At 37.9% G+C, this 57,671-nt stretch carries 56 protein-coding genes and 2 pseudogenes (1 of these 58 cut by a window edge); all 58 read left to right on the top strand.

Annotated elements, in window-relative coordinates; genetic code table 11:
* A protein-coding gene (gene hslU / locus AMS59_RS08470; RefSeq protein ID WP_053483306.1) for an ATP-dependent protease ATPase subunit HslU crosses the window boundary here: on the top strand, positions 1–323 show its 3' portion. 1,075 nt of this gene lie to the left of the window's left edge; the window shows 323 of its 1,398 coding nt (coding positions 1,076–1,398); its start codon lies off the left edge, out of view; its stop codon occupies positions 321–323.
* 87 nt (positions 324–410) lie between these two features.
* Positions 411–1,190: a GTP-sensing pleiotropic transcriptional regulator CodY gene (codY, locus tag AMS59_RS08465; RefSeq protein WP_049668434.1), complete on the top strand. Its 780-nt coding sequence runs from the start codon at positions 411–413 to the stop codon at positions 1,188–1,190.
* Positions 1,191–2,198: 1,008 nt separating this feature from the next.
* Positions 2,199–2,591: a flagellar basal body rod protein FlgB gene (flgB, locus tag AMS59_RS08460; protein ID WP_053483305.1), complete on the top strand. Its 393-nt coding sequence runs from the start codon at positions 2,199–2,201 to the stop codon at positions 2,589–2,591.
* Between the two features lie 3 nt (positions 2,592–2,594).
* A complete protein-coding gene (gene flgC, locus AMS59_RS08455) occupies positions 2,595–3,056 on the top strand; it encodes a flagellar basal body rod protein FlgC (RefSeq protein WP_053483304.1) in 462 nt (153 codons plus the stop codon).
* Between the two features lie 23 nt (positions 3,057–3,079).
* A complete protein-coding gene (gene fliE / locus AMS59_RS08450) occupies positions 3,080–3,385 on the top strand; it encodes a flagellar hook-basal body complex protein FliE (protein WP_053483303.1) in 306 nt (101 codons plus the stop codon).
* A gap of 345 nt (positions 3,386–3,730) precedes the next feature.
* Positions 3,731–5,323 carry a flagellar basal-body MS-ring/collar protein FliF gene (fliF, locus tag AMS59_RS08445; RefSeq protein WP_053483302.1) on the top strand — a complete coding sequence of 531 codons (1,593 nt, stop codon included), beginning with the start codon at positions 3,731–3,733 and terminating at the stop codon, positions 5,321–5,323.
* Between the two features lie 15 nt (positions 5,324–5,338).
* Positions 5,339–6,352: a flagellar motor switch protein FliG gene (gene fliG / locus AMS59_RS08440; RefSeq protein ID WP_053483301.1), complete on the top strand. Its 1,014-nt coding sequence runs from the start codon at positions 5,339–5,341 to the stop codon at positions 6,350–6,352.
* A complete protein-coding gene (fliH, locus tag AMS59_RS08435) occupies positions 6,345–7,133 on the top strand; it encodes a flagellar assembly protein FliH (protein WP_053483300.1) in 789 nt (262 codons plus the stop codon). Before fliG ends, fliH begins: the two co-directional genes overlap by 8 nt.
* Before the next feature lie 5 nt (positions 7,134–7,138).
* The gene (gene fliI, locus AMS59_RS08430) at positions 7,139–8,464 is read left to right on the top strand and encodes a flagellar protein export ATPase FliI (RefSeq protein ID WP_053483299.1); all 1,326 of its coding nucleotides are present in this window, start codon (positions 7,139–7,141) and stop codon (positions 8,462–8,464) included.
* 1 nt (position 8,465) lies between these two features.
* On the top strand, positions 8,466–8,915 hold the full coding sequence (gene fliJ / locus AMS59_RS08425) for a flagellar export protein FliJ (protein ID WP_053483298.1): 450 nt from the start codon (positions 8,466–8,468) through the stop codon (positions 8,913–8,915).
* A 4-nt stretch (positions 8,916–8,919) separates the two neighbouring features.
* Complete coding sequence (locus AMS59_RS08420; protein WP_053483297.1) at positions 8,920–9,528, top strand: MotE family protein; 609 nt, start codon at positions 8,920–8,922, stop codon at positions 9,526–9,528.
* A gap of 23 nt (positions 9,529–9,551) precedes the next feature.
* Positions 9,552–10,835 carry a flagellar hook-length control protein FliK gene (locus AMS59_RS08415; protein ID WP_234007714.1) on the top strand — a complete coding sequence of 428 codons (1,284 nt, stop codon included), beginning with the start codon at positions 9,552–9,554 and terminating at the stop codon, positions 10,833–10,835.
* Positions 10,836–10,837: 2 nt separating this feature from the next.
* Positions 10,838–11,518, top strand: coding sequence for a flagellar hook assembly protein FlgD (gene flgD / locus AMS59_RS08410; RefSeq protein WP_053483296.1), 681 nt, complete (start codon positions 10,838–10,840; stop codon positions 11,516–11,518).
* A 15-nt stretch (positions 11,519–11,533) separates the two neighbouring features.
* The gene (locus AMS59_RS08405) at positions 11,534–11,905 is read left to right on the top strand and encodes a TIGR02530 family flagellar biosynthesis protein (RefSeq protein WP_053483632.1); all 372 of its coding nucleotides are present in this window, start codon (positions 11,534–11,536) and stop codon (positions 11,903–11,905) included.
* A 78-nt stretch (positions 11,906–11,983) separates the two neighbouring features.
* A complete protein-coding gene (gene flgG / locus AMS59_RS08400) occupies positions 11,984–12,955 on the top strand; it encodes a flagellar basal body rod protein FlgG (protein ID WP_053483295.1) in 972 nt (323 codons plus the stop codon).
* Positions 12,956–13,106: 151 nt separating this feature from the next.
* Complete coding sequence (locus AMS59_RS08395) at positions 13,107–13,328, top strand: flagellar FlbD family protein (RefSeq protein ID WP_049668748.1); 222 nt, start codon at positions 13,107–13,109, stop codon at positions 13,326–13,328.
* A complete protein-coding gene (gene fliL, locus AMS59_RS08390; RefSeq protein ID WP_053483294.1) occupies positions 13,318–13,746 on the top strand; it encodes a flagellar basal body-associated protein FliL in 429 nt (142 codons plus the stop codon). The genes AMS59_RS08395 and fliL overlap by 11 nt, the downstream gene beginning before the upstream one ends.
* 31 nt (positions 13,747–13,777) lie before the next feature.
* The gene (gene fliM, locus AMS59_RS08385; protein WP_053483293.1) at positions 13,778–14,773 is read left to right on the top strand and encodes a flagellar motor switch protein FliM; all 996 of its coding nucleotides are present in this window, start codon (positions 13,778–13,780) and stop codon (positions 14,771–14,773) included.
* Positions 14,766–15,998 (top strand): flagellar motor switch phosphatase FliY, encoded by a 1,233-nt coding sequence (gene fliY, locus AMS59_RS08380; protein ID WP_053483292.1) that lies wholly within the window; start codon positions 14,766–14,768, stop codon positions 15,996–15,998. The genes fliM and fliY overlap by 8 nt, the downstream gene beginning before the upstream one ends.
* Before the next feature lie 21 nt (positions 15,999–16,019).
* Positions 16,020–16,382 (top strand): response regulator, encoded by a 363-nt coding sequence (locus AMS59_RS08375; RefSeq protein WP_053483291.1) that lies wholly within the window; start codon positions 16,020–16,022, stop codon positions 16,380–16,382.
* A gap of 4 nt (positions 16,383–16,386) precedes the next feature.
* Positions 16,387–17,061, top strand: coding sequence for a flagellar biosynthetic protein FliO (locus tag AMS59_RS08370; protein WP_053483290.1), 675 nt, complete (start codon positions 16,387–16,389; stop codon positions 17,059–17,061).
* Complete coding sequence (gene fliP, locus AMS59_RS08365) at positions 17,058–17,723, top strand: flagellar type III secretion system pore protein FliP (RefSeq protein WP_053483289.1); 666 nt, start codon at positions 17,058–17,060, stop codon at positions 17,721–17,723. Before AMS59_RS08370 ends, fliP begins: the two co-directional genes overlap by 4 nt.
* A gap of 13 nt (positions 17,724–17,736) precedes the next feature.
* Complete coding sequence (gene fliQ / locus AMS59_RS08360; RefSeq protein WP_053483288.1) at positions 17,737–18,006, top strand: flagellar biosynthesis protein FliQ; 270 nt, start codon at positions 17,737–17,739, stop codon at positions 18,004–18,006.
* A 4-nt stretch (positions 18,007–18,010) separates the two neighbouring features.
* A complete protein-coding gene (gene fliR, locus AMS59_RS08355; RefSeq protein WP_053483287.1) occupies positions 18,011–18,787 on the top strand; it encodes a flagellar biosynthetic protein FliR in 777 nt (258 codons plus the stop codon).
* 1 nt (position 18,788) lies between these two features.
* Entirely contained in the window at positions 18,789–19,877 is a 1,089-nt protein-coding gene (flhB, locus tag AMS59_RS08350; RefSeq protein WP_053483286.1) for a flagellar biosynthesis protein FlhB, read from the top strand.
* Positions 19,878–19,900: 23 nt separating this feature from the next.
* Positions 19,901–21,934 (top strand): flagellar biosynthesis protein FlhA, encoded by a 2,034-nt coding sequence (gene flhA / locus AMS59_RS08345; protein WP_053483285.1) that lies wholly within the window; start codon positions 19,901–19,903, stop codon positions 21,932–21,934.
* On the top strand, positions 21,931–23,127 hold the full coding sequence (gene flhF / locus AMS59_RS08340; protein ID WP_053483284.1) for a flagellar biosynthesis protein FlhF: 1,197 nt from the start codon (positions 21,931–21,933) through the stop codon (positions 23,125–23,127). The genes flhA and flhF overlap by 4 nt, the downstream gene beginning before the upstream one ends.
* Positions 23,124–23,999 (top strand): MinD/ParA family protein, encoded by an 876-nt coding sequence (locus AMS59_RS08335; protein WP_053483283.1) that lies wholly within the window; start codon positions 23,124–23,126, stop codon positions 23,997–23,999. Before flhF ends, AMS59_RS08335 begins: the two co-directional genes overlap by 4 nt.
* A complete protein-coding gene (locus AMS59_RS08330) occupies positions 24,000–25,154 on the top strand; it encodes a chemotaxis response regulator protein-glutamate methylesterase (protein WP_082337434.1) in 1,155 nt (384 codons plus the stop codon).
* 14 nt (positions 25,155–25,168) lie between these two features.
* Complete coding sequence (locus AMS59_RS08325) at positions 25,169–27,571, top strand: chemotaxis protein CheW (RefSeq protein WP_234007713.1); 2,403 nt, start codon at positions 25,169–25,171, stop codon at positions 27,569–27,571.
* A 27-nt stretch (positions 27,572–27,598) separates the two neighbouring features.
* Complete coding sequence (locus AMS59_RS08320) at positions 27,599–28,045, top strand: chemotaxis protein CheW (RefSeq protein WP_053483282.1); 447 nt, start codon at positions 27,599–27,601, stop codon at positions 28,043–28,045.
* A 9-nt stretch (positions 28,046–28,054) separates the two neighbouring features.
* Positions 28,055–28,687: a chemotaxis protein CheC gene (locus tag AMS59_RS08315; RefSeq protein WP_053483281.1), complete on the top strand. Its 633-nt coding sequence runs from the start codon at positions 28,055–28,057 to the stop codon at positions 28,685–28,687.
* A complete protein-coding gene (locus AMS59_RS08310) occupies positions 28,688–29,194 on the top strand; it encodes a chemotaxis protein CheD (RefSeq protein ID WP_053483280.1) in 507 nt (168 codons plus the stop codon). It abuts the gene before it with no gap.
* On the top strand, positions 29,194–29,568 hold the full coding sequence (locus tag AMS59_RS08305) for a hypothetical protein (RefSeq protein ID WP_053483279.1): 375 nt from the start codon (positions 29,194–29,196) through the stop codon (positions 29,566–29,568). Before AMS59_RS08310 ends, AMS59_RS08305 begins: the two co-directional genes overlap by 1 nt.
* A 315-nt stretch (positions 29,569–29,883) precedes the next feature.
* The gene (locus tag AMS59_RS08300; protein ID WP_053483278.1) at positions 29,884–30,654 is read left to right on the top strand and encodes a FliA/WhiG family RNA polymerase sigma factor; all 771 of its coding nucleotides are present in this window, start codon (positions 29,884–29,886) and stop codon (positions 30,652–30,654) included.
* A 37-nt stretch (positions 30,655–30,691) separates the two neighbouring features.
* Positions 30,692–31,000, top strand: coding sequence for a hypothetical protein (locus tag AMS59_RS08295; protein WP_053483277.1), 309 nt, complete (start codon positions 30,692–30,694; stop codon positions 30,998–31,000).
* A 9-nt stretch (positions 31,001–31,009) separates the two neighbouring features.
* Complete coding sequence (locus tag AMS59_RS08290; RefSeq protein WP_053483276.1) at positions 31,010–31,606, top strand: hypothetical protein; 597 nt, start codon at positions 31,010–31,012, stop codon at positions 31,604–31,606.
* Between the two features lie 157 nt (positions 31,607–31,763).
* Positions 31,764–32,483, top strand: a complete 720-nt coding sequence (rpsB, locus tag AMS59_RS08285) for a 30S ribosomal protein S2 (protein WP_049668466.1) — start codon at positions 31,764–31,766, stop codon at positions 32,481–32,483.
* Positions 32,484–32,584: 101 nt separating this feature from the next.
* On the top strand, positions 32,585–33,472 hold the full coding sequence (gene tsf / locus AMS59_RS08280; RefSeq protein WP_053483275.1) for a translation elongation factor Ts: 888 nt from the start codon (positions 32,585–32,587) through the stop codon (positions 33,470–33,472).
* 280 nt (positions 33,473–33,752) lie between these two features.
* Positions 33,753–34,478 (top strand): UMP kinase, encoded by a 726-nt coding sequence (pyrH, locus tag AMS59_RS08275; protein WP_053483274.1) that lies wholly within the window; start codon positions 33,753–33,755, stop codon positions 34,476–34,478.
* Complete coding sequence (frr, locus tag AMS59_RS08270; protein WP_053483273.1) at positions 34,478–35,035, top strand: ribosome recycling factor; 558 nt, start codon at positions 34,478–34,480, stop codon at positions 35,033–35,035. Before pyrH ends, frr begins: the two co-directional genes overlap by 1 nt.
* Positions 35,036–35,589: 554 nt before the next feature.
* A complete protein-coding gene (locus tag AMS59_RS08265; RefSeq protein WP_053483272.1) occupies positions 35,590–36,384 on the top strand; it encodes an isoprenyl transferase in 795 nt (264 codons plus the stop codon).
* Positions 36,381–37,181: a phosphatidate cytidylyltransferase gene (locus AMS59_RS08260; protein ID WP_053483271.1), complete on the top strand. Its 801-nt coding sequence runs from the start codon at positions 36,381–36,383 to the stop codon at positions 37,179–37,181. Before AMS59_RS08265 ends, AMS59_RS08260 begins: the two co-directional genes overlap by 4 nt.
* Before the next feature lie 137 nt (positions 37,182–37,318).
* A complete protein-coding gene (dxr, locus tag AMS59_RS08255) occupies positions 37,319–38,464 on the top strand; it encodes a 1-deoxy-D-xylulose-5-phosphate reductoisomerase (protein ID WP_053483270.1) in 1,146 nt (381 codons plus the stop codon).
* Between the two features lie 45 nt (positions 38,465–38,509).
* Complete coding sequence (rseP, locus tag AMS59_RS08250; RefSeq protein ID WP_053483269.1) at positions 38,510–39,775, top strand: RIP metalloprotease RseP; 1,266 nt, start codon at positions 38,510–38,512, stop codon at positions 39,773–39,775.
* Positions 39,776–40,162: 387 nt separating this feature from the next.
* The gene (locus AMS59_RS08245) at positions 40,163–41,869 is read left to right on the top strand and encodes a proline--tRNA ligase (RefSeq protein ID WP_053483268.1); all 1,707 of its coding nucleotides are present in this window, start codon (positions 40,163–40,165) and stop codon (positions 41,867–41,869) included.
* 567 nt (positions 41,870–42,436) lie between these two features.
* Positions 42,437–45,364, top strand: a pseudogene (locus AMS59_RS08240) (PolC-type DNA polymerase III); the annotation flags it as partial.
* Positions 45,365–46,090: 726 nt separating this feature from the next.
* On the top strand, positions 46,091–47,917 hold the full coding sequence (gene ltrA / locus AMS59_RS08235) for a group II intron reverse transcriptase/maturase (protein ID WP_053483267.1): 1,827 nt from the start codon (positions 46,091–46,093) through the stop codon (positions 47,915–47,917).
* A 109-nt stretch (positions 47,918–48,026) separates the two neighbouring features.
* Positions 48,027–49,430, top strand: a pseudogene (locus AMS59_RS08230) (PolC-type DNA polymerase III); the annotation flags it as partial.
* Positions 49,431–50,072: 642 nt separating this feature from the next.
* A complete protein-coding gene (gene rimP, locus AMS59_RS08225; RefSeq protein ID WP_053483266.1) occupies positions 50,073–50,543 on the top strand; it encodes a ribosome maturation factor RimP in 471 nt (156 codons plus the stop codon).
* Between the two features lie 32 nt (positions 50,544–50,575).
* Positions 50,576–51,715 (top strand): transcription termination factor NusA, encoded by a 1,140-nt coding sequence (gene nusA, locus AMS59_RS08220; protein ID WP_053483265.1) that lies wholly within the window; start codon positions 50,576–50,578, stop codon positions 51,713–51,715.
* A gap of 185 nt (positions 51,716–51,900) precedes the next feature.
* Positions 51,901–52,179, top strand: a complete 279-nt coding sequence (gene rnpM / locus AMS59_RS08215) for an RNase P modulator RnpM (protein WP_053483264.1) — start codon at positions 51,901–51,903, stop codon at positions 52,177–52,179.
* Entirely contained in the window at positions 52,176–52,484 is a 309-nt protein-coding gene (locus AMS59_RS08210) for a YlxQ family RNA-binding protein (protein ID WP_053483263.1), read from the top strand. Before rnpM ends, AMS59_RS08210 begins: the two co-directional genes overlap by 4 nt.
* A 14-nt stretch (positions 52,485–52,498) precedes the next feature.
* Complete coding sequence (infB, locus tag AMS59_RS08205) at positions 52,499–54,760, top strand: translation initiation factor IF-2 (RefSeq protein ID WP_053483262.1); 2,262 nt, start codon at positions 52,499–52,501, stop codon at positions 54,758–54,760.
* Positions 54,760–55,038, top strand: coding sequence for a DUF503 domain-containing protein (locus tag AMS59_RS08200; RefSeq protein WP_053483261.1), 279 nt, complete (start codon positions 54,760–54,762; stop codon positions 55,036–55,038). The genes infB and AMS59_RS08200 overlap by 1 nt, the downstream gene beginning before the upstream one ends.
* A 104-nt stretch (positions 55,039–55,142) precedes the next feature.
* Positions 55,143–55,484: a 30S ribosome-binding factor RbfA gene (rbfA, locus tag AMS59_RS08195; protein WP_053483260.1), complete on the top strand. Its 342-nt coding sequence runs from the start codon at positions 55,143–55,145 to the stop codon at positions 55,482–55,484.
* 251 nt (positions 55,485–55,735) lie between these two features.
* Positions 55,736–56,647, top strand: a complete 912-nt coding sequence (gene truB, locus AMS59_RS08190) for a tRNA pseudouridine(55) synthase TruB (protein ID WP_053483259.1) — start codon at positions 55,736–55,738, stop codon at positions 56,645–56,647.
* 13 nt (positions 56,648–56,660) lie between these two features.
* Positions 56,661–57,623 (top strand): riboflavin biosynthesis protein RibF, encoded by a 963-nt coding sequence (gene ribF, locus AMS59_RS08185; protein ID WP_053483258.1) that lies wholly within the window; start codon positions 56,661–56,663, stop codon positions 57,621–57,623.
* Positions 57,624–57,671: the final 48 nt, after the last annotated feature.

Raw genomic sequence — 57,671 nt, 5'->3', positions numbered from 1 at the left:
AACAAGATTTTGTACGTATTTTGAAAGAGCCAGATCAATCACTTATTTTGCAATACAAGGCATTATTAGAAACAGAAGGCGTGGAAATAAACTTTACAGAAGACGCGATTGAGCGAATTGCAGAAATTGCAACCGAGGTTAATCAGGAGACTGATAATATTGGAGCTCGTCGTTTGCACACAATTTTAGAACGTTTATTAGAAGAATTATCGTTTGAAGCTGCAGAAATTGCACCTGCAAATATACCGATCAATGCTTCATATGTAGATAAAAAGCTTGCGGGTATAGTAAAAAACAAAGATTTGTCACAGTTTATATTGTAAGATAAGGCTGAATAGTTTCATTCAGTTATAAAAAACTTTAGAATATTAAGTAAATACTCTTCGGATTATTTATAGGAGGAACATATAATGAATTTATTAGAAAAAACACGTAAAATTAACTCGATGCTTCAAGCATCTGCTGGTAAGCCAGTAAACTTTAAAGAAATGGCAGATACATTAGGAGATATTATAGACAGTAATGTTTATATTGTAAGCCGTAAAGGGAAGCTTTTAGGCATTTCAATTCACCAACAAATTGAAAATGAACGTATGAAAAAGATGTTCGAAGAGCGTCAATTCCCAGAAGAATATACACATAGCTTGTTTACAATTTCTGAAACATCTTCAAACCTAGATATTAATGACGAACATACTGCTTTCCCAGTTGAAAACAAAGAGTTATTCCAAAATGCATTAACAACGATTGTACCGATTGTTGGTGGTGGTGAGCGTCTAGGTACATTAATTCTTGCTCGTTTATCTTCACAATTCGAGGATGATGATTTAATTTTAGCTGAGTATGGTGCAACAGTAGTTGGTATGGAAATTTTACGTGAGAAATCTGAGGAAATTGAAGAGGAAGCTCGTAGCAAAGCTGTTGTACAAATGGCAATTAACTCTCTTTCATACAGTGAGTTAGAGGCTATTGAACATATCTTTGAAGAGCTTGACGGACATGAAGGCTTACTTGTTGCTTCAAAAATTGCAGACCGAGTTGGCATTACACGTTCAGTAATCGTAAACGCATTACGTAAACTAGAATCTGCAGGTGTAATCGAATCTCGCTCTCTAGGTATGAAAGGTACTTACATTAAAGTGCTAAACGATAAATTCTTAAATGCATTAGCTGAAATTAAAATGAAATAATATAAAACGTCCTTTATGGAACGGTGTAAGGCATCTGGAATATTTATTCCAGATGCCTTTTAATTTTTTTTCGGCAAAATGTTTTATGTAACGAAAGTGAAACGGCAGTTAAAAGTGTTTGGTAGAGAAAGCGAAGCGTTAGCTAGAAATGTCTTTTGTTCCTAAAGCATAGAGACAGGTACAGTTGCTCACTTTCCTGTGACGAGAGCCGAGCTGCTTCCTCGAATTTTTGTCGCTACGTTAGCATTGTTCTTTCACACGTAACCCCCCCTAGAAAAGCGCTTTAGTCGGTACGGATATCTCCTCCCTCGTTTGCGCGAAAGGTTTTAATAAGACACCTAAATTTCATAGGTAACATGTAGGCAGCTGGAATATTTGTGTCTCGGCTGCCTTTTTGAACTTTCCATAATTCGATGAAGGTTCGACAAAATTTTCAGCTAATTGACATTGCCTCTAATTATGTCAAACTATGATATAGTACTAAATAGGGGGGGAGAATCCTCTATGTTTTAATCTTTTTCCGCATCTCCTATAGGTAAGATTTCAACCATCATAGATGCTATCATTATTGCTTTTTCCCTAGATTAGATTTTTAGAACAAGTATTACTTATTGCATATACCAAAAAAATGGATACTCCTATTGTTACTTATAAGACAGTCTAGAATCACTATTCAGAATTTTTTGTTATATATTAAACTCAACTATAAGTAGTAAAAAGGAACTCTAACTTAGACACTGTGTCTACTGTTGTTTTGTAAAAAAAAGGAAAAAAACCGATCCCAAAACCGTAAACACTGTCTGAATAGTGTAAAATGACTAGAAGCGAGTTTGGTCGCTCGAAGCCATGCGGCACAAGGGGTGCGGAAGTATTGTCCTGGTTATTTGTGAATAAAAATAGGGCATATATACTAATAAAAAATGACAAAAGACAATAGACACTACGTATCATCTTAATTACAATTGTATTATTGGATAAAATAAGAAATACATAAATGAGGTGAATGTTTTGGATTTGTTTGGAGGAACTATTAGTAGCCTGGAAAACGGACTTTCCTATGCAACTTTGAATCATAAAACAATCGCTAATAACATTGCGAATGTCGATACGCCGAACTATAAGGCGAAAAGTGTAAGTTTTAAAGATATGTTGGCGAAAGAACAACAAATGTCAATTTCAGCATATCGTACTGATAGTAGACATTATGATTTCGAGATTCGACAATCTACGCCTGGTGTGAATAATATCAATGGCTTACGTTATCGAAATAACGGTAATGGCGTGGATATGGATGCTGAACAGGCGAAGCTTGCGAAAAATCAAATTTATTACAGCGCATTAATTGAACGTATGAACAGTAAGTTAAATACATTAAATACTGTTATTAAGGGAGGTAGGTAATAGATGTCTATTTTTCATGGAATGAATACCACTGCCTCAGCTTTAACAGCACAGCGTTTACGAATGGATGTCATTTCTTCAAATATGGCAGGCATGGATGTAACGCGTGCTAAACAAGTAAATGGGAAGTGGGAACCATATCGCCGGAAGACTGTGACATTTACAGCGCAAGAGGGACAGTTTTCAAAGTTCTTTAATGTCGCACTTGGTAAAAACGCAAAAAGTGGCGTTGGCAACGGCGTAAAAGTTACGCAAATAAAAGAAGATAGAGAAACACCTTTCAAACAAGTGTATGATCCAACTCATCCAGATGCAGATGCAAATGGTTATGTAAATATGCCAAATGTAGATCCATTAAAAGAAATGGTAGATTTAATGTCAGCCACTCGTTCCTACGAGGCAAACGTAACTGTATTGAATGCAAATAAATCAATGCTGACAAAGGCATTAGAGCTTGGAAAATAAATAAGTAGAAAGGAAGATACATAATGACAATTTCGTCCGTTTCACAAATGACACCTATGCAGGTTGTAAATGAAACAAAAAAACTTAACACTACACCTTATGAAGCACAACAGAGCTTTGCGAACTCGTTAAAAGAAGCAATATCAAAAGTTAATGATCAACAAATTACTTCTGACAATCTTACTCAAAAGTTAATTAATGGTGGAGATGTAGAATTGCACGACGTGATGATTGCATCACAAAAGGCGGGCATTACATTAAATGCAACAATTGAAGTTCGCAATAAGGTGATTGAAGCTTACCAAGAAATAATGCGAATGAGTGTCTAACTTTATTTGAACTAGTGATACATTCACTATTGCAGTAAAGAATATATCCCATAATTTATATTTTTCAAATGAATGATTGATGTGGAGGATAGACGGCTCCTTAGGGATTACGTTACAGATATTATCCTGGAGCGAAACAGCGGGGAACGAAGGTTAAAAGATCACGTCTTGTGATTAAGCCTTCGTGACCAACATCCTGATGGCACAAGAGGCTCATCGGAAAAAGCCTAGTCGCAACGGAAATCAACCCGTTATGGTAATGATAATGATTGAATGTTATGGGATATCACTGTTTTCGCGAATTATTAGATGGATAGGTTATTCACTATAACCGGAGGATTCATAATGAATGAACGATTGACGAAAATAAAAAACGACACCAGCCAATTTTGGACAAGTCGTAGTAAAAAACAAAAATTTGTAATGCTTGGTTCAGTAGTAGGGATTATAGCACTTGCTACCGCTATTACACTTTTTGCTACAAAAATTACATATGTACCACTTTATAAAGATTTATCGACAAGAGAAATCGGTCAAGTGAAGGAAGCGTTGGATTCCCAAGGTGTAAAATATGAAATTGCACCAGGAGGGACATCGATTTTAGTACCTGAAGATCAAGTAGATTCGTTGTTAGTGCAGTTGGCATCGGAAGGATATCCACAAACAGGATCGATTGATTACTCTTTTGCCAATAGTTCTGGGTTTGGTATGACAGATAATGAGTTTAATTTATTAAAAAAAGCAGCAACTGAAACAGAAATTGCAAAGCTCATTAAAAATCTAGATGGTGTAAAAGATGCAAAGGTAATGATTAATCTTCCAGAAGAGGGCGTTTTCTTAAAGGATGTTAAAGATGAAGCGACAGCATCTATTGTTTTGAATACTGATCCTGGCTATAAATTTACAGAGCAACAAATTGCCACTATGTACAATTTAGTAGCAAAAAGTGTTCCGAATTTAAAGACGGATAACATTGTGATTTCTAACCAATTTTCTGATTACTTTGATCTGCATGCTGCGACTACTGATGGAGCTTCAACAACGACAGCTGAAGGTCAGTTACAAGCGAAGAAATTGATTGAGCGTGACCTACAACGTCAAGTTCAAAATATGCTAGGTACGCTTATGGGACAAGACAAAGTAATAGTTTCTGTGTCAACAGACATTGACTTCAAAAAAGAAAATCGTGAAGAAAAGCTAGTTACACCTGTTGACAAAGAGAACATGGCAGGAATCGCGATTAGTGCACAACATATTACCGAGCAATATACAGGTACAGGAGCCGCAGCCGCTGGTACACCTGAAGCTGAAACGACGACAGATAACTTCACAACATATAACGAAGGTGCAAATGGTAATGGGAATTACGAACGTGCTGAAGACACAGTTAATAATGAAGTAAACCGTATACGCAGAGATATCCAAGAGGCACCATATAAAATTAACGATATGGGGATCCAAGTAATTGTTGAACCACCGACAGGAACAGACGCGGGAACGTTACCAAATGGGGTTCAAGAGGATATCCAGAAAATTTTAAGTACTATTGTTCGTACGACGATTTCTAAAGATGTAACAGCTGAACTTACTCAACAGCAAATCGATGAAAAAGTAGCAGTTTCAGTGCATCCTTTAAATGGTAAAGCAACAGAGGTAGCTAGCGAAAAATCTGTTATTCCATGGTGGGTTTGGGTAGTCGGCGGCATATTACTAGCTGTAATATTATTGCTTGCATTCTTCATTGTCCGTTCACGTAAACGTGCGCAGGAAGAAGAAGAACTTAGTATCCTAGATGAACAAGAAGAACTAATGATTGAAGATATTAATGAAGAAATTGAAACGGAAGCTACAATGCGTCGTAAGCAGCTTGAAAAAATGGCGAAAGATAAGCCAGACGATTTTGCGAAGTTACTGCGTAGTTGGATTGCGGAAGACTAACTAGGAGGTTCGACTGTGTCCAAGAAAGATAAAGAATTAACCGGAAAACAAAAGGCCGCTCTCTTGTTAATTTCATTAGGGCCTGAGGTTTCAGCTTCTGTCTATAAACATTTAACAGAAGAGGAAATTGAACGTTTAACATTAGAAATTTCAAGCGTTAAAAAAGTAGAAGCAAATGTTAAAGAGGAAATTATTGAAGAATTCCACAATATTGCACTTGCGCAAGATTATATTACACAGGGTGGTATTGGTTACGCGAAGACAGTATTGGAGAAAGCACTTGGTGTAGAACAGGCGCAAACAATTATTAATCGACTAACATCTTCTTTACAAGTGCGTCCCTTTGACTTTGCACGTAGAGCTGATCCAGCACAAATTTTTAACTTTATTCAAAATGAACATCCACAAACAATTGCCCTTATTCTATCTTATTTAGAGGCAGGGCAAGCGGGTGTTATTTTATCTTCATTGCCACAGGAAGTACAGGCTGATATTGCTAAACGTATAGCCGTGATGGAATCAACTTCACCAGAAGTTATTAGTGAAATTGAATCTGTTTTAGAGCGTAAATTATCATCAACTGTTACACAGGATTACACGGAAACGGGTGGCGTTGATGCAGTTGTTGAAGTGTTAAATGGTGTAGACCGACAAACGGAAAAAACGATTCTCGATGCACTCGAAATTCAAGATCCAGAGCTTGCAGAAGAAATCAAAAAACGTATGTTTGTATTCGAGGATATTGTTACGCTCGACAACCGCTCAATTCAACGTGTTATTCGTGATTGTGAAAATGAAGACTTACTGCTTTCAATGAAAGTTTCAAGCGAAGAAGTAAAAGATATTATTTTCCGCAATATGTCACAACGTATGGCTGAGACATTTAAGGAAGAAATGGAAATTATGGGACCTGTACGTCTGCGTGATGTAGAGGAAGCACAATCTCGAATTGTTGCAGTTATTCGTCGCTTAGAGGATGCTGGTGAGATTATTATTGCACGTGGTGGAGGAGATGACGTCATTGTCTAGAATCATCCGTTCTGTACATACACAGTCCAATGGCGATCATGTCAAAAAGATTCAAATCCGTGACATGTTTGAGATGCAAGAGCTAGAAAACGGAGAAGTTCCACCTCAAAAACAAATTACTATCGAAGAAGTACTAGAAGAGCGCGAACGTTTACTTACAGAGGCTAGAGCTACTATACAGGCTGAACGTGAGGCTTTTGAACAAGAGAAGAAAATGTTCTTTCAGGAAATTGAACATTTAAAGCAAGGTTGGGAAGAAGAACGACCTAATCGAGTGCAAGAAGCGTATGATGAAGGATTTGGTCAAGGCTATGAGGATGGGACAAACAAAGCGAATGAAGCGATGGCACAATCTCTCCAAACGGCCAATGAAATAATCATTCATGCGAGGGAGAATGCTCGAAAATATATTGAAGATCAGGAATCGATTATTTTAGAGCTAGGCTTAACCGCAGCAGAGCGAATTATTGGTGCATCATTAGAGCGAGACAATGAATTATTTGTTTCAATTGTTCGTAGAGGACTTAAAGAAGCGAGAGAAATGAAAGAAATAAAAATTTACGTTTCTCCTATCTACTATGCACTAATTACTTCCAATCGAGATGAACTAGCTGAAATGTTCCCAACTGACGTACCATTTATGATTTTTGTAAATGAGGATTTAGAAAATGAAACAGATTGCTATATTGAAACAAATCATGGCCGTATTGTTGTAAGTATTGATGAGCAATTAAACGAACTAAGATTGAAACTATATGAAATATTAGAAAGTAAGGAATGATCTAGATGAAAACGGCTCAATTAATCGAACAAATTCCTCAAATACCAACCTTTAAAAAATTTGGTAGAGTAACTAGAGTTGTCGGCTTGATGATTGAGTCGCAAGGTCCAGATAGTTCTATTGGTGACGTTTGTAAAATTCATGTAGAAACTTCCAAAAACGGTCATCAAATCATCTTAGCAGAGGTTGTAGGCTTCAAAGATGAAATTGTTGTCTTAATGCCTTTTACCTCTCTTCGAGAAATATCAATTGGCTGCCTAGTAGAAGGTACAGGGGCACCACTTGAGGTAAAAGTAGGCCCCGAGCTAATCGGTAAAGTACTTGATTCCATGGGAAATCCAATAGATGGAACTGTATTACCGAAAGGATTAATGTCAGTTCCGACAGAGCAGGACCCACCAAATCCGCTAACACGCCCACCTATTAATGAAAGACTTGAAGTAGGTGTTAAAGCAATTGATGGCATGTTAACAGTTGGTAATGGACAACGTGTTGGTATTTTCGCTGGTTCTGGTGTTGGGAAAAGTACATTGCTCGGTATGATTGCGCGAAATACTCAAGCGGATTTAAACGTAATCGCGCTAATTGGAGAGCGTGGTCGTGAGGTTCGTGAATTTATAGAGCGTGATTTAGGACCTGAGGGTTTAAGTCGCTCTATAGTTGTTGCTGCCACTTCTGATCAGCCAGCATTAATGCGAATTAAAGGAGCCTTTACCGCAACAGCAATTGCCGAATATTTTAGAAACCGTGGCTTAAATGTCATGTTGATGATGGACTCTGTGACCCGTGTTGCTATGGCACAGCGTGAAATCGGTCTTGCGACAGGTGAACCACCAGCTCAAAAAGGATACACACCATCCGTATTTGCGATTTTACCTAAACTATTAGAACGCACAGGTACTAATGAGAAAGGCTCTATTACTGCCTTTTATACAGTATTAGTAGATGGTGATGATATGAATGAGCCAATTGCAGATACTGTGCGAGGGATATTAGATGGTCATATAGTCCTTGATCGAAACCTTGCCAATAAAGGTCAATATCCAGCTATTAATGTATTAAAAAGCGTCAGCCGTTTGATGAATCATGTAGCAGAGCCAGAGCACAAAAAGGCTGCAGAACGATTAAGGGAGCTCTATTATACATATGACAAGTCAGAGGATCTAATTAATATCGGTGCCTATAAGAAAGGTACATCAAAAGAAATTGATGAAGCAATTTACTATGAACCTCTCATTACCGCATATTTAAAGCAGGGCTATTTAGATAAAGTGACCCTTGTGGAAAGTATGAATGAGTTAATTTCATTATCGAACGGTGGTGGAAACTAGGATGGTCAGCTATATATATCGTTTTGAAAAAGTGTTAACCATTCGAGAACAAGAAAAAAATGAAACTGAAATTGCCTATAAAGAATCTGTACGTTCTTTTGAAGAAGTAGCAAATAAGCTATATGATTTATTAAAAAAGAAAGAAGATTTATTAGAGTTTCAGCAGGATCGTTTAGCTGTAGGTTCATCAATAGAGGAGGTTCATCACTATGCACGATTTATTGATAGCCTCGAAAAAACAATTGTTGATGTACAGCAGAAAGTTGTTCAAGCTCGTGCAAAAATGAATTGGCACGAAGAAAAATTATTAGAAAAAAACTTGGAAGTACGTAAATTTGAAAAAATGCGAGAAAAAGATTTTAAGGAATTTCAGCAAGAGCAGGATCGTATCGAAGGCATTTTTCTAGATGAGATTTCATCGCTTACGTATAACAAGAGAGAAATCAGGTGATTTCATGGCAAAAAAAGACAATCGACTTAAAACGGAATTAGTAGAACAACCGCCTAAACGTAAATCAGGTGGCATTCGAAAATTTTTTACTTGGTTTGTAATACCTATCATGTTTGTGGCGGCAGTTCTACTTGTTGTTGCAACCCTTATGAATACGAATGTCTTTGATTTAGGGAAAAAGGCAGTTCAAAGCTTACCATTCGTTCCTTCAGAAGAACAACAAGCAAAAGATGCTGTAGTTAATAATGATTCGAAGGTTGTAAATTTACAGGCTGAAGTACAAGAAAAAGATGCAGAAATCGTACAGCTGCAAAAGAAAATGGATACGGCAACAACTGAAAAAGAAAAGTTAAAGACAGAAAATGAACAGCTGAAATTTGAAATTGAAAAATTAAATAGGGAGCAAAGTGACGTAAAGCGTGACTTTACTGATATTTTGAAAACATTTGATAAGATGTCCCCTAAAGCAGCAGCGCCAGTTCTTATTAAAATGAGCGATACTGAAGCACTTCGTGTTTTAACAAACTTAAAACCAGATAAATTAGCAGCGATTCTAGAAAAAATGAATCCACAAGATGCAGCGAAATATACAGAAATGATGGCTAAACAATAAGAAAATCTGAAGGGAGGTGAAACATGATGGATGTAGCAATGATGCAAATGATGTCTAAGGCTATACCAACTAAAACAGCAGCTACAAAACCTACAACATCAGGCGATTCCGATGTTAAAGCAAATGGACCATCGAACAAAGAGAAATTAGCAACGTTTGGGTCTGTTTTTGGACAGGTTATTTCTTCTTCAAATCAAATACAGCAGCCTACACAGTCAACAGATACAAAAGATACCTCTGATGTAGCAGCAGTTTTAAATGCTGAATCTGTAGAAGATGTACTAGACTTACTAGGTATTCCACACGACGATGGCTTGTTAATGCTGCAAATTGGCGACGAAGGCAAAGCTGTTTCTGTAGATGAAATGTTAAATCTTGATAACTTAATGGACGCATTGGGGATTGATACCGAGCAACTTCAAAAGTTAGTACAACAGTTACTAGGAGAAGATAAAGAAGCAAGAGATGTATGGGACCTTTTAGCAATAGTAGACGCGCAGGCACCAATGCTTCAAACACAAGTCGTAGCAGCTTTACAGGGTGAAGGACAAGTGACTCCAAAGGAAGTAGCGCCATTGCTTCAAGTGTTAAAGTTAGCACAATTAGTTGGGCAAAAAACGGACTTAACAACATCACAAGAAAACTTGCTAACTGACATAAAAAGTCTTTTAACAACGATACAAACACAAGTAGAGACGACTCTATCTGAACAGCAAGTAACAACTAAAACAACAGTAACGCTTCCGTTGCAAGGCTTCCAGAAAGTAGTTCAACAAGTTCAGGTGACAAAGCAGACAGACACAAGTCCTAATGAAATGGTGACTTCTAATACAGTCCAAACAAAAGCAGACACGTTCCAAGTGACGCTGCCAGTTGCAAAACCAGCACAGTCTGAAGCATTTTTGAAAGAGATGCAAGCAATCATCAATAGAGCCCAAGTCTCTAATGCACAAGGTATTACACGCTTAACCTTGAAATTGTATCCGGAAAATTTAGGAACAATACGTATTGAGCTTGTACAAAATGATGGTGTCCTCACAGCCCGTCTATTAGCTTCAACAGCTCATGGACGTGAATTACTTGATAGTCAGGCACATCAATTAAAGCAAGCCTTTGTTCAGCAAAATATTCAAGTTGATCGTCTCGATATTGCCCAATCACTGCAAGATACAGATCGCCAACAACGCGACCAAAGCTTCTTCAATAATTTCTTTAAGCAACAACAGGAAGATGAGCAGGAGCAAAAAAGTGACGATGATGAAGAAGGCAAATCATTTAGTGACTATTTAATAAATGAGGAGGTGTAAAGATGGCAGATTCTACGACTAATACAAAACCACTAAATGCAAATGTAACAAATGACTTTTATTTTTCCAACTATAAGAAGCCAACGAAGCAAACGGGTAATAGTGATCTTGGAAAGGATGCTTTCTTAAAATTATTAATTACTCAATTACAACATCAAGATCCGACAAATCCTATGGACGACCGAGAATTCATTTCTCAAATGGCACAATTCTCTTCTTTAGAGCAAATGCAAAATATGACAAAAGCGATGGAATCATTACTTACCTCACAGCAACAGACACAGCTTATGAGTTATACAACATTTGTTGGTAAGGAAGTAAAATGGCATGAGCTAACAGATAAGAAAGATGAAAAAGGCAAACCTGTTATTAATGAAGGAACAGGCACAATTAAATCGGTGAAGTTTGTCGAAGGTAATGCGGTGTTTGTACTAACCGATGGTAAGGAAATAACTCCTGGCAATATTTCAGCTATTTTAGGCAGTTCAAGTGATAAAGGAGTAACAGAATCGCCACTTGTACAAGCAAGCAAACTAATTGGTAAAAATGTTAAGTATAAGGAAGGCGAGCAAGAACTACAAGGACGTATCGTTTCTGTAACAACTAAAGATGGCGTAACTCATTATGTCTTAGACAATGATAAAAAATTAACAGATAAAGATTTTACCGTAATAAGCGAATAAAGGTGGAGAAAAATGATGGATAAGTTTTCAATACAGCGTGTACCATTGCATCCATCTATTCGCCAGACACAACCTACTCCAATAAAGTCACAGCAATCGTTTAAAGCTCATTTACAGGAGGCTACCAATCAACAAGAATTAAAAGTGAGCAAGCACGCGAATGAGCGAATTATCGAGCGTAAGATAGCGATTTCTGAACAAGAATGGCAGGCTGTATCAGACAAGGTATTTGAAGCGCACTCAAAAGGTGTCAAACAGCCATTAGTCTTGATGGATCAAGCAGCTTTAATTGTCAGTGCTAAAAATGCAACTGTCATTACAGCGATGGACCGCACGGAAGCAAAGCAGCAAATATTTACAAATATTGATGGCACAATCGTGCTGTAAGGGCTGGACCTTTGAAAGGAAGCCTATGTGTGCTGATTGATAGATGCACACAATATAAAATGAAGGGAGAACGACATTATGTTACGTTCTATGTATTCAGGTATTTCAGGTCTTAAAAACTTCCAAACAAAACTGGACGTTATTGGTAATAATATTTCTAACGTTAATACAGTTGGTTTTAAAAAAGGGCGTGTTAATTTTAAAGATTTAATGTCTCAAACTCAAGGAAGTGCTTCTGGATCTACTCCAACGCGTGGAGGTGTAAATCCACAACAAATAGGTCTAGGCTCACAATTAGCTACTATTGATACTATTCACGGTGGCGGATCCTTACAGCAAACAGGACGTGGATTAGATTTAGGTATTGAAGGTGAAGGCTTCTTTATGGTTGCCGATGCGAATGGCGCTCCAGACGAAACTAACGGTGGTTTTATTGGTGTTGAAGGTTTCAATAACACGTTATTCACACGTAATGGTATTTTTTACATGGATAACAATGGTTATTTAGTAAATGGTGATGGGAAATATTTAGTTGGTATAACTGCTGGCAAAGATATTGTTATCGAGAAGGATGATACAGGTATCTTAGCAGCAGATGGAAAAAAAGCTTCTGGTGATAAAGGTGCCAACTTATTTGATGCTGATGGGAAATTAACACCTGCTGAGGGTGATGTAGGACCAATTCGTATCCCGTCAACAGGTAAAGAAGTAAACATTGCAGCTGATGGTACGATTACTTATCAAGATTTAAATGGTAATCTACAGTGGGCTGGGCAATTGATAATGGCTAAATTCCCGAATGCTGGTGGTCTTGCTAAAGTAGGGGGCAATTACTATCAACAAACAACTAACTCAGGCGTAGCGTATGCACAAGTAGGTACTGTAGCAGGTATGGGTACTGTTGCTGCTGGGAAGGTAGAAATGTCTAACGTAGACCTATCTGAAGAATTTACTGAAATGATTGTTGCACAACGTGGTTTCCAAGCAAATACACGTATTATCACAACTTCTGATGAAATTCTTCAAGAGCTTGTGAATTTAAAACGATAGATTTTAATTAGTAGATTTTAGTGTGAGATATAAACTTAATATGTAGGTAAAGAAAATACCGGTTAAGATTAAAAAGTGCTCAAAACTAAAAACATAATTTCATATGAGGGAGGGTCGGGCCGGCTCTCGTGCTAGACCCGGCCCTATTTCAATGATTGAACTAACACGTTTAAATGGCAAAGCATTTACATTGAATGCTTTATACATAGAAACGGTCGAATCTTTTCCAGATACGACCATTACATTAACGACTGGAACCAAAATCATTGTTTTACAAAGTGAAGATGAGGTGCGACAAAAGGTAACAGCCTTTTATAAAAATATACAAATACTATCAAACCCGCATCTACGAGGTGAAGAAGATGAAGAATAACAAAATGTTAACGATGATTATCATCGTACTAGTAGCAATCATACTTATCGGGGGTATTTGCTTTGTATTATTTACCCAATTTAATAAGTCGGCAAAGTCTCTTGAACCAACCATTGATGAAATCGTTCAAGCTTCTGTTGAAATTCCAGAAATTACAACAAATTTAGCTGATAACAAAATTGTACGCTTTTCGTTGAAAATTCAAACATCAAGTAAAGATGCTGCTGCTGAATTAACGAAGCGTGATTTCCAAGTGAAAAATATTGTTATTCAAGAGCTTTCCGAAATGCAACAAAAAGATTTAGAAGGTAAGCAAGGTAAACAAGTTTTCCAAAAATCATTAAAAACAAAAATTAATGAATTGATGCAAGAGGGAGAAGTTCAGGAAGTTTATTTTACCTCCTTCATCACCCAATAAAACAGAAACTGCTTGAAATGGAGGTGGGCAAATGGCAGGAGATGTGTTATCTCAATCCGAGATAGATGCGCTGCTTTCCGCAATATCAACTGGGGAAATGTCAGCGGACGACATAAAAAAAGAGGACGAGGGGCGTAAGGTTAAAGTGTATGACTTTAAACGAGCACTACGTTTCTCAAAAGATCAAATCCGAAGTTTGACCCGAATACATGAAAATTTTGCACGATTACTGACAACCTTCTTTTCTGCACAGCTGAGAAGCTATGTGCAGATTACGGTTGCATCGGTGGACCAAATACCATTTGAAGAGTTTGTACGTTCGATTCCGAATATGACACTCATTAATGTGTTTGAAGTGCCGCCATTAGATGGTAATATATTGATGGAAATAAACCCGAACATTGCCTACTCGATGTTAGATCGTTTAATGGGCGGTAGTGGGGCGAGTCATAGTAATGTGGATAACTTAACAGAAATTGAAACTAAAATTATGACAAACCTTTTTGAACGTTCATTCGACAATTTACGCGAGGCGTGGGAAAATGTTGCGGAAATTGATCCGATTTTAGTAGAGCTTGAGGTCAACCCTCAATTTTTACAAATGATTTCACCAAATGAAACGGTTGTCGTTATTTCCTTAAACACGATCATCGGTGAGACAAGCGGTATGATTAATATTTGTATTCCGCATGTTGTATTGGAGCCAATCGTTCCAAATCTTTCTGTTCGCTACTGGATGCAGACAAATACAAAAGAGATGTCTCCAGAGCAAACGAAAATGCTTGAAACACGTGTGAAACAAGCAAAACTACCTGTTTCTGTTGAACTAGGTATTACAGACATTACCATTGAGGATTTCCTCACAATGCAAATTGGGGATGTCATTCAATTAGAACAAAAAATTGAGGATCCACTACTATTAAAAGTTGGAACATTACCGAAATTTACAGTTCAACCAGGAAAGCAAGGCAAAAAATTAGCAATCCAGATTATCGACCCTTTGAAAGGAGGAGACGAAGATGAGTGATGAAATGCTCTCCCAAGAAGAAATTGAAGCGTTATTAAGGGGCGAGACGTTGGAAGATAAAAACAGCGACACTGAAGCTTCAACAAATGAGGATATTAATGATTTAAAGGTAGAGGATTACCTCGATTCGTTTGCCCAAGATGCGTTAGGTGAAGTAGGAAATATATCTTTTGGTAGCTCTGCCACAGCCCTTTCAGCGTTATTAGGCCAAAAAGTAGATATTACTACTCCAAGTATTTCAATGATTAACCGTAATAAATTAGAAGAGGAATTTCCTCATCCTTATGTAGCCGTACAGGTTGAATATACAATCGGGTTAACAGGTATGAATTTACTTGTTATTAAGCAATCCGATGCAGCGATTATTGCTGATTTAATGTTAGGTGGAGATGGCTTAAATCCGAAACCAGACTTAGGTGAAATTCAGCTAAGTGCCGTTCAAGAAGCTATGAATCAGATGATGGGTTCTGCAGCCACTTCAATGTCAACAGTATTTAATAAAAAAGTGGATATTTCTCCACCTACTATTGATTTAATGAATATTTCTAAAAATGAAGGACGAGAAAATATTCCTGAAGATGATTTACTCGTAAAAGTATCCTTCAGATTGAGAATTGGTAATTTAATTGATTCGAATCTAATGCAATTATTACCGCTGAAATTTAGCCAAAACATTGTAAAATCTCTATTAGGAGAAACGGAATCAATCGAGGAACCTGTGGCTGCAACAATAGCACCTGAAGCGCCAGTAGCACAGATGCCTGTACAACCACAAGCGTCTATGCAAGCACCTGTAACACCACCGCCTGCGCAGCCAGTATATCAACAGCAGGCAGCGCCTGTGCAGCAACCAATGTATCAAGAGCAACAACAGATTCCACAAGCAACAAGACCTATTCAATCGGTCAATGTTCAACAAGCGCAGTTTGCTAGTTTTGATCCAAATGTTATCTCGCAATCTGAAGCTAGAAATTTAAATATGCTACTTGATATTCCATTGCAAGTTACTGTAGAGTTAGGACGTACAAAGCGTTCTGTAAAAGAGATATTAGAACTATCTAGTGGTTCGATTATTGAATTAGATAAATTAGCTGGTGAACCAGTTGATATTTTAGTTAATAGTCGTTTAATCGCTAAAGGTGAAGTCGTTGTTATTGATGAAAACTTCGGTGTCCGTATTACAGATGTTTTAAGTCAAGCAGAGCGTTTAAATAATTTAAGATAGTTTCAATTGGAGGAGTTAACCATGTCTAAAAGAATTTTGATTGTAGACGATGCTGCATTTATGCGCATGATGATCAAGGATATTTTATCGAAAAATGGATTTGAAGTTGTTGGAGAGGCAGCTGATGGTGTACAAGCTGTTGAAAAGTACAACGAATTAAAGCCAGATTTAGTAACAATGGATATTACGATGCCAGAAATGGACGGTATTGCTGCTCTTAAAGCAATCAAGGGTTCACATCCAAATGCAACTGTTATTATGTGTTCAGCAATGGGACAACAAGCAATGGTAATCGATGCAATTCAAGCTGGTGCGAAAGACTTTATTGTTAAACCTTTCCAAGCTGATCGTGTAATTGAAGCGATTCAAAAAGCTCTAGGATGATCGAATGAAAATGTTAAAATCATTTCGTCAAACGATGATTTTCGCATTTCTTGTATCCTTCCTGTTTTTGTACCCTACAACTACTACTGTGTATGCAGACTCTAACGCGAATAGCGTAAACGACTGCATCACTAAAGGAGATTGTAAAGAAGATAATACTCCAGCTGCTAAGCAAGCTTCAGATGTACAAGCAGCTGGAGACATATCTGCATGGGAATACATAAAAATGGTTTTGGCGCTTATTTTTGTTGTAGCTTTATTTTATGGGTTAATGAAGTTTTTAAATAAAAGAAATTTAAACTTTCAACGTAATCAATTAGTACAAAATTTAGGCGGTTTATCGTTAGGTGCTCAAAAGTCAGTACAACTATTACAAGTAGGTAAAACACTCTATTTAGTGGGGGTCGGTGAGGATGTCCAACTATTACGTGAAATTACTGATCCTGATGAAGTTGCAGCACTTTTAGCACTTTATAATGAACGACAAGAACTTGCAACAACATCACCGTATATTGCAGAAGTATTTTCTAAGTTTAAGAGAAAAAATAATGAGAGTTCACCAGCGCAGAAAAAACAAGGCTCTTTTGGTGATCTATTTGAAAAAAAGATTTCCGAAATTAAACAGGAGCGCAGTGAAGAACTGGAGAAATGGAAGCAAAAGGAGAATGATGATAAATGAATGATGTAATCAATGTTTTTTCCAACAGCGATCCGACGAATGTCTCTAGCGCTGTGAAGCTTCTCTTGTTGTTAACAGTTCTATCACTGGCACCGAGTATTTTAATTTTGATGACATCGTTTACACGCATTGTTATAGTGCTTTCGTTTGTTCGTACTGCGTTGGCGACACAGCAAATGCCACCAAACCAGGTCATTGTAGGTCTTGCCTTATTTTTAACTTTCTTTATCATGGCCCCGACATTTCAAGAGGTCAATAAAGAGGCATTGCAACCATTATTTTCTGAGAAAATCGGAATTGAAGAAGCGTACGATCGTGCTAGTGTGCCGTTTAAAGAGTTTATGAGTAAGCATACAAGGCAAAAAGATCTTGATTTATTTTTAAAGTATAATAAGGCAGAAAAGCCAGCATCTGTAGAAGCAATTCCACTGACAATGCTAGTACCTGCTTTCGCATTGAGTGAGCTTAAAACAGCGTTTCAAATTGGCTTTATGATTTTTATTCCATTCCTAGTAATCGACATGATTGTCGCCAGTACGCTAATGTCGATGGGGATGATGATGTTACCACCGGTTATGATTTCATTGCCGTTTAAGATTTTATTATTTGTACTCGTTGATGGTTGGTATCTAGTGATGAAATCATTACTACAAAGTTTTTAGGGGATGATACAGTATGACAAGTGAATTGGTTATTTCAATTGCAGAGCGTGCCATTATGATTATCCTTCTAACAAGCGGTCCGCTATTATTGGTTGCTTTAATCACTGGTTTAGCGGTAAGTATTTTTCAGGCAACAACATCGATTCAAGAGCAAACATTAGCATTCGTTCCAAAAATCATCGCTGTATTAGCTGCTATCGTATTTTTCGGTCCTTGGATGTTATCACAAGTGACTAGCTATGCGAGAGACATTTTTGAGAATTTAACGCGTTATATAGGGTGAGTAGATGAATGAATTAATCCCGCATTTTACGGTTTTCTTATTAGTACTTGTGCGCGTATCGGCATTTTTTGTCACTGTGCCTTTTTTCTCGTACAGAACGATTCCGCCACAAGTTAAAATAACTCTCGCATTAGTTTTAGCTTGGATGATGTATTATACAATTGACGTTGAACCATTTGTATTTAATGGTGAGTACATACTTTTAGTGATGAAAGAAGCGCTCATTGGACTGTTACTCGGTCTAGTAGGCTATATCATCATGTCGGCAATTCAAATTGCCGGAAGCTTTATTGATTTTCAAATGGGTTTTGCCATTGCCAATATTATTGACCCGCAAACAGGTGCACAAAGTCCATTGATAGGGCAATTTTTTAATACGCTAGCAATACTCTTTCTACTAGCTATAAATGGACATCACATGATTCTCGATGGAATTTATTATAGTTATCAATTCTTACCGATGAATCAAGGTTTTCCTAATTTCGCAAATAACAATTATATAGAGTTTATCATCACAACATTTACGGCTGTTTTTGCGATTGCTTTTCAAATGGCTGCTCCTGTTGTAGCATCTTTATTTTTAGTCGATTTGGCGCTAGGAATCACAGCGAAAACTGTACCACAATTAAATATTTTTGTAGTTGGTTTTCCTATTAAAATTGGCGTTAGTTTTCTAGTATTATTCACAATGATGGCTGTAATGGTTCAAGTTATACAAAAGCTAATTACAATTATGATTTATGCTATGCGTGACTTAATGGCTATTTTAGGTGGTGGATAAAATGTTGCTACTGCTGGATTTAGATTTACAGTATTTTGCGGGAGAAAAAACGGAAAAGGCGACGCCCAAAAAACGACAAGATGCTCGAAAAAAAGGTCAGGTTGTCAAAAGTCAGGATATTTCCAGTGCGATTGTCATGCTCATGGTATTTATCTTTTTATACTTCTTTGCAGGTTCAATGCGAGACGATCTTTTAGCTTTTTTTAGGCAAACTTTTATTCATAACATACGCGTAGAATCACTAACAATTGATAGTGTGATGCGGCTATTTACAGAAACATTAGCGCAAATGGCTTTTATTATTGTTCCAATTATGGGAATTGCATTTGTCGGAGCATTAGTAGGTAACTTTCTACAGTTCGGCTTTCTATTTACATTAGAGCCGATGAAATTTGATTTAAAAAAAATGGACCCGATCAAAGGGTTGAAAAAAATATTTTCTGTTAAAGCCATTATAGAGCTGCTAAAGTCAGTATTAAAGATTGGCTTCATCGGTGGCGTTACGACAATTATAGTTTGGACAAATTTACCGGAAGTTTTGGCGTTATCCTTTAAAAGCCCATGGATAACTCTTATTACAGTGGGTAAGCTTGTTGGTATCATGGGGATTGCTGCTTCGCTCGTCTTACTTTGTGTATCCCTTTTAGACTGGATGTATCAAAAACACGATTACGAAAAAAATCTTAAAATGTCTAAGCAAGATATTAAAGATGAATATAAAAATAGTGAGGGCGATCCGCTGATAAAATCGAAAATTAAGCAACGCCAACGCGAAATGGCGATGCGTCGAATGATGTCAGAGATTCCAAACGCCGATGTTGTCATAACAAACCCAACTCACTATGCGATTGCCCTCAAATATGATGAGGAAAGTATGGATGCCCCACGCATCGTTGCCAAGGGTACAGACTTTATCGCTCAAAAAATTAAACTGATTGCGAAAGAACATGACGTCATTATGGTTGAAAATAGACCATTAGCACGAGCAATGTACGATCAAGTAGAAATCGGTGATCAAGTACCAGAAGAGTTTTTCAAAGCAATAGCAGAAGTGCTTGCTTATGTTTATCGAATTAAGCGGAAAATTTAAAGCTTTTTGTAGGAGGGACACAAATGAAAGTTCGCGATATAGGGGTTTTAGGTGCGGTTATTTTAATCGTTGCGATGCTCATCATTCCTCTTCCTCCGTGGATGTTAAGTTTCTTAATCGTCATTAATATTACATTAGGATTAATAGTACTGTTAACAGCAATGAGTATGAAGGAAGCGTTAGACTTTTCTATTTTCCCATCAGTTATTTTATTGTTAACTTTGTTCCGACTCGGACTGAGCGTTTCTACAACACGTGCCATTTTAGCAAAAGGTGATGCTGGTGCTGTTGTTGAAACGTTTGGTGATTTTGTAGTCGGCGGGAATGTACTAGTTGGTTTAGTTGTATTCTTAATTCTTGTGTTAATTCAGTTTATCGTTATTACAAAAGGAGCGGAGCGTGTAGCTGAAGTAGCAGCACGTTTCACACTGGATGCGATGCCGGGTAAACAAATGAGTATTGATGCTGATTTAAATGCAGGAATTATTTCTGAACGGGAAGCACGTGAACGACGCGAAAAAGTATCGGGTGAAGCGGACTTCTACGGAGCGATGGATGGTGCCACAAAGTTCGTAAAAGGGGATGCCATTGCCTCAATGGTCATGGTTATTATCAACTTATTATTTGGTATCATCATCGGTGTTGCGCAGATGGGTCTTTCATTTGCAGATGCAGCAAATCATTTTTCTAAGTTAACGGTTGGAGATGGTATTGTCTCACAAATTCCTGCGCTACTTATCTCTACAGCGACAGGGATTGTCGTAACACGTGCATCTTCTAAAGGTAGTCTTGGTGAAGATATTACAGGACAGTTATTTGCTCAAGCAAAACTGCTTTATGTAGCAGGTGGAACAATACTTTTACTTGGATTTTTCACACCTATACCTCTCTGGATAACACTTCCTATTGGTATTTCACTAATTGTTAGTGCTTATATGATGGATCATAAGAAACCAGAGGATGCAGAAGAATTACTTGAAATTGAGGAAGAAGTGGCAACAGACGGCATGAAGAGCCCTGAAAACGTTGTGAATTTATTAAATGTGGACCCAATCGAGTTTGAATTTGGCTATGGTTTAATACCGTTAGTAGATGCTGCTCAAGGCGGCGATTTATTAGATCGAGTCATTATGATACGTCGACAGTTAGCATTAGAATTAGGGATTGTCATTCCGGTTGTCCGTATTCGCGATAATATTCAATTACAACCAAATGAATACCGAATTAAAATAAAGGGTAACGAAATGGCGCGTGGTGAACTTCTGCTTGATCATTATTTAGCAATGAGTCCAGGAGATGATGATTCCATCGAAGGAATTGACACAGTTGAACCATCATTTGGCCTACCTGCAAAATGGATTACTGAGCAAGTGAAAGAGGATGCCGAAATGTTCGGCTACACAGTTGTTGACCCACCAAGCGTTGTGTCGACTCACTTAACGGAAATGATTCGTGCAAATGCTTATGAATTACTCGGTCGTCAAGAGACGAAGCAGCTAATTGATCATTTACGTGAAACGCATCCAATTTTAGTCGAAGAGTTGACGCCTACACCTTTATCGACTGGGGAAATTCAAAAAGTACTGGGTAAACTTCTACGAGAAAATGTTTCAGTCCGAAACTTACCAATTATTTTCGAGACACTAGCAGACTATGCAAAGTTAACGAGCGATACCGATATATTAACTGAGTATGTACGTCAATCATTGGCACGTCAGATTACTTCTCAATACGTAGGGGACAGCACATCATTAAAGGTCATAACAGTTTCGGGTAGAGTAGAGAAAATGATTGCTGATAGTATTCAACAAACTGATCACGGAAACTACTTAGCGATGGATCCACAAGATTCTCAAACTGTCTTGGAGACTATTGCTGCAGAAGTAGAACGTGTTTCCTTTATGGAGCAATCTGCTATTATCTTATGCTCTCCAGCAGTTCGTATGTATTTACGCCAACTAACGGAGCGTTATTTCCCGCAAATTCCAGTTCTGTCATACAATGAACTTGACGCTACAGTTGAAATTCAAAGTGTTGGGGTGGTGAATGTTGAATGAAAATGAAAAAATATTATGCATCCTCCATTCCAGAAGCGATGAAGCTTGTGCGTGCTGAATTAGGTGAGGACGCTGTCATTTTGAATTCAAAAGTAGTCATTACAAAAAAATTTTTTGGAATCATTAAAAAGAAAAGTTTTGAGGTTGTTGCAGGGATTGATTCAATGGAGCCAAGTAATGTGGCTCCAGCACCTGCAGTTTACCCTTTAACAACACCTAAAAAAGAAAATGTAAGGTTACAAGAGATTACGAATGCTGTGCAAGCTAAAGTACATCCAGTACAGCCACAGAATGATGCGCCCTTACATGAGGAAACGAGCATTTCTGAAGATTTGAGGAAGGAAATTGCAGATTTAAAATCTTTAATGCATTCCATGCATAAGAAGACTATCCAAGATCAATATCCCGATGAACTCTTACCCTTCATTGAATACTTAAGACAGCAGGAGCTAAGTGAGGAGCTCATCACAACGATTGGTGATGAGCTTTTTACGCATTTCAAAGAAGCGTCGGAAATCAATTTTTCTCAATGTAAGATGATTACGAAAAATTTATTGCGCAAAGAGCTAGAGGAACTTCCACTCGGGGGCCTATCCTATGAAAAAAAATATATAAATGTTTTAGGTCCAACAGGTGTCGGAAAGACTACGACCATTGCTAAAATGGCAGCTAGAGCAGTTTTAGAAAAAAAGAAAAAAATAGGATTTATTACGACAGATACTTACCGTATTGCCGCAATTGAGCAATTAAAAACGTATGCTGGATTGTTGCAGGCTCCTGTCGAAATTGCCTATAATGCAACAGATTTTGAACAAGCACTCCACCGATTGGCCCATTTAGATTTAGTGTTTATAGATACAGCAGGCCGCAATTATAAAGAGGTAAAGTATGTAGACGATTTACAACGTCTCATAAAATTTGATGATCAAGCGGAGTCCTTTTTAGTACTTGCTATGACAACGAAAGAAAAGGACATGGCAAACATATTAGAGCAATTTAAGCAATTACCAGTTGAAAAATTCATTTTTACAAAGATTGATGAAACAAATTCTATTGGCACAATGATTAATTTAATGATTAAATATAATAAAGGACTTGCTTACTACACGAACGGTCAAGAAGTACCAGAAGATATTGAAGAAGCTGATCTAGAAGCAGTACTAAATTTATTTTTCCAAGGTGAAGAAAAATGAGAGACCAAGCTGAAACATTACGCTTGAAAATGTTGGGACAGCAGGGCGGATTAGGTAGGGCAATTGCGGTTGTAAGCGGCAAAGGTGGGGTTGGTAAAAGTAACTTCACGATGAATTTTGCAACTACATTGGCCAATAAAGGGAAAAAAGTTGTCATCGTTGATATGGATATTGGTATGGGCAATATCAATATTTTAATTGGAAAAAATGTTTCTTATAGTTTAAAAGATTACTTGGAAGGAAATAAGTTACTAGATGAGGTAATATATGAAGGTCCTTACGATTTAAAGTATATTTCAGGTGGGTCTGGTATGTCGGGCGTCTTAGAATGGTCAGAGGAACTGTTTGAACGACTTATTCATGCATTTGAGCAGCTTCAAAAAAACTTTGATTACATCTTATTTGATATGGGAGCAGGGGCTACTAGCTGGTCATTAGATTTACTAGTCTCAATAGATGAAATTATTGTTTTATCAACGGCAGAGCCAACTTCTATAACAGATGCATATTCAATGATGAAATATATTCATATGCGAGATCCGGACAAGCAGTTTTATGTACTCTGTAACCGTGCTTTTAGTAAAGAAGAAGGACTGGAAACCAATGAACGCCTAAAGCGTACGATGAAACGTTTTTTGGACAAAGAGGTTACGATATTAGGCTCATTACCTGAAGATTCTGTTGTGCGTAAGGCTGTGCGTGAGCAAGTACCTTTTTCACTTGCTTATCCAGACGCACTTATTACAAAGACACTTCAACTTATAGTGGCGCGTTTTATGGAACACCGTGCGGAGGAAGTTCATGCACATGATCAGTCAGCGGGTAAATTCTTAACTAAATTAAGAAGTATTTTTTCGAAAGGACGTGATTAATTGGACTTTTTACATAAAAGCAAGCTATTAGTTGTTGATGATTCTGCTTTTATGAGAAAGCTAATTAGTGACTTTTTTGTTGGCAACTCGAAGGTTGAAGTAGTTGGAACAGCACGAAATGGGAAAGATGCGATAAAAAAGATTCAATCATTGCAGCCAACAGTTGTGACAATGGATATTGAGATGCCTGAAATGAATGGGCTTGAAGCTTTAAAAGAAATTATGGCTATATGTCCAGTACCTGTTGTTATGCTCTCTAGTACTACTCAACGAGGAGCAGAAAATGCCTTATCAGCAATTGAATTTGGTGCAGTAGATTTTGTCGCGAAGCCGAGCGGAACAATTTCTCTTGATTTACATAAAATCCAAACCGAACTTGTCCACAAGGTTGAACAAGCAGCATTGGTACCTATTTCAAAATTAAAGAAACCTTCTGGTAGTAAAAGACCACAAGAACAGGCATTAAATGCGAGTACCATTAGAAGAGAACCACGTAGTGAAAGCAGGGTGACTCCTGCTGTCAATGTTTCTCCGTCAAAGGTAGAAATAGCGAAGCCACACATTGAATGGAGTAAAGTAGGTAGGAAAATTGTGCTAATCGGAACATCCACTGGCGGACCTAGAGCATTACAAGAAGTAATTACAAAAATCCCGAAATCAATTCAAGCACCAATTTTAATTGTTCAGCATATGCCAGCAGGATTTACAAAATCTCTTGCTACTCGTCTGGATCAATTGAGTGAGATTACGGTAAAGGAAGCTGAGCAAGGAGATATTCTCCAAAACGGATTGGCCTATATTGCACCAGGTGGGTATCATTTAAAACTTAGAAAAGTAGGTACCTCCTTTGGCATAGTCCTTGATAATAATGAACCACCTAGATCTGGACATCGCCCTTCTGTAGATGTGATGTTTGAAGATGTGAGCCAATTTACAGATTTTGATAAAGTGGCAGTTATTATGACAGGTATGGGCCATGACGGCTCTAACGGACTAAAAGCACTAAAAAGTACTGGAAATGTGATTGCAATCGCAGAGTCAGCTGAAACTTGCATAGTGTATGGTATGCCGAAAGCAGCAGTGGAAACGCAACTTGTCGATGAAGTAGCAGATGTAGACGATATTGCACAAACAATAATGAAATATTTGCCTTAAAGGGGTGTCCTCTTATGGAAGTCAATCAATATTTAGAGATGTTTATTGAAGAAAGTAAAGACCATTTACAAGCGTGTAGTGAACATTTATTAGAACTAGAAAAAAATCCAGATGATTTAGCGATCGTTGGAGAAATTTTCCGCTCTGCGCATACATTAAAAGGAATGTCTGCGACAATGGGCTTTGAAGATTTAGCGGACTTAACTCATAAAATGGAAAATGTGTTGGATGCGATCCGAAACGAGAAAATCCATGTGTCTCCTGAAATTTTAGATGTTGTTTTTGAGTCTGTAGACCATCTAGAAGAAATGGTGATGGACATTGCGAATGGCGGAGATGGAAAGCGTGATGTATCCTCAACTGTAGCGCAGTTAAAGCGTATTGAATTAGGTGAGTACGCGATTCCTGAAGTAGTAGCAACTACTGAGACACCAGTTACTACTGTAGCAAGTGTTTTAGAGTATGACAGCTTTGAACAAACAGTTATTACACAATCTACTGAACAAGGTTTCAATGCATTTGAAATTTCAGTGAAATTACGTGAGGACTGTCTGTTAAAAGCAGCACGTGTATTCATGGTGTTTGAGATTTTAGAAAAAGATGGGGATGTTATTAAATCAAGTCCATCTGTAGAAAAGCTTGAAGACGAGCAGTTCGATCAACAATTTTCCGTAGCTTTCGTGACAAAAGAATCTGCTGAAAATATGCAGAAAAAGATTATGAAAGTTTCAGAAGTTGAAGAAGTGATTGTCGCAACTATTGAGACATCAGTTACTGCTGTAGCAAGTGTTTTAGAGTATGACGGCTTTGAACAAACAGTTATTGCACAATCTGCTGAGCAAGGTTTCAATGCATTTGAAATTTCAGTGAAATTACGTGAGGACTGTCTGTTAAAAGCAGCACGAGTATTTATGGTATTTGAGATTTTAGAAAAAGATGGGGATGTTATTAAATCAAGTCCATCTGTAGATAAGCTTGAAGATGAGCAGTTCGATCAACAATTTTACGTAGCTTTCGTGACAAAAGAATCTGCCGAAGATATGCAGAAAAAGATTATGAAAGTTTCAGAAGTCGAAGAAGTGATTGTCGCAACTATCGAACAAAAGCAATATGGTGAAAAAGAACAAGCAATTCAAGAAGTAGCAGCAACAGCAACAGTAGAAGCGGAGGCTAAACCTGCTACTGCACCTGAAAAAAATAGTGCAGCACCTGCACCTGAAAAAGCAGCAGTTCCTGCTAAGGCTGATAAAAGCCATGCGCCTGTTGGTAATAAAACAATTCGTGTTAATATCGAGCGACTTGATATATTAATGAACTTATTTGAAGAGCTTGTTATAGATCGAGGACGACTACAGTCTATTGCAACTGAGGTTAACCATGGAGAGTTAAATGAAACAGTAGAACGCATGAGCCGCGTCATGGGTGACTTACAAACTATTATTTTAACGATGCGTATGGTTCCGGTTGAAACAGTATTCAATCGCTTCCCAAAAATGATTCGTCAGTTATCTCGTGATCTAAACAAGAAAATTAACCTCGAAATTATTGGTGCTGAAACAGAACTAGATCGTACAGTAATCGATGAAATCGGGGATCCTCTTGTTCATTTAATTCGTAATTCTGTTGACCACGGTATTGAAAATCCTACAGCTCGTCTTGCAAAAGGTAAACCGGAAGAAGGAACAGTTGTCCTGCGTGCTTATCATAGTGGTAACTATGTCTTCATTGAAATTGAAGATGATGGAGCAGGTATTAACCGTGAAAAAGTACTTGCGAAAGCTATTTCTAAAGGAATTGTTACACAAGAACAATCATATGCAATGTCAGATAAGCAAATCAATGAGCTTATTTTGGCTTCTGGTTTCTCAACGGCAGATGTTATTTCTGACGTATCAGGCCGAGGCGTTGGATTAGACGTTGTTAAAACAACAATAGAATCATTGGGTGGAAATATTTCAATTGAATCTACACAAGATGTAGGCTCAGTATTCTCGATTCAATTACCACTGACACTATCGATTATTTCTGTCATGCTAGTAGAAATCGAAAAAGAAATTTATGCAATTCCACTTTCATCAATTATTGAAACTTCAATTATCCGTTCATCAGAAATTATGAATGCGCATAATCAAAAAGTAATCGACTTCCGTGGCAAAGTAGTACCACTAGTATTTTTAGAAGAAATCTTTGAGGTACCTCGCAAAGAACTACAGGAAGACGAATTCCATTCAGTGGTCATCGTTCGAAAAGGTGAAAAGCTTGCTGGTTTAGTTGTGGATTCATTCATTGGCCAACAAGAAATTGTTCTGAAATCATTAGGAAATTACTTAACGAATATCTTTGCAATTTCAGGTGCAACAATTTTAGGTAACGGGAAAGTAGCCTTAATTGTAGATTGTAACGCACTTATTAAATAAGGTGAATGAATAAGAGAGGTGTAAACAATGACAAACGCAGTGGAACAACAAAGTATTAAAGTAATTGTTTTTCAATTAGCAGATAAAGAATATGCGATTCCAGTGTCACATGTACAAGGGATTGAAAAACTAATGCATATTACACGTGTACCGAAAACGGAAAAATATGTAAAAGGTGTTATTAACCTACGCGGTGTCGTAACGCCAATTGTGGATTTACGTGAACGATTTGAATTACCTGTCTCTGAGCATGAAGAAACAACACGTATTATCATTATTTCATTAGAAGATATGGAAGTAGGTTTCGTCGTAGACTCTGCAAATGATGTGTTAGACATTCCAGCTGGCTCAATTGAACCACAGCCCGAAGTGGTAGGTTCACTGGAAGAAGAGTTTATTTCAGGAGTGGCTAAAATAGATAAACGATTATTAATTTTATTACATTTAGAGAAAGTACTAAATCCACTAAAGTAGGGATCGATAATGACATATAATCAAAAGATTACATCACTACATTTAGATGTATTAAAGGAAATTGGTAATATAGGTGCTGCGCATGCTGCGACAGCACTTTCCAATTTACTTGGTAAAAAAATTGATATGAAAGTACCAAAGGTTGAAATGGTGTCATTTAATGACATGATGGAGCTTGCTGGAGGATCTGAAAATGTCGTAGTTGGAATCTATCTACGCATTGAAGGTGATGCTGAAGGTAGTATGTTCTTTATCCTGCCGATTGAACAAGCAAATCGATTTATTCGTCGTCTCATATTTGATGAATCATTCGACTTTAAAAAACGACCTGTTTCAGAGTTAGGTTTATCGGCTATGCAGGAAATGGGTAATATTTTATCCGGTTCTTATTTATCGGCGTTATCTGACTTTACAAATTTAAAAATTTATCCTACTGTACCAGGACTAAGTGTTGACATGTTTGGTGCTATTATTAGTATTGGCTTGATTGAATTATCACACGTTAGCGATAATGTTATCGTCATAAACACATCCATTTTTGAAGACGGTGTAGAGGATCAGGAAACAGTAAGAGGGCATTTCTTCTTATTACCAGATCCAGACTCATTTGATGCTATTTTTAAAGCATTAGGAGTTTCGTAGATGATACTAAACAGTAGTAATGGGCAAGTTATCAAAGTTGGAATTGCACAAATGGATGTAGTAAAGTTACCAAATACGATAAGAACATCAGGTCTTGGATCTTGTGTAGGTGTTATTTTATATGATGAATCAAAAAAAATTGCTGGTTTAATACATGTGATGTTGCCGGATTCGAGTTTAGGTAGACAAGAGTCAATAAATGTGGCTAAATTTGCTGACACAGGCATTGCGGGAATGATTGACTTATTAAAGTTAGAAGGCGTTCAAAAGTTCAAGCTAAAGGCAAAAATTGCGGGTGGTGCGCAGATGTTTCAATTCACTTCAGATAAAGACTCCATGCGCATAGGCCCACGTAATGTAGAAGCTGTAAAGCAAGAGCTAAAGCGTCATGGAATTCGTTTAGTTGCTGAAGACACAGGTGGTAATAGCGGTAGAACAATTGAATTTAATCCTGCGACGTCGACATTACATATTCGAACGGTTAACCAAGGAGTGAGCGAAATATAATGTTTGGTTCTATTTTTTATAACCTATGGGGAGCGTTAATTGGCTTTTCTCTATATTTTTTTATTACATTTCTAAAACCCTATACACCACTACGTATTATCATAGGATCATTTGTGGCGGGAATATTTGTGTTTTTCGTCATGTATATTGTAAGATTTTTAATTGCTTACGTTTTATTCACACCAGAGGGCGATGAAGAAGTCGTTGAAGGTGGGCATGAAGAAAACGAATCAGACAATCACGAGGAAGAAAATCAAGAAACACCGACGGCCAACTCTGCCGTTGAGTTTCAAGATGAAAGCTCAGAAGAAATTGCTCAGGTTGTACGAACGATGATGAATCGTGAGGATGATCCGCAAGTAAATAATGCTTAAAAATGGGAGTCGCGAGTAGCGGCTCTTTTTTATAGTTATCTTAATTCTTTTGTATTAGTAAGATCTGACTGTATTTAAACTAAAAAATGAACGACACACAAATGTAAAGAATCTGTGATAGAGTACGAGAAACAAATGAAATTATAGTCGATTCTTGTTATAATATAGGAAAGAATTACATTTGTTTATGTTAGAGGCACATAGCTAGTAAAGCTTTGTTGCCCTCGACGAATGTACTATTTAAAAAACATCAAAGTAATATAAGACAGTGGCAAACAGACGCGTAAATGCGTTTTTCTTAGAGAGGTGGATTACATGACACAACCAATTCTGAACGATGAACAAAAGCTGTGGAACCGCTGGATAAATGAACGTGATCCAGATGCTGGTGATTTACTTATAAAAAAATATATTTCTCTAGTATCTTATCATGTACAACGCATTGGAGCGAGCTTACCAAAGAATGTATCACGAGACGATTTGACGAGCTTAGGTATGGTAGGTCTTTTTGACGCGTTGAATAAATTTGATATTAATAGAGACTTGAAATTTGATACATATGCTTCTTTTAGAGTAAGAGGAGCAATTATTGATGGTTTACGTAAGGAAGATTGGTTGCCACGCTCCGCGCGTGAGAAGGCGAAAAAGTTAGATGCACAGATTGAACAGTTAGAACAAAAATATATGCGTCATGTAACTCCTGAGGAACTTGCGGAACATATGGCTTTACCTGTTGAGGACGTTTACCAAACTGTACAAGAGCATTTCTTTTCAAATGTGCTTTCCATTAATGAGCAGCAAGATCAAGATGAGACTGAAGGAAAGTCATTTGTTATTCGTGATGATACGACTAAAACACCTGAGCAAGCTGTCGTCAAGTCAGAATTGCTTGGGGATTTAGCGGAAAATATCCAAAAGCTCAATGATAAGGAGCAGCTGGTGCTTAGTTTATTTTATTCTGAGGAATTAACATTAACAGAAATTGGAGAAATGCTTGAATTATCAACATCACGCATTTCACAAATCCACTCTAAGGCTTTATTAAAGCTACGGAAATTATTATCCAATGAAATGATTAATGCATAATAATCCTTATATACATATCATTGAAGGAGGGAGTCACATGAGTTTAAAGGGTGTCGAACTACAAATAGCTATTCCAAAAACGTTTGAAGCAGGAAAAATGGCTGATCAGGCACAACAACAAACTTTGGCTCAGCAAGTACATGCAAATGAAGCGTTAAAAAAAGAAATAGAACGCAAGCAAAAAGTTGTGAATACTTCAGAGGGTATGGATGGGATTAGTGAAGATGAAGAAGCAGGTGGCGAGTATATAAAAGGTACTCGGAAAAAGAAAAATAAGGATGATGAGAAGCGAGAAAAGCAGGCGCAGCATCCGTTTAAAGGAAATTTCGTGGATTTTAGTGGATAGGAGTTTACTATGACAATCATACTAATTGTGGTTCTATTTATTTTACAGCTAATTTCATTTTATTTCCTTATCATATTAAATACGAAGCTAGCAAAATTTAAGGACTTAGAAAAGAAGCAGGAGCGCTTAATGCGTGAAATGGATGATACCATCAGCGTCTATTTAGCTGATATGAAAGATGAAAATGATCGCCTAATTCAAGAGCTGCAAAGAGTTTCTAAGTCTGAAACTCAAACGAATGCTGTGAAACAGGAAGAACAGATTGTGAGACAAAAGGAGCAGGAGCAACCACCTTCTCTGACAAAGGAAGAAAGCACAGTAGACGGTTCTATTAGTCTAGATAATGAACAGCGTATTTATGTGCCCAAAAATATCGTAGCCAATGCTTATTCACGTCAGCAGCAAACTGGGGCTAAAACTGAAGCGAAGGTGGTACATTCGGACCATCAAGCAACTGATGCAACCAAAAAGCAAGAAGCTAAGCCATTAACAGTGGAACAACAAGCTGTTGAATTAGCGAAACAAGGTAAAACACCTGAAGAAATTGCAAAGCAGCTTCAAAAAGGGAAAACAGAAATCGAGCTTTTATTGAAATTTCATCAATAAAACAGTTGCGAATGGGATAAAGCTATGGTATAGTTGCAAATGGTGTTATTAATACACACGCGTTTTGATGTAGTAAGTGGTGCTCTAAGCTTAGGGTAGCTTGTTGCAAGTGATAAATGCGGAGGATAAAAACCAAACATACTAGGAGGAAATTCACATGTCAGTAATTTCTATGAAACAATTACTTGAAGCTGGTGTACATTTCGGTCACCAAACTCGTCGTTGGAACCCAAAAATGAAGAAATATATCTTCGTTGAGCGTAACGGGATCTACATCATCGATTTACAAAAAACTGTTAAAAAATTAGAGGAAGCTTATGACTTCATGCGTCAAGTTGGTCAAGACGGTGGTAAAGTTCTTTTCGTTGGTACGAAAAAACAAGCACAAGAAGCGATCAAAGATGAAGCTGAACGTTCAGGCAACTACTACATCAACCAACGTTGGTTAGGTGGTACTCTTACAAACTTCGGTACTATTCAAAAACGTGTTGCACGTATGAAAGCAATCGAAAAAATGGAAGAAGATGGAACTTTTGAAGTTCTACCTAAAAAAGAAGTAATCCAACTTAAAAAAGAACACGAACGTCTAATCAAATTCTTAGGCGGTATCCGTGATATGCACGCTCTTCCAGACGTAATGTTCGTGGTTGACCCACGTAAAGAACGCATTGCTGTTGCAGAAGCTATTAAATTAAACATCCCTCTAGTAGGTATTGTTGATACAAACTGTGATCCAGATGAAATCGACTACGTAATTCCTGCTAATGACGATGCTATTCGCGCTGTTAAACTTTTAACTGCTAAAATGGCTGACGCTTTAATCGAGTCAAAACAAGGTGAAGAGGAAGCTCCAGCTGTAGAAGCTGCTGCTGAGTAATTCACGTTTACAAAAAGGTGATAAGTGGCTCAGGACCCTTATCACCTTTTTTAGAACCTATCACTAAAATTTGTACAACCAATTTGAGGAGGAAACACTAAATGGCAAACATTACTGCACAATTAGTAAAAGAATTACGTGAAAAAACTGGCGCTGGAATGATGGATTGTAAAAAAGCGTTAGTACAAACTGATGGCGATATAGATGCTGCAATCGATTTCCTACGTGAAAAAGGTCTTTCTTCAGCTGCTAAAAAAGCTGACCGTATCGCTGCAGAAGGTACAACTTACATTTTAGAAAATGGAAACGATGCAATCATCCTAGAAGTAAATGCTGAAACTGACTTCGTATCTAAAAACGATAAATTCCAAGTATTAGTTGCTTCATTAGCTGAACAATTACTTGCTGCTAAACCTGCAACAGTTGAAGCTGCATTAGAGATTGCAAATGCTGAAGGTGTAAAAGTTGTTGACCAAATTTCAACAGCAATTGCAACAATCGGTGAAAAAATTACTCTTCGTCGTTTCGAAGTGAAAACAAAAACTGATGCAGATGCATTCGGTTCTTACTTACACATGGGCGGCCGCATCGGTGTATTAGTTACTTTAGAAGGTTCTACAGATGCTTCTGCTGCAAAAGATGTTGCTATGCATATCGCAGCTATTAACCCTACTTATGTTTCTCGCGATGAAGTTTCTGCTGAAGAAGTTGAACGTGAGCGTAAAGTATTAACTGAACAAGCTCTTAACGAAGGTAAACCAGAAAACATCGTAGCAAAAATGGTTGAAGGTCGTCTTGGTAAATACTTCGAAGATGTTTGCTTACTTGACCAAACATTCGTTAAAAACTCAGATCAAAAAGTACGTGACTTCGTTGCTTCAACTGGCGGTTCAGTAAACGGCTTCGTACGTTACGCTGTAGGTGAAGGTATCGAAAAACGTGAAGATAACTTTGCTGAAGAAGTAATGAGCCAAGTTAAAGGTAACTAATTTAGCCTGCGTTTGATCCTAACCAAATAATATCTAGATTTTCTAGACAAAAAATGGGGAACACAACATAACGTGTTCCCTATTTTTCCGAAATGAGCGAAAAAAGATATAATTGGTTCATCACCTAAAGTTGCGGATAACATTTGATAAACCACACGTTATGGTGATGTGCCACATAATTTTCTATTTTGCCTTATTCACAACTAGCAATTATTGTTATTTATACTATAATGGAAAAGGGAATAAGGATGTTTTAAATAAAGTCTGACGGAGGTTTACAATGAGTGTGCCACAATATAAACGAGTAGTTATAAAATTAAGTGGTGAAGCGTTAGCTGGAGAAGCGGGCTTCGGTTTATCACCAAAAATAATCAAGGCTGTTGCAGAAGAAGTAAAAGAAGTAGTAGATCTTGATGTAGAAGTTGCTGTTGTTGTAGGTGGCGGTAATATATGGCGTGGAAAAATCGGTAGCGAAATGGGGATGGATCGTGCAGCAGCCGACTATATGGGTATGCTAGCAACGGTTATGAACTCATTAGCGTTACAAGATGCACTGGAGAAATTAGGGATTGAAACACGTGTGCAATCTTCTATTGTAATGACACAAGTAGCAGAGCCATATATTCGCCGTAAAGCAGTTCGTCATCTAGAGAAAAAACGCGTAGTAATTTTTGCTGCAGGTACGGGTAACCCATTCTTCTCTACTGATACTACAGCTGCGTTACGAGCAGCTGAAATCGACGCAGATGCGATTTTAATGGCAAAAAATAATGTAGATGGTGTTTATTCTGCAGATCCGAAAATAGATGCAACTGCCATTAAATATGATACACTCACATACTTAGACGTTATTCAACAGGGCTTACAAGTAATGGATTCAACAGCTTCTACTTTATGTATGGATAACGATATTCCGTTAATTGTCTTCTCAATTACGGAACCAGGTAATATTAAACGTGCCGTACAAGGCGAGAAAATTGGAACAGTTGTTAGGAGGAATGCATAATGACTAAACAAGTTTTAGAACAAGCTAAAGATAAAATGAACAAAACAATTGCCGCTTTTTCACGTGAACTATCTTCAATCCGTGCAGGTCGTGCAAATGCTGCTCTATTAGATCGCATTACGGTTGATTATTATGGTGCACCAACACCGATTAATCAGCTTGGTGGTGTTTCGGTACCAGAAGCACGTCTATTAGTAATTACACCTTACGATAAAACAATTTTAGGTGAAATCGAAAAAGCGATTATGAAATCAGATATTGGTATTACACCAACAAATGATGGATCTGTTATTCGTTTAATGATTCCTGCTTTAACAGAAGAGCGTCGTAAAGATCTTGTGAAGCAAGTGAAAAAAGAAGCAGAGGATGCGAAAATCGCTGTACGTAATGTTCGTCGCGATGCTAATGATGATCTAAAAAAACTTGAAAAAGCTGGCGAAATCACAGAAGATGATCTACGTGGCTACGGTGAAGATATTCAAAAATTAACGGATGAATTCATCGTTAAAGTAGACCAAGTAACGAAAGATAAAGAAAAAGAAATTCTAGAAGTGTAAGCAACTATTCGCTTTGCATATCTATGATGGAACTTTTTGATGAGATGAAGGCGTCCTATAAATATCAGGACGTCTTTTCTCTTTACTGTTAAAAGATCTAGTGAAGTTTTATACATTAAACTTTAATGGTTTTAGGGAAATACCTTTCATCTATTTTTTCTTTCTTTTAAGATTAAGGGGAACTGTACTTTTCGTGAAGAGAAATACATTATTGAGGATTGAACGAAATAAGGGAAACAATACCCCTTTTTAACCTTAAGTTGAGCGAGCGTGATAAAAGCCTTAAAAGCCCTTCTTTATAAAGAGTTCTTCGCCAAAAGCTGGAATGACATTTTAGTGAAGACGTATGTCGAGTTAAGTTGATTTTCGTTTCGACTGTGCTCAGTAGTAACGAAAATGAACTCAACGTTATGGTGATAATTTTAAAATGTGTGTAGTTCTAAAATAAGATAGTTCATACATAGTCAATTTAGAGGGAAAAAAAAGACAAAAAGCGCTTTTGTTTGTTATGATAGGTTAGTATACGTCCGATTAGTTGTTGTGGGGGAGTTAGCATGTTTAAAAAGCTATTAGGTAAACAAATAAATATAGATTCACTATCATTGGAGGAACGTGTTGCCCTTGCTAAAAACGAGCCGATTCCTGCCCATGTAGCGATTATTATGGACGGAAATGGACGTTGGGCAAAGAAACGTGCCATGCCACGTGTTGCTGGGCACCATGAAGGTATGAAGACAGTACGAAAGGTAACTAGATTTGCGTCAGATCTAGGTATTAAAGTTTTAACGGTGTACGCGTTCTCTACAGAAAATTGGAAGCGACCAAAACCAGAGGTCGATTTCCTAATGCGTTTACCTGTAGAATTTTTAGGTTCCTTTTTACCTGAAATGATGGAACGCAATGTACGAGTTGAAATGATAGGCGACCCATCTTTGTTACCTGCACATACGCAAAAAGCGTTGTTTGAGGCGATGGAGGAGACGAAGCATAATACAGGATTAATACTAAATTTTGCTCTGAATTATGGAAGTCGTTCGGAAATGGTTAATGCCATGAAAACAATGCTTCAGAAGGTGCAGGACGGTCAATTAACGATGCAAGACATAACAGAAGAATGCATGACATCTCATTTAATGACGGCTCATCTGCCAGAGCCAGATTTATTAATTCGTACAAGCGGTGAAGTGCGATTAAGCAACTTTATGTTATGGCAGCTCGCCTATACAGAATTTTGGTTTACAGATACATTGTGGCCAGATTTTAGTGCGGAAAACTTACTGGAAGCGGTGGAAAACTACCAGAAACGTAATCGCCGTTACGGTGGGTTGAAGGGAGAAGAAACAACTTGAAACAACGAATTATCACGGCAATAATTGCAGCAGCACTATTTATTCCATTTGTTATCTATGGAAAAGTGCCATTTACAATACTTGTGCTTGCAATGGCTGTTGTTGGCTTTTATGAAATACTAAAAATGAAAGGTATTTCACTTTTTTCGGTACCTGGTTTTTTAGGGTTACTAACATTAATACTACTTGTAATACCAACGAACTGGTCAAATAAGGTAGTAGATGCAATTGGCTATTCCTCCAATTTAATGGTTGTGTATGGTCTAATGATGCTATTGCTCATATACGTAGTCCTTGTGAAAAATAAAATTACATTCGATGAAGTTGCATTTATTTTATTAGGTGCATTTTATGTCGGGTTAGGCTTCCATTATTTAATTGAAACTCGAAGCTATGGTCTAGAGTTTGTCGTATATTGTTTACTTGTAGTTTGGACAACTGACTCAGGTGCATATTTTGTTGGAAGAAAACTAGGCAAAAATAAGCTATGGCCTGAAATTTCACCGAAGAAAACCGTGGAAGGTTTTGTAGGGGGAATTGTCATTGCAGTAATCTTTGCTGTTGGGATGCAGGCAATTTATCCATTTGCGAATGGTTATGTCTCACTTATTTTCATCACAATCTTTGCGTCAATTATTGGTCAAATGGGCGATTTAGTGGAATCGGCTATCAAGCGTCATTTTGACGTAAAGGATTCAGGAAAAATTTTACCAGGGCATGGCGGTATTTTAGATCGCTTTGATAGTCTATTATTCGTCGTACCTTTACTACATTTTTTACATCTTTTTGGTAACTAGGAACAATAGCGTTCAGTCGGAACCGAAATCAACTCTACGTTATGGTGATGCGCCATAACAATAGCATTTTCCTCTAAACAGAGTGATAATAATCGTGCTATATCATTTGCTGAGATAGAAAAAGGGGACAATTTGTCGTGAAAAAAATTAGTTTACTTGGTGCAACTGGTTCAATCGGTTGGCAAACCTATGATATTTTAAAAGAACAACGTGATGCCTTTCATTTAGTGGCATTTTCTTCAGGAAAAAATATCGAAAAAACTCGTGAAATGATTGAAACTTTAAAGCCAGAGCTTGTATCTGTTCAATTAGAAGAAGATGCAATTATGCTTGCTAAAGAATATCCACAAGTACACTTTACGTTTGGTGCAAAAGGACTTGTAGAGGTCGCTACACATCCTGATTCGACCGTGCTTGTAAACGCGGTTCTGGGAAGTGTTGGACTAGAATCGACATTAGCTGCAATTCGCATGGGCAAAACAATTGCCATTGCTAATAAAGAAACACTTGTAACCGCTGGACATTTAGTGATGGCAGAGGCCAAGAAATACAATGCAGCAATTTTGCCGGTTGATAGTGAGCATTCGGCGATTTTCCAATCGATGAATGGCGAGAATCCGAAAAATATTGAACGTTTAATTATTACAGCTTCTGGTGGTAGCTTCCGTGACAAAACACGCGAGGAATTGAAGCATGTAACGGTTGCAGATGCACTAAATCACCCGAACTGGTCAATGGGTGCGAAAATTACGATAGATTCAGCTACAATGATGAATAAAGGACTGGAAGTCATTGAAGCACATGTCTTATTTGATATGCCTTATGATAAAATTGATGTACTTTTGCATAGAGAAAGTATTATTCACTCCCTAGTTGAGTATCATGATACTAGTGTTATTGCACAGCTAGGTACGCCGGACATGCGTGTACCTATCCAATATGCATTAAGCTACCCAGATCGTATGCCGCTGCATAACGGACAACGACTTAATTTAGCACAAATTGGTCAGCTACATTTTAAAGAAATGGATTTTGAACGTTATCCAGCATTGCGACTAGCATATGAGGCTGGGCGCACAGGCGGTACAATTTTAACAGCGATGAATGCAGCGAATGAAGCGGCAGTTGCGGCATTTTTACAAGGGACAATAACATTCCTTGAAATTGACGAAACGATTGAGCGTGTAATGCAAGCACATAACAACATTTTAGTGCCAGATTTGCAAACAATTTTGCATGTAGACAGTGAAACAAGAAAAACAGTGTTAGACATGGTAAAATAAAGAGAGAAGATATCGTTAACTATTCGCTTTTAAAGGTGGGGTATTATGCAAACAGCTATTGCTTTTATTTTAATATTTGGCCTACTTGTATTCTTCCACGAATTTGGTCACTTCTTGTTCGCGAAACGGGCAGGAATTATGGTTCGAGAATTTGCAATTGGTATGGGACCAAAAATCTATGGGAAAACACATGGTGAAACAATCTATACGATACGTTTATTGCCGATTGGTGGTTACGTACGTATGGCTGGTGAGGACATGGATGGCGCCGAATTACAGCCAGGCTATCGAGTAGGGCTTATTGTAGATGAAGATAATGTGGTAAAGAAAATTATCTTTAATCAAAATAATAAGCAATTACCAGATCTGTTATTTTTAGAAGTTGAGCGTGCCGATTTAGAAAAGGATTTGTTTGTAGAAGGCTATGATGAAGAAGAAAATTTAGTTCGTTATAATGTTGCAAGAGATTGTATTCTCGTAGAAAACGGTAAAGAAACGTTAATTGCACCATATGATCGTCAATTTAACGCTAAAACAGTCGGTCAACGAGCAATGACAATCTTTGCAGGTCCGTTATTTAACTTTATATTAGCTTTTATTATTTATATGCTGATTGGATTAATTCATGGTGTGCCTACGTATGAACCAATCATCACAGAAGTAGTAGAAAATGATCCAGCCGCACAAGCAGGAATGCTTGCAGGCGATAGAGTAACTGCCATCGATGGACAAGTAGTTAATAAATGGCAAGATTTAGCTGCTTTTATACAAGATCATCCAAGTGAAAATATTACTGTAACAGTTGATCGAAATGGTCAAAAAGTTAACCTAAATATGAAGGTAAAAGAAAAAATAGAACAAAATGGCAAAAAATATGGTCAAATAGGGGTTAAGTATGAAAGCCCGCGTGAATTTAATCCATTAAAGGCTGTTGTTTATGGCGCTCAAGAAACTTATAATATGACTGCTCGAATATTTGAATTGCTTGGTATGTTAATTACCGGTAAATTCACGATAGATGCTCTATCAGGTCCAGTAGGAATTTATAAAGCGACAGAGCAAGTAGCTCAATATGGATTCATCAATTTAATGAATTGGGCTGCGATGTTAAGTATTAACCTTGGTATTATGAACTTACTACCGCTTCCAGCTCTTGACGGTGGTCGTCTATTATTCTTTGGCTTCGAAGCTGTAAGAGGTAAACCAATCGATCGTCAAAAAGAGGGTCTTGTGCATTTTGTCGGTATCGTACTATTGATGATCTTAATGGTCGTAGTTACTTGGAACGATATACAAAGATTTTTCTTTTAACTTATTTCAGCAGATGCCAAACATCCGCTGAAATAAGTTAATGCCTCCGGCGGATGCCACGGAATCGGAAAGGAGTTCTTAAAGGATGTTAGCCTAAAATCATCGCATCCATGCGATAACGGCTAACTGACCTGCATCACGCAGGCCTAAGCACAAAGCCGATTCCGGACGCAATTATGCCGAGGCATAATTGATCTAAATAAATGAAGTTAAGTTTTTCAAGTGAAACATTATTTAGAGGAAGCCCTGGCAATTACGCCAAGGTGAAAATTGATTGGAAAAACATAGCTTTGAGCGCAATTTTTTTGAAACATTGCGTTCAAAGCTAAATTTGTTTATGCTAATTAGAGTATAAAAACTTATTTATTAAAAAAGGTGGAACACTGAATGAAGCAAAGTAAAACATTTATCCCAACGCTACGTGAAGTACCTGCTGATGCAGAGGTAAAATCACATAAGCAATTACTACGTGCAGGGTTTATTCGTCAAAATACAAGTGGGGTATACTCGTATTTACCGCTTGCAAAACGTGTGTTAACAAAAATAGAAAACATTATTCGTGAAGAAATGGAAGCAATCAATTCAATTGAGCTTTTAATGCCTTCATTACAATCTGCGGAACTTTGGCAGGAATCAGGCCGCTGGGAAAAATACGGTCCAGAATTAATGCGTTTAAAGGACCGTCATGATCGTGATTTCGCATTAGGGCCAACACATGAAGAAGTGGTTACAACTTTAGTACGCGATGAAATTAAATCATATAAAAAATTACCGCTAACACTTTATCAAATTCAAACTAAATTCCGTGATGAAAAGCGTCCTCGCTTTGGTTTACTACGAGGCAGAGAGTTTATTATGAAAGATGCATACTCTTTCCATGCATCACGTGAAAGTTTAGATGAAACATATGATGATATGTATCGTGCCTATTCAAATATTTTCTCTCGTCTTGGTTTAAACTATCGTGCAGTTATTGCAGATGCAGGCTCAATTGGTGGGAAAGGTACACATGAATTTATGGTACTTTCTGAAATTGGGGAAGATACAATTGCATACTCTGACACATCTGATTATGCGGCGAACATTGAAATGGCAGAAGTTCTTGTAGACTATCAACCATCAGATGAAGCATTAAAAGATGTTGAAAAAGTGGCAACACCAGATCAAAAAACAATCGAAGAAGTATCAGCTTTCTTAAATATTGAGCCTTCAAATGTTATTAAATCATTAGTGTTTGATGTTGACGGTGAATTAGTGGTTGTACTTGCTCGTGGAGATCACGAAATTAATGATATTAAACTAAAAAATGCGCTTGATGCTGGTTCTGTTGAACTTGCTAGTGAAGCGGCAATCCGTGAATCATTAGGCTGTGGAATTGGTTCAATCGGTCCTGTTAAATTACCAGTAGACATAAAAGTAGTAGCTGACAATGCTATTAAATCGATTCGTAACGGTGTTGCTGGTGCGAATGCGGATGGATTCCACTTAGTAAACGTTAACCCTGAGCGTGATTTTGCAGTGAATGAATACGTAGATATTCGTTTTATTCAAGAGGGTGATCCATCTCCAGATGGACAAGGTACTATCAAATTTGCAGAAGGTATCGAGGTTGGTCATATTTTCAAATTAGGAACAACGTACTCTGCAAAAATGAATGGTACATTCTTAGACGAACAAGGTAAATCACAGCCATTTATTATGGGATGCTATGGTATTGGTGTATCACGTATTTTAGCTGCTGTTGCAGAGAATTTCCAAGATGAAAATGGTTTTGTTTGGCCAACACAATTAGCACCGTATGATATCCATGTTGTACCTGTTAATACAAAGGATGAAACACAGGTTGCCTTAGCTGATGAGCTTTATGGTTTATTGAAATCATACCGTTATGATGTGCTATTAGATGATCGTGCTGAGCGCGCTGGGGTTAAATTTGCAGATGCTGATTTAATTGGCTTACCTGTCCGTGTAACAGTAGGTAAAAAAGCAACTGAAGGTGTAGTTGAAGTGAAATTCCGTCAAACAGGTGAAACGTTCGAATGGAAAAAAGAAGAGGTCATTGATCGCTTAAATGAATTTTTCCGCAAAAATTAACTCCTTTCAGCGGAGTTCTCCCACCTCTATGGTGGTGAGATGAATGCGGGTTTTAAGTTGCTTTTCAGTGGGTGTCCAAACACCCGCTGAAATAGAGGAACTCAGTCTAAGAACACCACGTCCTGTGGCAACGACTGAGTGACCAACATCGTGTTGGCCTAAAGCCTCCGGACGCAATTATGCCGAGGCATAATTGATTTTCCTTTAAAACGGCTTGTCCCAAAAAGGATGTAAATGGCATTAAATAGATAAAAGATTCGCGCCACTTCTCGGGGACAGCGAGCCAAGCATGAATTCATAGATGTTTAGGATTTGTGAGGCTTGACGGTCGCCCGTGGAAAGGGAGCGAATTTTTTTCCGTCTAGGCTAAAGCGCTACATCCTCGAGGTCGCTTCGATCCCTCGGGCAAAAGTAGGTAGATCGCTTACTTTTGCTTCGGGCTCTCCAGCGCTTGTCGGATGTAAACGAACGCTTTAGCGCATTTGTTCCTTCAAATTGTAAATATTGGTGAGGAAATAAAACAGGGGGCTTTAAGACTGCCTCTTTCTGAAAGTAGGTGTCAATAGATTGGAACAGCAACAAGAAGCAAGAACGAAGTTTCAAATGCTCTTGCAACAACTAGAGTTAACAGATGATGTGTATATGTCCTTTTTTGAGGAAGGTGAATTATCTCGACTAACTGTACACAAAAAGAACAGGCTGTGGAATTTTACCATTAAATTACGAGATGTACTTCCTTTTCCACTATACCAACTATTTCGTACTCGGTTGACTGAAAAATTTTCAGCTATCGCTCAAATCCACACAACTTTTGATACGGTAGAGCAAAATGTTACGGAAGAACTTGTCCAACAATATTGGTTAACAGTAGTAGAACAAATAGATGAGATGGCGCCACCTTTAAAACATTGTCTAGCATCGCAAATACCTACGTGGAATGGGCAAAAAATCACTTTATCCTGCATGCAAGAAATGGAATTTATGATGCTGAAAACAAAGTATGCAGAAAAGCTTTCCGAAAGCTATAGTCAACTTGGCTTTCCACACATTGTGATAGATTTTGTGCTTCAAGATCAAACGGAAGAAATGATTGCGGCACAGGAAGCTTTCATGGAACAGAGACGTTTAGAGGAAGCAGCTTTAGCTCAGCAAGCGATACAAGATTACCAAAAACGTGAGCAGGAGAAGAAAGAAAATCCAGCTCTTGCCAATCTTGGTGATCGACCATTCCAGCTTGGTATGTTAATTAAAGATGATGAAACAATGGAAATTAAACGCATTGTTGAAGAAGAACGTCGTGTGATTATTGAAGGCTTTGTATTTGATGCAGAAGTTAAAGAGCTGAAAAGCGGTCGTTCTTTATTGCAAATTAAAATTACCGACTATACAGATTCCATCGTTGTAAAAATGTTCTCACGTGATAATGATGATGCAGAACTTATGCAACATTTGAAAAAGGGTATGTGGGTAAAAGTACGAGGCTCCGTACAAACTGACACATTCATTCGTGATTTAATCGTTATGGCAAACGATATCAATGAAATCAAAAAAGAAACACGACAGGATAAGGCGCCAGAGGGAGAAAAACGGGCTGAATTGCATTTGCATACACCTATGAGCACAATGGACGCTGTGACACCAGTTGGTAGACTTGTTGAGCAAGCTGCGAAGTGGGGTCATCCAGCAGTGGCTATTACTGACCATGCTGTTGTGCAATCCTTCCCAGAGGCCTATGCAGCAGGGAAAAAGCATGGCATAAAAGTTATTTATGGCTTGGAGGCTAATTTAGTAGATGATGGTGTACCGATTGCTTATGCAGCTGAGCACCGCTTATTAGCTGACACTACCTATGTCGTGTTTGACGTAGAGACGACAGGACTATCAACTGCTTACGATACTATAATTGAGCTTGCTGCGGTGAAAATTAAAGATGGCAATGTGATAGACAAATACGAAAGCTTTGCCAATCCACATCACCCGCTTTCAGCAACAACCATTGAACTGACCGGCATTACAGATGATATGGTACGAAACGCGCCAGAAGTGGAGCAAGTCATTAAGGAGTTCCATGCATTTATCGGAGATGGCATAGTAGTAGCCCATAATGCTTCGTTTGATATGGGCTTTTTATACACAGGCTATAAAAAATTCGGGCTAGAGGGAACGATTCATCCAGTTATTGATACGTTGGAGCTTGCGAGAATGCTTTATCCAACGATGAAAAACCATCGTTTAAATACACTTTGTAAAAAATTCAATATTGATTTAACGCAGCATCACCGAGCTATTTATGATACAGAAGCAACCGGCTTCTTACTTTTACAACTGTTAAAAGATGCAGATGAATTAGGTATTAAATATCACGACGACTTTAATAAGCATGTTGGTGGCGGGGATGCCTATAAAAAGGGACGACCAATGCACTGTACGATATTAGCTGTAGATAATGCTGGATTAAAAAATTTATTTAAATTAGTTACCCACTCGCATACAAAAACGTTTTATCGTGTACCTCGTGTCACACGAGCGGTCCTAGAGCAATATAGAGAAGGGTTATTAATCGGATCAGGTTGTAATAATGGTGAATTATTTGAGACGATGATGAATAAATCCCCAGAGGAAGCAGAGCAAGTTGCGAAATTTTATGATTATATTGAAGTTCAACCAAAGGCCGTGTATGCACCTTTAATTGAGCGCAATGTCGTACGTGATGAATGGACGCTTGAAGATATTATTCGCAAGTTAGTAAAGCTAGGGAAGAAAATCGATAAACCAGTTGTTGCTACCGGTAATGTCCATTACTTAGATCCGACAGATGGGATGTTCAGACAAATACTAATTGGCTCTCAAGGTGGTGCCAACATCTTAAATAGATCAAAGCTACCTGAAGTTCATTTTAGAACGACGAATGAAATGCTTGAAGAATTTGATTTTTTAGGACCGGATCTTGCGAAGGAAGTAGTGGTCACCAACTCTCAAAAAGTTGCAAATATGATTGGTGATGTAAAGCCGATTAAAGATGATTTATATACACCGAAAATTGAAGGCTCAGATGATGAGGTTACAAATTTGACTTATGAAATGGCTCATCTTATATACGGAGAAGAGCTACCAGAAATCGTAAAGGCCCGAATCGAAAAGGAATTAAAGTCAATTTTAGGCCATGGTTTCGGCGTAATTTATTTAATTTCTGCGAAGCTTGTGAAAAAATCATTAGCTGATGGCTATTTAGTAGGTTCCCGTGGATCTGTTGGATCTTCATTAGTAGCGACCTTTATGGAGATTACTGAAGTAAATCCACTTCCACCTCATTATGTCTGTCCAAGTTGTAAGCATTCCGAGTTTTTTAATGATGGTTCAGTAAGCTCAGGCTTTGACTTACCAAATAAAGATTGTACGGAATGCGGAACGCCGTATAAAAAGGATGGACAGGATATCCCATTCGAAACGTTCCTTGGCTTTAAAGGAGATAAGGTACCTGATATTGATTTGAGTGCGACACGTTGTTAACTGAAAAGGTTAACCACCTTAGTTGGTAGAATTGCTATTTCGAAGTGTGGAATGACAGAGTAACGCCTTGAAACACACTCGCTGAAGCTACGACAAGCGTGAACGGTATTGCAAACACCAAAAACGTTTGAAGCTCGTTAAAGTGGGCTGAAGTTCACCCAAACAGTTCGGCTGTGGAAAGAGAGATAGAAATCTCTTGTGAATGATAGGTCTGGCGTCTATAAAATTCCTATGGTTAGAAGCGGTAGAATAATCGAGACGAACCCTCGACTGACTTTTCGTGAATGTCACGTAGTAGAAATACTGCGGGGTCCAGTTAGGACTTCTAGGTGTGGATGAGTAAGTGTTAGGTTATGAAAATCCATATTGTGTTACAGGCACAATCCAGCCTAGCGGAATTTAGAGGGAACCTAAGGGAATTATGTACAGATAGAAATAGTGGAACGTGTGAAGCTCCTAACGTAAGAGAAGATTGCACTTCAATGACGACGGTGTATGGAAAGGCAAAATGGCTATAACATACTTTAAAGGAGTGGCAGTAGTGCCGTAGTACTGACGAAGAAATGCTGTTGATGACTGAATAACCAATAAGTCGGAGGAAAAAACATTTCAGAGGGAAGGGCACAAGTCGTTAACGTTGAAACAAAACCTACAAAAGTCAGATTCGTGTATGACTAAAGAGAACGAAAACTTCGTAAAGGAAGTGATTAGTTGGCTGACTTAATGATTCAAAAGTTAAGAAATAACGAATACTTTGGTTTACAAGAGACATTTGATAACCTTTTTATAGAAAGCGAAAAGGGTCGTTACTTTACAGATATTTATGAGCTGATTATTTCTGAAGAAAATATTTTACTCGCTTTTCGTAACCTAAAAAGTAATACAGGTAGTAAAACTAAAGGTACAAACGGACACACAATTAAACATTTAAACAAAATGAATGCCGACAAGCTAATAATGATAATAAGAAAAAGACTTGAAAACTACACACCGCATTCGGTCAGAAGGTTGTTTATTCCGAAGCCAAACGGAAAAATGAGACCACTTGGAATTCCTACAATTGAAGATAGATTGATTCAGCAAATGTTCCTACAAGTGCTGGAGCCGATTGTAGAAGCAAGGTTTCATCCTCAAAGCTACGGATTTAGACCGAAAAGAAGCACACATGATGCATTAGCAAGATGTTACCATTTGGTTAATCATAGTCATCAACACTTTGTGGTCGATATAGATATAAAAGGATTTTTCGATAACGTTAATCATAAAAAGCTTTTGAGGCAATTATGGACAATTGGTATAAGGGACCAAAAAGTTTTAACAATTATTAAAAAGATGCTAAAAGCCGAAATTACAGGTGAAGGTATTCCGATAAAGGGAACTCCACAAGGCGGTATCTTATCCCCGCTTCTTGCTAATATAGTGTTGAACGAATTAGATTGGTGGGTATCGAACCAGTGGGAAACAAAGCCGACGAAAGTACCTTATAAACTGAAACGAAATAAAACGGATGCTCTAAAGAAAACAAGGCTAAAGCCTATGTACCTTGTCAGATATGCAGATGATTTTAAAATCTTTACAAACTCTTTTGAAAACGCTCGAAAGATTAAAATAGCTGTTGAAAAATGGCTAAAAGAGCGGCTAAGGCTTGAGGTAAGTAAAGAAAAGAGTAAAATCACAAATCTGCGTAAAAATGGTACAGATTTTTTAGGGATACGATTTAGGGCTGTTCAAAAAGGCAACGCTAAAACAGGGTATATCGTAAATTCTAAAATGGATCCTAAAGCAAAAGAAAAAGTGCAAGGGGTTATAAGGTATCAGTTAGTTAAACTTAGAAAAAGTCCTACTCCAGAAAAAGTGATGAACTTTAATGCAAATATTCTTGGACTGCATAACTATTACAAAATTGCGACCAGGATATCACAAGATTTCAATGAAATAAGACATAAAGTGCATCCGAATATCAAATCATTGTTGTTTAGAAACATATTCGTGAAAACGAAGGAAACAAACAATGTCATTGATAAATTTTATGGGGATTACAATTATCAAAGATTTAAAAGTAATGGATTGCTGGTATATCCTATTGAAGCAATTCGACATGATATACGAGGACAGAGAAAGCCTGAATTTACGATTTATAATGAGAAAGACAGGTCCTTAATTCATAAAGATTTAAAACATGTGTCTGTTCGTGAAATTGAGATGTTTCGTAAAGGTATATATAAAGCTAAAAGTGTTTTGTATGAAAATAATCGCCTGAGTAAGTATGTGGCTCAAAAAGGGAGTTGCGGTATAACAGGAGAAAGACTTACTCCCCATCAAGCCGTTTGTCATCATATTAAGCCGACAGCTCACGGTGGAACAGACGACTATGATAACCTGATTATTATCAACAGGAGTTATCACATGTTTGTTCATACAAAAGACCCGCTCGCTAATAAAGATTATGTAAAGATGTTAGCTCGATTCGAAAAGAAAGCAATAAACAAAATAAACGAACTAAGAACGGAAGTAGGAAATCCAAAGCTTAGTTTATAAATTTCAACAAAGTTAACGATGGAACGCCGTATGACGCCGAAAGGGTCACGTACGGTGTGGGACGGGGGAAAAGCTGGAGATAATATCAAATGCTTACCTATCGTCATACTTTTCCGGAGAATATCAACCACAAGCTCATAACTATACAAAGGTATTATTCGGTGAAGATTATGTATATCGAGCTGGAACAATCGGTACTGTCGCAGAGAAAACAGCGTATGGCTACGTAAAGGGCTATGCAAATGATAACAATCTACATTTCCGCGGTGCCGAGGTAGATCGATTAGTGCAGGGCTGCACGGGCGTAAAACGTACAACAGGGCAGCACCCTGGGGGGATTATCGTAGTACCGGATTATATGGATATTTATGACTTCTCACCAGTGCAATTCCCTGCGGATGCACAGGATGCAGAATGGCGGACAACGCACTTTGACTTCCATTCCATTCACGATAATATTTTAAAGCTTGATATTCTTGGACACGATGATCCGACTGTGATTCGGATGTTGCAGGATTTATCAGGGATAGATCCAAAAACCATTCCAACAGATGATCCAGTCGTTATGAAAATCTTTAGTTCTCCAGAAACTTTAGGTGTAACAGAAAAACAAATTGGCTGTAAGACAGGAACACTCGGTATTCCTGAGTTCGGTACCCGTTTTGTACGCCAGATGCTGGAAGATACAAAGCCATCAACATTCTCAGAGCTTGTGCAAATTTCAGGACTTTCACACGGAACAGACGTATGGCTTGGTAACGCGCAAGAGTTAATTCAAAACGGTACATGTGTACTGAAAGAAGTAATTGGCTGTCGTGACGATATTATGGTGTATTTAATTTATCAAGGTCTAGAACCGTCACTGGCGTTTAAAATTATGGAGTCCGTGCGTAAGGGGAAAGGTTTATCTGAAGAGTTTGAAGCAGAGATGCTAGCGAATAAAGTACCAGGCTGGTATATCGAATCATGTAAAAAGATAAAATATATGTTCCCGAAAGCCCACGCTGCTGCTTATGTGTTAATGGCAGTTCGTATCGCTTGGTTTAAGGTGCATTTCCCGATTCTTTATTATGCAGCGTATTTCACAGTACGTGCAGATGATTTTGATTTAATTGCGATGGTACAGGGCTCGCAAATGATTCGTGCAAAAATTGATGAAATCAATATAAAGGGCCTAGATGCTTCAACAAAAGAAAAAAACCTATTAACGGTCATGGAACTAGCACTTGAAATGTGTGAGCGCGGTATGAGTTTCCAAAAGGTGGATTTATATCGTTCGCAAGCTAGTGAATTTATAATTGATGGGAACTCTTTAATTCCACCATTTGATGCGATTCCTGGCCTTGGTACGAACGTTGCCAAACAAATTGTGGCAGCACGTGAGGACGGAGAATTTTTATCGAAGGAAGATTTACAGCAACGAGGTCGAGTATCCAAGACATTAATAGAATACATGGATCAATTGGGTTGTTTAGAAGGAATGCCTGATGCTAATCAGTTATCACTTTTCTAAAATAAGAAGGTTAGTCTGAAGATATCTTCAGCAATAACGAATAACTTATTTGCCTTGTGCTCAATTTAAGTCTTATAAAGTTGCGGGTTTACATTTTATTAAAATGATACAAATTATGTAAGTTGATTGGAGTGGAGACTGGGCGACTCCTTGGGGATCAGCAATAGAGGAACGAAGGCTAAAACCATCACGTCCTGTGATAACGCCTTCGTGACCAACATCCTGTTGGCCCAAGCGGCTCATCGGACGCCCCCAGGAAGCTTTGCTCTGTGCGAAAGCGTAGTGCTAACGTAGCGGCAGCAACAAAGCGCCCAGTCGGAACGGAAATCACCTCCACGTTATGGTGATGAGCTTTAATTAAGTATAAATTTCAATTTCCAGACACAATTATGCCGAGGCATAATTGATTAGATGTCTGGAAAAAGGAAATTTGCATTGTGCTGTAAACTATGCTATTCTTATGGTAATAATTTGTTGATATTTTTCCAGCAAAAGAGTGGGGCCTTCCCGCTCTTTTCTGTTGTTATACCGTAGCAAAACAAATTTTTGACTAACAGCAGGTAAGACCGTTAAATTTCACCAAAGCTACTGGTGGAATTTCTGTTTTATTACGCCAGATTTTGATAGATACAGGAGGAAACAATGAGCAAAGTACCATCTTTAATTGAAGAGCTCGCCAAACCGATTGTTGAAGAGTTGAATCTTGAGCTTGTGGATGTCGAGTTCGTAAAAGAAGGACGTAACTGGTTTTTACGTGTTTATGTGGATACACCTGAGGGTGGAATTGACATTGAACAATGTGCTCAAGTTAGTGAACGACTAAGTTTGCTGTTGGATGAAAATGATCCAATTACACAAAACTATTATTTAGAAGTTTCTTCACCTGGAGCAGAACGTCCATTAAAAAAAGATACTGATTTTGAACAAGCGGTTGGTAAATTTATTTTTGTTAAAACCTATGAGCCCATCAAGGACATGAAGGAATTCCAAGGCTACTTAACGTCATACGATGAACATACATTAGTGATGGAAGTACGCATTAAAACGCGTAAAATTACAGTAACAATTGAACAAGAAAAAATCGCATTGGCACGACTTGCCATCGATTTCTAAGCATAATGCATATTTAGGAGTGAAAATAAAAAATGAGTAGTGATTTGTTAGATGCGCTAAATGCGCTAGAAGAACAAAAAGGAATTTCAAGAGATGTGTTAATTGAGGCAATAGAAGCGGCATTAGTTACAGCTTACAAACGCAACTTCAATCAAGCACAAAATGTTCGTGTAGACTTAAATTTAGATAAGGGCTCAATTCGTGTCTTTTCACGCAAAGATGTTGTTGAAGAAGTAGAGGATGACCGTTTACAAATCTCTGAAGAAGATGCCAAGGCGATCAACCCTGCATACCAATTAGAAGATATCGTGGAGCAAGAAGTGACACCTCGAAACTTTGGTCGTATTGCTGCACAGACAGCGAAACAAGTTGTTACACAACGTGTACGTGAGGCAGAACGCGGCCTAATTTACGAGCAATACGTGGACCGTGAAGATGATATCGTGACGGGTGTAGTTGAGCGTCTAGATGCTCGTAATATTTACGTAGGTCTTGGAAAAGTAGAGGCTGCATTACCACAAAACGAACAAATTCAAGGTGAAACATATCATCCACATGATCGCATCAAGGTTTATATTACAAAGGTTGAACGTACAACACGCGGACCACAAGTTATTGTTTCACGCACACATCCTGGTTTATTACGCCGCTTATTTGAAATGGAAGTACCTGAAATCTATGAAGGTATCGTAGAAATTAAATCAATAGCTCGTGAAGCAGGGGATCGTTCTAAAATCTCTGTTTATGCACATAACGAAGAGGTAGATCCAGTAGGTTCATGTGTAGGAGCAAAAGGCGCTCGTGTGCAAACAATTGTCAATGAATTACACGGCGAAAAAATCGATATCGTTGAATGGTCAGAAGATCCAGTTGTATTTGTAGCAAATGCTCTTAGCCCATCTAAAGTTTTAGATGTTCAAGTCAATGAAGAAGAAAAATCTACTACTGTTGTTGTTCCGGACTATCAATTATCACTAGCAATTGGTAAACGTGGTCAAAATGCTCGTTTAGCTGCTAAGTTAACTGGCTGGAAAATTGATATTAAGAGTGAAACAGATGCTCGTGAGTTAGGTATTTATCCATCTGCTACAAGCACTTTCATACCTGCTGAGGATGAAGAAAGTAATTTTGATGATGTGGCAGTTGACTTATATCAAGACGACGAAGAATAAGTAAGAAAGCCCGTGTAACTAGTTGACTGCCATTGTTCAGTCGGCGTAGTCCAACGCTCACTGAATAATGGCAGAGCCTACAGCGGAAAATATTATGGTGTTGAATTCAATCCAAGTTGATAACCAATGTAGGGCATGGCTAGTCCACCTCTTACGACAAGCTTCAGAGAGGAAAGGTGATTCTTATGGCTATTAATAAAAAAGTACCTCTTCGAAAATGTGTAGCTACTGGAGAAATGCTACCAAAGAAAGAAATGATTCGTGTCGTTCGTTCGAAAGAGGGCGAGGTAAGTGTTGATATTTCCGGAAAAAAACCCGGACGTGGTGCCTATGTCTCTAAAACGGAGAAGGCGATTGAAATCGCCCGTAAGAAAAATGTTTTAGGGCACCAACTTGATGTAAAAATCCCTGAAGAAATATACGATGAACTTATTTTGTTGATTCGTAGGGAGTCTATTATATGATCAATCAAGCAGTGCATAATTTGCTTGGAATAGCAGCAAGAGCCCGTAAAGTGATTTCAGGAGAAGAGCTAGTAGTAAAGGAAGTCCGCAATGGTAATGCTAAGCTAGTATTGCTGGCAAACGATGCTTCTAAAAACTCTAGCAAAAAAATTCAAGATAAATGCACGTACTACAACGTTGAGTATCATGTAATTGGTGATCGTTATGATCTAGGACATGCTACAGGTAAGGAGGCCCGCGTGGCTTTAGCTATTACCGATAAAGGTTTTGCAAGCAAATTGTCTAGTCTACTCAACGAAAAATAATCGGGGGTGAGCAGATGACCAAAATCAGAGTTCATGAATATGCGAAACAAATGAATAAATCGAGTAAAGAGGTTATTGAAGCACTAAATAAATTGAATGTTAGCGTAACAAACCATATGTCAATGTTAGAAAAAGATATAGTGGCAAAGTTAAACCAAACATTTAAAAGTATAAAAGAAGTGAAGCAACCTACTCAAAACGTATCGCAAAAATCACAGCAATCGGTGAAACAGCAAGAAGGGCAAAAGAAACAATCTGCTACTTCTAAGCCTAAAACAAATAATCAGCAACAAACGCATCAAAACTCAAATTCGTCTAACGAAAAATCTAAGAATACAAAAGGTAGTCAAAATCGAAATATGACAAATAATAATAATAATAATAATAATAATAATAATAATAATCGTAGAGGTGGCGGAGGTTACAACCAACGTCCAAAACCAGGAATTCATGGCGGAAAACGTCGCCATCCAAAAACACATCAACCAAGTCTACCAGTGAAACAAAAGGAATTACCAGAAAAAATTACTTTTGTTGAATCACTTTCAGTAGCGGAACTAGCTAAAAAATTACACCGTGAGCCATCAGAAATTATTAAAAAATTATTTATGCTTGGTGTAATGGCGACAATTAACCAAGAATTAGATAAGGATGCAATTGAATTAATTTGCGCAGACTATGGTGTAGAAGTTGAAGAAGAAATTCGTGTAGATATTACGGATTTAGAAACACACTTCGAACAAACAGAAGAAGTTAACGAGGCAGACTTATCAGAACGTCCTCCGGTAGTAACAATTATGGGTCACGTTGACCATGGTAAAACTACATTGTTAGACTCTATTCGCAATACTAAAGTTACAGCTGGAGAAGCTGGTGGTATTACTCAGCATATCGGTGCTTATCAAGTAACTGAAGGCGACAAAAAAATTACGTTCCTAGATACACCAGGACACGCTGCATTTACAACTATGCGTGCACGTGGTGCGAAAGTAACGGATTTAACGATTTTAGTAGTAGCTGCGGATGATGGTGTTATGCCACAAACAGTAGAAGCGATTAACCACGCAAAAGCAGCAGAAGTACCAATTATCGTTGCAGTCAATAAAATGGATAAACCTTCAGCTAATCCAGACCGTGTGATGCAAGAGTTAACAGAGCATGGCTTAGTTCCTGAAGCTTGGGGCGGCGAAACTATTTTCGTACCAATCTCTGCATTAAAAGGTGAAGGTATTGACACATTACTTGAAATGATTTTACTTATTGCTGAAGTTGGAGAATTAACAGCGAACTCTGATCGCTTAGCACTTGGTACAGTAATTGAAGCACAGCTAGACAAAGGTCGAGGCTCTGTTGCAACACTTTTAGTACAAGATGGAACATTAAAAGTTGGAGACCCAATTGTGGTCGGCCATACTTATGGGCGAGTACGTGCTATGGTGAATGATAAAGGCCGTCGTGTGAAAGAAGCTGGACCATCAACGCCAGTAGAAATCACAGGCTTAAATGATGTACCACAAGCTGGTGACCGTTTCGTTGTCTTTGAAGACGAAAAAACAGCACGCCAAGTTGGAGAAACTCGTGCAATGTCAGCAATTCAAGCACAACGCTCAGAAAAACAACGCGTAACGCTTGATAACTTATTCGAACAAATGAGTCAAGGCGAAATGAAAGAGCTAAACTTAATTGTTAAAGCTGACGTTCAAGGTACTGTAGAAGCTATGGCTGCATCATTAATGAAAATTGATGTTGAAGGCGTAAACGTGAAAATTATTCACACTGGTGCTGGTGCGATTACAGAATCAGATATTTCTCTTGCTGCGGCTTCAAATGCAATTGTTATTGGCTTCAACGTTCGTCCGGATGTCAATGCAAAACGTGCAGCAGAAGAAGAGGGCGTAGATATTCGTCTACACCGTATTATCTATAAAGTAATTGAGGAAATTGAACAAGCAATGAAAGGTATGCTTGATCCAGAATTCGTAGAAAAAATTATTGGTCAAGCAGAAGTTCGACAAACAATTAAAGTATCAAAAGTTGGTACAATTGCTGGTTCATACGTAACAGAAGGTAAAGTAACTCGTGATTCTGGCGTACGTGTAATCCGCGACAATGTAGTAATTTTTGAAGGTGAATTAGATACACTTAAACGTTTCAAAGATGAAGTTAAAGAAGTTGCAAGAGGTTACGAATGTGGTATTACAATTACAAACTTCAACGATATTAAAGAAGGCGACATTATCGAAGCCTATATTATGGAAGAAGTTAAACGTGCTTAATGATTGTTTATGCAGAGGTTGAATTCATGATTCAAACTGCCCATTCGTTGAAGGAAAAACGTGCTGTCTTACAGCGTATGCTTACCCGCACTAAGCAAAAATTTAATGTATCCATTGCGGAAATTGACCATCAAAATGTATGGCAACGCACGAAATTAGCGCTTGTTGCTGTTTCTTCTTCAAAAGAAGCAGCCGAGCGTGAAATTAATCACGCGCTTCACTACTTACAGTCAAATCCGGCTTGGGAACAGTTAAATGTGTGGCGAGACTATTTATAAGTAACATTAGAAGTTGTGTTGTATGATATAGCCATACCTTGCATGTAAATATATGTGCAAGTGAGGACATAACTTTCTGTACATCGAAATTGAGGTGACAAACTATGTCTCTACGCTCAAACCGTGTCGCTGAGCAAATGAAAAAAGAGCTCGGTGATATTATTGGACGTAAAATAAAAGATCCGCGTGTTGGTTTCGTTACTGTTACTGGTGTTGAGGTGACAGGTGATTTACAACAAGCGACAATTTATATTACAACTCTTGGCAATGAACGTGAAAAAGAGGAAACACTAAAAGCTTTATTAAAGGCTTCTGGTTTCATTCGCTCAGAAATCGGTTCACGAATCCGTTTACGTCGTACACCAGAACTAATCTTTGAATTCGATTCATCGATTGAATATGGGAACCGTATTGATTCATTGCTACGTGGTTTACACAAAGAATAAGCTTAACTAAAAAAGTCTGCCATATGCATGTTCATGCAGGCAGACTTTTTACATTCATCGGAAATGCAATAGAACATATTGGGGTCCCTTGACTGACAAGGCAACTCGTTTTTTGACACAAAAACTGCGAGGACTAAGCTAGCCAGTTTTTCTGGGAGTAGTGTTGGACACTTATCTCAATCTTAAAAGTGATAAAACTGTAGCGGAAAATTAAAATATGCTAAAAATGAATTGATTGTAGGAGGAAATTTATGAACGGTATTTTACCGCTTTGGAAGGAACGTGGCATGACAAGTCATGATTGCGTCTTTAAATTACGAAAAATTTTACGTACTAAAAAAGTTGGTCATACAGGCACACTTGATCCAGGTGTTGAGGGAGTTCTTCCTATTTGTATTGGTCAGGCAACACGTATCGCAGAATACTTAACGGATGCAGGAAAAACCTATGAAGCCGTTATTTCCATTGGCCGTACAACGACAACTGAGGATGCAGAAGGAGAAACGGTTGAGCAAGATAGTACGACTAAAAAGTTCACACGTACTCAATTGCAAGAGGTTTTAGCATCGCTAACAGGTGTTATTCAACAAACACCACCGATGTTTTCAGCAGTCAAAGTAAATGGTAAACGTCTCTATGAATATGCTCGAAAAGGTGAAATTGTTGAAAGACCTACACGTCAAGTTACTATTTATGCATTAGAGCTACTAGATGACGTAGAACTATATGAAGGACAAGAAATTACATTCCCTGTACGTATAGCGTGCAGTAAAGGGACGTATATTCGAACACTAGCTGTGCAAATCGGAGCGGCACTTGGCTATCCAGCACATATGAAAGAGCTCGTACGTACAGCCTCAGGTACATTTACTCAAGAAAATTGCTTTACGTTGGCACAAGTTGCTGAACTGATGGAAGCTGAACAAATAGATACATGCATTTTACCAGTTGAGTATGCATTAACAGATTACCCATATATTGAGATCCCTTCCGCAAACGAAAAAGAAATTTTCAATGGACAAGTGCTTCCCGCAGATGCATTATTAAAGATACATGATAAAATTGTTTTTGGAATCAGTGGGAAAGCAATTGCGGTTTATCATGCCCATCCTACAAAGGAAGGGTTTATGAAGCCACATAAGATGTTTCCGACGATAGAGTAGGAGGATTTTTAGTATGGAGGTTATTCATTTAAAATACCCACACCAACTACAGCAACGAGAAAGCATGCAGCCATATTCTTTGGCACTTGGTTTTTTTGATGGTGTACATAGAGGGCATCAGGAAGTTATTAAGGCAGCGAAAGAAGAAGGAGACAAACGTCAAATTCCTACGGCCGTTATGACATTCGATCCACATCCTTCTTTAGTGCTTGGCGGACGTAACGAAAAAGTATTTTATATAACGTTATTACAGCAAAAATTGCAGCTTTTTGAAGAACAAGGTGTTGATACAGCATTTGTTGTACATTTCACATCTGATTTTGCGAAGCTTTCACCTGCTGCATTTATTGATACATTTATACGTGGGTTGAACATTCAACATGTTACAGCAGGCTTTGATTATTCTTTTGGTGCATTTGGTAAAGGCACAATGGAAGATATGCGTGCACTTAGTAATGGAGATTACGGTGTAACGGTTGTTGAAAAGAAAACCGACGATATCGAAAAAATTAGCTCTACACGAATCCGTAAACTTTTGCAAGAAGGAGATATGGAAGCAGCAAGATTGCTCCTTGGACGACCATTTGAAATTACGGGTATCGTTGTACATGGTGATAAGCGAGGACGCACAATAGGTTTCCCAACTGCAAATATCCAAGCGTTGGAGGGGACTTATATTCCAGCAAGCGGTGTATATGCGGTTCGATTACTTGTCCAAAATAACTGGTATGATGGTGTATGTAATGTAGGCTATAAACCAACATTTAAAGATCCAAATGACAAGCAATTATCCATCGAAGTCCATATATTAAACTTCGAAAAAAATATCTACGGTGAAGAAGTACATGTCGCTTGGTATAAACGGATAAGAAGTGAACGGAAATTCGATGGTATTGAAGCATTGAAAGCACAAATTGAACTGGATAAACAGGAAGCGATTGAATATTTTGGGCTCATCACCATAACTTGGGGTTGACCATAAAAAATTCAATAAATTCCCATTAAAGTATAGAAAAAAAGTGAA

It is taken from the genome of Lysinibacillus sp. FJAT-14745 (genome assembly GCF_001275675.1).
In the GTDB taxonomy this organism is placed as follows: domain Bacteria; phylum Bacillota; class Bacilli; order Bacillales_A; family Planococcaceae; genus Lysinibacillus.
This window is presented reverse-complemented; position numbering and strand designations above follow the sequence as displayed.

Excerpts from the sequence above, each read along its gene's own strand:
- pyrH (WP_053483274.1), top strand. The coding sequence starts at position 33,753 with ATGAGTGTGCCACAATATAAACGAGTAGTTATAAAATTAAGTGGTGAA.
- AMS59_RS08305 (WP_053483279.1), top strand. The coding sequence starts at position 29,194 with ATGTTTGGTTCTATTTTTTATAACCTATGGGGAGCGTTAATTGGCTTT.
- rimP (WP_053483266.1), top strand. The coding sequence starts at position 50,073 with ATGAGCAAAGTACCATCTTTAATTGAAGAGCTCGCCAAACCGATTGTT.
- infB (WP_053483262.1), top strand. The coding sequence starts at position 52,499 with ATGACCAAAATCAGAGTTCATGAATATGCGAAACAAATGAATAAATCG.
- flgD (WP_053483296.1), top strand. The coding sequence starts at position 10,838 with ATGGCAGATTCTACGACTAATACAAAACCACTAAATGCAAATGTAACA.
- AMS59_RS08265 (WP_053483272.1), top strand. The coding sequence starts at position 35,590 with ATGTTTAAAAAGCTATTAGGTAAACAAATAAATATAGATTCACTATCA.
- AMS59_RS08245 (WP_053483268.1), top strand. The coding sequence starts at position 40,163 with ATGAAGCAAAGTAAAACATTTATCCCAACGCTACGTGAAGTACCTGCT.
- AMS59_RS08295 (WP_053483277.1), top strand. The coding sequence starts at position 30,692 with ATGAGTTTAAAGGGTGTCGAACTACAAATAGCTATTCCAAAAACGTTT.
- AMS59_RS08290 (WP_053483276.1), top strand. The coding sequence starts at position 31,010 with ATGACAATCATACTAATTGTGGTTCTATTTATTTTACAGCTAATTTCA.
- AMS59_RS08335 (WP_053483283.1), top strand. The coding sequence starts at position 23,124 with ATGAGAGACCAAGCTGAAACATTACGCTTGAAAATGTTGGGACAGCAG.
- fliQ (WP_053483288.1), top strand. The coding sequence starts at position 17,737 with ATGACAAGTGAATTGGTTATTTCAATTGCAGAGCGTGCCATTATGATT.
- fliI (WP_053483299.1), top strand. The coding sequence starts at position 7,139 with ATGAAAACGGCTCAATTAATCGAACAAATTCCTCAAATACCAACCTTT.
- flhF (WP_053483284.1), top strand. The coding sequence starts at position 21,931 with ATGAAAATGAAAAAATATTATGCATCCTCCATTCCAGAAGCGATGAAG.
- rbfA (WP_053483260.1), top strand. The coding sequence starts at position 55,143 with ATGTCTCTACGCTCAAACCGTGTCGCTGAGCAAATGAAAAAAGAGCTC.
- ribF (WP_053483258.1), top strand. The coding sequence starts at position 56,661 with ATGGAGGTTATTCATTTAAAATACCCACACCAACTACAGCAACGAGAA.
- frr (WP_053483273.1), top strand. The coding sequence starts at position 34,478 with ATGACTAAACAAGTTTTAGAACAAGCTAAAGATAAAATGAACAAAACA.
- AMS59_RS08320 (WP_053483282.1), top strand. The coding sequence starts at position 27,599 with ATGACAAACGCAGTGGAACAACAAAGTATTAAAGTAATTGTTTTTCAA.
- AMS59_RS08395 (WP_049668748.1), top strand. The coding sequence starts at position 13,107 with ATGATTGAACTAACACGTTTAAATGGCAAAGCATTTACATTGAATGCT.
- rseP (WP_053483269.1), top strand. The coding sequence starts at position 38,510 with ATGCAAACAGCTATTGCTTTTATTTTAATATTTGGCCTACTTGTATTC.
- fliY (WP_053483292.1), top strand. The coding sequence starts at position 14,766 with ATGAGTGATGAAATGCTCTCCCAAGAAGAAATTGAAGCGTTATTAAGG.
- fliP (WP_053483289.1), top strand. The coding sequence starts at position 17,058 with ATGAATGATGTAATCAATGTTTTTTCCAACAGCGATCCGACGAATGTC.
- AMS59_RS08210 (WP_053483263.1), top strand. The coding sequence starts at position 52,176 with ATGATCAATCAAGCAGTGCATAATTTGCTTGGAATAGCAGCAAGAGCC.
- truB (WP_053483259.1), top strand. The coding sequence starts at position 55,736 with ATGAACGGTATTTTACCGCTTTGGAAGGAACGTGGCATGACAAGTCAT.
- rpsB (WP_049668466.1), top strand. The coding sequence starts at position 31,764 with ATGTCAGTAATTTCTATGAAACAATTACTTGAAGCTGGTGTACATTTC.
- rnpM (WP_053483264.1), top strand. The coding sequence starts at position 51,901 with ATGGCTATTAATAAAAAAGTACCTCTTCGAAAATGTGTAGCTACTGGA.
- AMS59_RS08375 (WP_053483291.1), top strand. The coding sequence starts at position 16,020 with ATGTCTAAAAGAATTTTGATTGTAGACGATGCTGCATTTATGCGCATG.
- AMS59_RS08310 (WP_053483280.1), top strand. The coding sequence starts at position 28,688 with ATGATACTAAACAGTAGTAATGGGCAAGTTATCAAAGTTGGAATTGCA.
- codY (WP_049668434.1), top strand. The coding sequence starts at position 411 with ATGAATTTATTAGAAAAAACACGTAAAATTAACTCGATGCTTCAAGCA.
- fliM (WP_053483293.1), top strand. The coding sequence starts at position 13,778 with ATGGCAGGAGATGTGTTATCTCAATCCGAGATAGATGCGCTGCTTTCC.
- fliJ (WP_053483298.1), top strand. The coding sequence starts at position 8,466 with ATGGTCAGCTATATATATCGTTTTGAAAAAGTGTTAACCATTCGAGAA.
- fliR (WP_053483287.1), top strand. The coding sequence starts at position 18,011 with ATGAATGAATTAATCCCGCATTTTACGGTTTTCTTATTAGTACTTGTG.
- AMS59_RS08315 (WP_053483281.1), top strand. The coding sequence starts at position 28,055 with ATGACATATAATCAAAAGATTACATCACTACATTTAGATGTATTAAAG.
- fliF (WP_053483302.1), top strand. The coding sequence starts at position 3,731 with ATGAATGAACGATTGACGAAAATAAAAAACGACACCAGCCAATTTTGG.
- AMS59_RS08300 (WP_053483278.1), top strand. The coding sequence starts at position 29,884 with ATGACACAACCAATTCTGAACGATGAACAAAAGCTGTGGAACCGCTGG.
- AMS59_RS08415 (WP_234007714.1), top strand. The coding sequence starts at position 9,552 with ATGATGGATGTAGCAATGATGCAAATGATGTCTAAGGCTATACCAACT.
- AMS59_RS08405 (WP_053483632.1), top strand. The coding sequence starts at position 11,534 with ATGGATAAGTTTTCAATACAGCGTGTACCATTGCATCCATCTATTCGC.
- flhB (WP_053483286.1), top strand. The coding sequence starts at position 18,789 with ATGTTGCTACTGCTGGATTTAGATTTACAGTATTTTGCGGGAGAAAAA.
- tsf (WP_053483275.1), top strand. The coding sequence starts at position 32,585 with ATGGCAAACATTACTGCACAATTAGTAAAAGAATTACGTGAAAAAACT.
- flgG (WP_053483295.1), top strand. The coding sequence starts at position 11,984 with ATGTTACGTTCTATGTATTCAGGTATTTCAGGTCTTAAAAACTTCCAA.
- flgC (WP_053483304.1), top strand. The coding sequence starts at position 2,595 with ATGTCTATTTTTCATGGAATGAATACCACTGCCTCAGCTTTAACAGCA.
- AMS59_RS08325 (WP_234007713.1), top strand. The coding sequence starts at position 25,169 with ATGGAAGTCAATCAATATTTAGAGATGTTTATTGAAGAAAGTAAAGAC.
- nusA (WP_053483265.1), top strand. The coding sequence starts at position 50,576 with ATGAGTAGTGATTTGTTAGATGCGCTAAATGCGCTAGAAGAACAAAAA.
- fliL (WP_053483294.1), top strand. The coding sequence starts at position 13,318 with ATGAAGAATAACAAAATGTTAACGATGATTATCATCGTACTAGTAGCA.
- AMS59_RS08200 (WP_053483261.1), top strand. The coding sequence starts at position 54,760 with ATGATTGTTTATGCAGAGGTTGAATTCATGATTCAAACTGCCCATTCG.
- flhA (WP_053483285.1), top strand. The coding sequence starts at position 19,901 with ATGAAAGTTCGCGATATAGGGGTTTTAGGTGCGGTTATTTTAATCGTT.
- fliE (WP_053483303.1), top strand. The coding sequence starts at position 3,080 with ATGACAATTTCGTCCGTTTCACAAATGACACCTATGCAGGTTGTAAAT.
- AMS59_RS08370 (WP_053483290.1), top strand. The coding sequence starts at position 16,387 with ATGAAAATGTTAAAATCATTTCGTCAAACGATGATTTTCGCATTTCTT.
- AMS59_RS08420 (WP_053483297.1), top strand. The coding sequence starts at position 8,920 with ATGGCAAAAAAAGACAATCGACTTAAAACGGAATTAGTAGAACAACCG.